At 70.8% G+C, this 56,291-nt stretch carries 51 protein-coding genes and 2 pseudogenes (1 of these 53 cut by a window edge); 22 read left to right on the forward strand and 31 right to left on the reverse strand.

Features of this window, described 5'->3' with window-relative positions:
* A protein-coding gene (locus ABZT93_RS22885; RefSeq protein WP_123989037.1) for a transcriptional repressor crosses the window boundary here: on the forward strand, positions 1-146 show its 3' end. It extends 271 nt beyond the left edge of the window; the window shows 146 of its 417 coding nt (coding positions 272-417); its start codon lies off the left edge, out of view; its stop codon occupies positions 144-146.
* Between the two features lie 150 nt (positions 147-296).
* Complete coding sequence (locus ABZT93_RS22890) at positions 297-2,696, forward strand: M4 family metallopeptidase (RefSeq protein WP_356107235.1); 2,400 nt, start codon at positions 297-299, stop codon at positions 2,694-2,696.
* Positions 2,697-2,725: 29 nt separating this feature from the next.
* On the opposite strand, the gene ABZT93_RS22895 is transcribed toward ABZT93_RS22890, so the two are convergent.
* The 3 genes from ABZT93_RS22895 to ABZT93_RS22905 all read right to left on the reverse strand — a co-directional run bounded on the left by ABZT93_RS22895 (position 2,726) and on the right by ABZT93_RS22905 (position 4,652).
* Positions 2,726-3,574 (reverse strand): isoprenyl transferase, encoded by an 849-nt coding sequence (locus tag ABZT93_RS22895; RefSeq protein WP_356107238.1) that lies wholly within the window; start codon positions 3,572-3,574, stop codon positions 2,726-2,728.
* A gap of 19 nt (positions 3,575-3,593) precedes the next feature.
* The gene (gene recO / locus ABZT93_RS22900; protein WP_356107241.1) at positions 3,594-4,346 is read right to left on the reverse strand and encodes a DNA repair protein RecO; all 753 of its coding nucleotides are present in this window, start codon (positions 4,344-4,346) and stop codon (positions 3,594-3,596) included.
* A 102-nt stretch (positions 4,347-4,448) separates the two neighbouring features.
* Positions 4,449-4,652, reverse strand: a complete 204-nt coding sequence (locus ABZT93_RS22905) for a hypothetical protein (protein ID WP_356107379.1) — start codon at positions 4,650-4,652, stop codon at positions 4,449-4,451.
* Positions 4,653-4,848: 196 nt separating this feature from the next.
* Here ABZT93_RS22905 and ABZT93_RS22910 point away from each other — a divergent pair.
* From ABZT93_RS22910 to bla, 3 genes and pseudogenes are all read left to right on the forward strand, one after another.
* Positions 4,849-4,929, forward strand: a pseudogene (locus ABZT93_RS22910) (transcriptional regulator); the annotation flags it as partial.
* A gap of 106 nt (positions 4,930-5,035) precedes the next feature.
* Positions 5,036-6,535 carry an alpha/beta hydrolase gene (locus tag ABZT93_RS22915; protein ID WP_356107244.1) on the forward strand — a complete coding sequence of 500 codons (1,500 nt, stop codon included), beginning with the start codon at positions 5,036-5,038 and terminating at the stop codon, positions 6,533-6,535.
* Positions 6,519-7,484 carry a class A beta-lactamase gene (bla, locus tag ABZT93_RS22920; protein ID WP_356107247.1) on the forward strand — a complete coding sequence of 322 codons (966 nt, stop codon included), beginning with the start codon at positions 6,519-6,521 and terminating at the stop codon, positions 7,482-7,484. Before ABZT93_RS22915 ends, bla begins: the two co-directional genes overlap by 17 nt.
* A 4-nt stretch (positions 7,485-7,488) precedes the next feature.
* Here bla and ABZT93_RS22925 read toward each other — a convergent pair whose 3' ends face one another.
* The gene (locus ABZT93_RS22925) at positions 7,489-7,914 is read right to left on the reverse strand and encodes a protein phosphatase (protein ID WP_356107250.1); all 426 of its coding nucleotides are present in this window, start codon (positions 7,912-7,914) and stop codon (positions 7,489-7,491) included.
* A gap of 81 nt (positions 7,915-7,995) precedes the next feature.
* Here ABZT93_RS22925 and ABZT93_RS22930 point away from each other — a divergent pair, with 81 nt between their 5' ends.
* The 3 genes and pseudogenes from ABZT93_RS22930 to ABZT93_RS22940 form a co-directional block, all read left to right on the forward strand.
* A complete protein-coding gene (locus ABZT93_RS22930) occupies positions 7,996-8,523 on the forward strand; it encodes a SigE family RNA polymerase sigma factor (protein WP_356107254.1) in 528 nt (175 codons plus the stop codon).
* Positions 8,520-9,440 (forward strand): hypothetical protein, encoded by a 921-nt coding sequence (locus ABZT93_RS22935; protein WP_356107257.1) that lies wholly within the window; start codon positions 8,520-8,522, stop codon positions 9,438-9,440. Before ABZT93_RS22930 ends, ABZT93_RS22935 begins: the two co-directional genes overlap by 4 nt.
* A 99-nt stretch (positions 9,441-9,539) precedes the next feature.
* Positions 9,540-9,702, forward strand: a pseudogene (locus tag ABZT93_RS22940) (dihydrodipicolinate synthase family protein); the annotation flags it as partial.
* 54 nt (positions 9,703-9,756) lie between these two features.
* On the opposite strand, the gene ABZT93_RS22945 reads toward ABZT93_RS22940, so the two are convergent.
* Positions 9,757-10,452, reverse strand: a complete 696-nt coding sequence (locus ABZT93_RS22945; RefSeq protein WP_356107259.1) for a TerB family tellurite resistance protein — start codon at positions 10,450-10,452, stop codon at positions 9,757-9,759.
* A 184-nt stretch (positions 10,453-10,636) separates the two neighbouring features.
* On the reverse strand, positions 10,637-12,358 hold the full coding sequence (leuA, locus tag ABZT93_RS22950; protein ID WP_356107262.1) for a 2-isopropylmalate synthase: 1,722 nt from the start codon (positions 12,356-12,358) through the stop codon (positions 10,637-10,639).
* A gap of 319 nt (positions 12,359-12,677) precedes the next feature.
* Between leuA and ABZT93_RS22955 the strand changes: the two genes are divergently transcribed.
* Genes ABZT93_RS22955 through ABZT93_RS22970 form a run of 4 tightly spaced genes read left to right on the forward strand, consistent with a single transcriptional unit; the run spans position 12,678 to position 16,652 of the window.
* A complete protein-coding gene (locus ABZT93_RS22955; RefSeq protein WP_356107265.1) occupies positions 12,678-13,748 on the forward strand; it encodes a M4 family metallopeptidase in 1,071 nt (356 codons plus the stop codon).
* Between the two features lie 21 nt (positions 13,749-13,769).
* Positions 13,770-14,036 (forward strand): protealysin inhibitor emfourin, encoded by a 267-nt coding sequence (locus ABZT93_RS22960; RefSeq protein WP_356107268.1) that lies wholly within the window; start codon positions 13,770-13,772, stop codon positions 14,034-14,036.
* Positions 14,037-14,094: 58 nt separating this feature from the next.
* Positions 14,095-15,417 (forward strand): GH1 family beta-glucosidase, encoded by a 1,323-nt coding sequence (locus ABZT93_RS22965; RefSeq protein WP_356107270.1) that lies wholly within the window; start codon positions 14,095-14,097, stop codon positions 15,415-15,417.
* On the forward strand, positions 15,414-16,652 hold the full coding sequence (locus ABZT93_RS22970) for an MFS transporter (protein WP_356107273.1): 1,239 nt from the start codon (positions 15,414-15,416) through the stop codon (positions 16,650-16,652). Before ABZT93_RS22965 ends, ABZT93_RS22970 begins: the two co-directional genes overlap by 4 nt.
* 33 nt (positions 16,653-16,685) lie before the next feature.
* On the opposite strand, the gene ABZT93_RS22975 is transcribed toward ABZT93_RS22970, so the two are convergent.
* Complete coding sequence (locus ABZT93_RS22975) at positions 16,686-17,540, reverse strand: NAD(P)-dependent oxidoreductase (protein ID WP_356107276.1); 855 nt, start codon at positions 17,538-17,540, stop codon at positions 16,686-16,688.
* Between the two features lie 118 nt (positions 17,541-17,658).
* On the opposite strand from ABZT93_RS22975, the gene ABZT93_RS22980 reads away from it, so the two are divergent.
* The gene (locus ABZT93_RS22980) at positions 17,659-18,513 is read left to right on the forward strand and encodes a helix-turn-helix transcriptional regulator (protein WP_356107278.1); all 855 of its coding nucleotides are present in this window, start codon (positions 17,659-17,661) and stop codon (positions 18,511-18,513) included.
* Positions 18,514-18,719: 206 nt separating this feature from the next.
* Here the strand turns inward: ABZT93_RS22980 and era are convergent, their stop codons facing one another.
* Complete coding sequence (gene era, locus ABZT93_RS22985) at positions 18,720-19,679, reverse strand: GTPase Era (RefSeq protein ID WP_356107281.1); 960 nt, start codon at positions 19,677-19,679, stop codon at positions 18,720-18,722.
* Positions 19,680-19,853: 174 nt separating this feature from the next.
* Here era and ABZT93_RS22990 point away from each other — a divergent pair, with 174 nt between their 5' ends.
* Both ABZT93_RS22990 and ABZT93_RS22995 read left to right on the forward strand, forming a co-directional pair.
* A complete protein-coding gene (locus ABZT93_RS22990) occupies positions 19,854-21,164 on the forward strand; it encodes an ammonium transporter (RefSeq protein ID WP_356107284.1) in 1,311 nt (436 codons plus the stop codon).
* The gene (locus ABZT93_RS22995) at positions 21,161-21,499 is read left to right on the forward strand and encodes a P-II family nitrogen regulator (protein ID WP_356107287.1); all 339 of its coding nucleotides are present in this window, start codon (positions 21,161-21,163) and stop codon (positions 21,497-21,499) included. The genes ABZT93_RS22990 and ABZT93_RS22995 overlap by 4 nt, the downstream gene beginning before the upstream one ends.
* A gap of 21 nt (positions 21,500-21,520) precedes the next feature.
* Here ABZT93_RS22995 and ABZT93_RS23000 read toward each other — a convergent pair whose 3' ends face one another.
* The 8 genes from ABZT93_RS23000 to ABZT93_RS23035 form a co-directional block, all read right to left on the reverse strand.
* Positions 21,521-22,498 (reverse strand): DUF916 domain-containing protein, encoded by a 978-nt coding sequence (locus tag ABZT93_RS23000; RefSeq protein WP_356107291.1) that lies wholly within the window; start codon positions 22,496-22,498, stop codon positions 21,521-21,523.
* Between the two features lie 60 nt (positions 22,499-22,558).
* Entirely contained in the window at positions 22,559-23,875 is a 1,317-nt protein-coding gene (locus ABZT93_RS23005) for a beta-xylosidase (protein ID WP_356107294.1), read from the reverse strand.
* Between the two features lie 157 nt (positions 23,876-24,032).
* Positions 24,033-24,506: a hypothetical protein gene (locus ABZT93_RS23010; protein ID WP_356107297.1), complete on the reverse strand. Its 474-nt coding sequence runs from the start codon at positions 24,504-24,506 to the stop codon at positions 24,033-24,035.
* A 205-nt stretch (positions 24,507-24,711) separates the two neighbouring features.
* Complete coding sequence (locus ABZT93_RS23015) at positions 24,712-25,065, reverse strand: cytidine deaminase (protein ID WP_356107300.1); 354 nt, start codon at positions 25,063-25,065, stop codon at positions 24,712-24,714.
* A gap of 487 nt (positions 25,066-25,552) precedes the next feature.
* Positions 25,553-25,912: an MmcQ/YjbR family DNA-binding protein gene (locus ABZT93_RS23020; protein WP_356107302.1), complete on the reverse strand. Its 360-nt coding sequence runs from the start codon at positions 25,910-25,912 to the stop codon at positions 25,553-25,555.
* Positions 25,909-27,216, reverse strand: a complete 1,308-nt coding sequence (locus tag ABZT93_RS23025; RefSeq protein WP_356107305.1) for a hemolysin family protein — start codon at positions 27,214-27,216, stop codon at positions 25,909-25,911. Before ABZT93_RS23025 ends, ABZT93_RS23020 begins: the two co-directional genes overlap by 4 nt.
* Positions 27,213-27,710 carry an rRNA maturation RNase YbeY gene (gene ybeY, locus ABZT93_RS23030; protein WP_020136251.1) on the reverse strand — a complete coding sequence of 166 codons (498 nt, stop codon included), beginning with the start codon at positions 27,708-27,710 and terminating at the stop codon, positions 27,213-27,215. The genes ABZT93_RS23025 and ybeY overlap by 4 nt, the downstream gene beginning before the upstream one ends.
* A gap of 13 nt (positions 27,711-27,723) precedes the next feature.
* Complete coding sequence (locus ABZT93_RS23035; RefSeq protein WP_356107309.1) at positions 27,724-28,782, reverse strand: PhoH family protein; 1,059 nt, start codon at positions 28,780-28,782, stop codon at positions 27,724-27,726.
* Between the two features lie 253 nt (positions 28,783-29,035).
* Here ABZT93_RS23035 and ABZT93_RS23040 point away from each other — a divergent pair, with 253 nt between their 5' ends.
* Positions 29,036-29,752: an FAD binding domain-containing protein gene (locus ABZT93_RS23040; protein WP_356107312.1), complete on the forward strand. Its 717-nt coding sequence runs from the start codon at positions 29,036-29,038 to the stop codon at positions 29,750-29,752.
* A 17-nt stretch (positions 29,753-29,769) separates the two neighbouring features.
* On the opposite strand, the gene ABZT93_RS23045 is transcribed toward ABZT93_RS23040, so the two are convergent.
* The 3 genes from ABZT93_RS23045 to ABZT93_RS23055 form a co-directional block, all read right to left on the reverse strand.
* The gene (locus tag ABZT93_RS23045) at positions 29,770-30,912 is read right to left on the reverse strand and encodes a PfkB family carbohydrate kinase (protein ID WP_356107382.1); all 1,143 of its coding nucleotides are present in this window, start codon (positions 30,910-30,912) and stop codon (positions 29,770-29,772) included.
* A 251-nt stretch (positions 30,913-31,163) separates the two neighbouring features.
* Entirely contained in the window at positions 31,164-32,453 is a 1,290-nt protein-coding gene (locus tag ABZT93_RS23050) for a glucarate dehydratase family protein (protein WP_356107314.1), read from the reverse strand.
* A complete protein-coding gene (locus tag ABZT93_RS23055) occupies positions 32,450-33,403 on the reverse strand; it encodes a 5-dehydro-4-deoxyglucarate dehydratase (RefSeq protein ID WP_356107318.1) in 954 nt (317 codons plus the stop codon). Before ABZT93_RS23055 ends, ABZT93_RS23050 begins: the two co-directional genes overlap by 4 nt.
* Before the next feature lie 105 nt (positions 33,404-33,508).
* On the opposite strand from ABZT93_RS23055, the gene ABZT93_RS23060 reads away from it, so the two are divergent.
* Positions 33,509-34,312, forward strand: coding sequence for an IclR family transcriptional regulator (locus tag ABZT93_RS23060; protein ID WP_356107322.1), 804 nt, complete (start codon positions 33,509-33,511; stop codon positions 34,310-34,312).
* A 189-nt stretch (positions 34,313-34,501) separates the two neighbouring features.
* On the forward strand, positions 34,502-35,689 hold the full coding sequence (locus tag ABZT93_RS23065; protein ID WP_356107325.1) for an MFS transporter: 1,188 nt from the start codon (positions 34,502-34,504) through the stop codon (positions 35,687-35,689).
* A gap of 88 nt (positions 35,690-35,777) precedes the next feature.
* Here ABZT93_RS23065 and ABZT93_RS23070 read toward each other — a convergent pair whose 3' ends face one another.
* From ABZT93_RS23070 to hrcA, 10 genes are all read right to left on the reverse strand, one after another.
* The gene (locus ABZT93_RS23070; RefSeq protein WP_356107328.1) at positions 35,778-36,767 is read right to left on the reverse strand and encodes an adenosine deaminase; all 990 of its coding nucleotides are present in this window, start codon (positions 36,765-36,767) and stop codon (positions 35,778-35,780) included.
* Positions 36,768-36,787: 20 nt separating this feature from the next.
* Positions 36,788-37,693: a ribonuclease Z gene (locus ABZT93_RS23075; protein ID WP_356107332.1), complete on the reverse strand. Its 906-nt coding sequence runs from the start codon at positions 37,691-37,693 to the stop codon at positions 36,788-36,790.
* 6 nt (positions 37,694-37,699) lie between these two features.
* Entirely contained in the window at positions 37,700-38,053 is a 354-nt protein-coding gene (locus tag ABZT93_RS23080) for a histidine triad nucleotide-binding protein (protein WP_356107335.1), read from the reverse strand.
* Between the two features lie 33 nt (positions 38,054-38,086).
* The gene (locus ABZT93_RS23085; RefSeq protein WP_356107338.1) at positions 38,087-41,302 is read right to left on the reverse strand and encodes a S41 family peptidase; all 3,216 of its coding nucleotides are present in this window, start codon (positions 41,300-41,302) and stop codon (positions 38,087-38,089) included.
* A 45-nt stretch (positions 41,303-41,347) separates the two neighbouring features.
* The gene (locus tag ABZT93_RS23090; RefSeq protein ID WP_356107341.1) at positions 41,348-41,881 is read right to left on the reverse strand and encodes a hypothetical protein; all 534 of its coding nucleotides are present in this window, start codon (positions 41,879-41,881) and stop codon (positions 41,348-41,350) included.
* Between the two features lie 76 nt (positions 41,882-41,957).
* Positions 41,958-42,350 carry a VOC family protein gene (locus ABZT93_RS23095; RefSeq protein WP_356107344.1) on the reverse strand — a complete coding sequence of 131 codons (393 nt, stop codon included), beginning with the start codon at positions 42,348-42,350 and terminating at the stop codon, positions 41,958-41,960.
* A gap of 16 nt (positions 42,351-42,366) precedes the next feature.
* Positions 42,367-43,116, reverse strand: coding sequence for a 16S rRNA (uracil(1498)-N(3))-methyltransferase (locus ABZT93_RS23100; protein WP_356107347.1), 750 nt, complete (start codon positions 43,114-43,116; stop codon positions 42,367-42,369).
* On the reverse strand, positions 43,113-44,189 hold the full coding sequence (locus tag ABZT93_RS23105; RefSeq protein WP_356107350.1) for a nitronate monooxygenase: 1,077 nt from the start codon (positions 44,187-44,189) through the stop codon (positions 43,113-43,115). Before ABZT93_RS23105 ends, ABZT93_RS23100 begins: the two co-directional genes overlap by 4 nt.
* Positions 44,190-44,242: 53 nt before the next feature.
* Positions 44,243-45,382, reverse strand: a complete 1,140-nt coding sequence (dnaJ, locus tag ABZT93_RS23110) for a molecular chaperone DnaJ (protein ID WP_007381949.1) — start codon at positions 45,380-45,382, stop codon at positions 44,243-44,245.
* Positions 45,383-46,399, reverse strand: a complete 1,017-nt coding sequence (gene hrcA / locus ABZT93_RS23115) for a heat-inducible transcriptional repressor HrcA (RefSeq protein WP_031048581.1) — start codon at positions 46,397-46,399, stop codon at positions 45,383-45,385. It abuts the gene before it with no gap.
* Positions 46,400-46,549: 150 nt separating this feature from the next.
* Here hrcA and ABZT93_RS23120 point away from each other — a divergent pair, with 150 nt between their 5' ends.
* Positions 46,550-47,278 carry an MBL fold metallo-hydrolase gene (locus tag ABZT93_RS23120; protein WP_356107353.1) on the forward strand — a complete coding sequence of 243 codons (729 nt, stop codon included), beginning with the start codon at positions 46,550-46,552 and terminating at the stop codon, positions 47,276-47,278.
* A 34-nt stretch (positions 47,279-47,312) separates the two neighbouring features.
* On the forward strand, positions 47,313-48,116 hold the full coding sequence (locus tag ABZT93_RS23125) for a DUF3097 domain-containing protein (protein ID WP_356107356.1): 804 nt from the start codon (positions 47,313-47,315) through the stop codon (positions 48,114-48,116).
* A gap of 79 nt (positions 48,117-48,195) precedes the next feature.
* On the opposite strand, the gene hemW is transcribed toward ABZT93_RS23125, so the two are convergent.
* Positions 48,196-49,428: a radical SAM family heme chaperone HemW gene (hemW, locus tag ABZT93_RS23130; RefSeq protein ID WP_356107359.1), complete on the reverse strand. Its 1,233-nt coding sequence runs from the start codon at positions 49,426-49,428 to the stop codon at positions 48,196-48,198.
* Between the two features lie 31 nt (positions 49,429-49,459).
* Complete coding sequence (locus ABZT93_RS23135) at positions 49,460-51,454, reverse strand: ATP-binding SpoIIE family protein phosphatase (protein WP_356107361.1); 1,995 nt, start codon at positions 51,452-51,454, stop codon at positions 49,460-49,462.
* Between the two features lie 102 nt (positions 51,455-51,556).
* Here ABZT93_RS23135 and ABZT93_RS23140 point away from each other — a divergent pair, with 102 nt between their 5' ends.
* On the forward strand, positions 51,557-55,687 hold the full coding sequence (locus ABZT93_RS23140) for a HAMP domain-containing protein (protein WP_356107364.1): 4,131 nt from the start codon (positions 51,557-51,559) through the stop codon (positions 55,685-55,687).
* Positions 55,688-55,700: 13 nt separating this feature from the next.
* Positions 55,701-56,246, forward strand: a complete 546-nt coding sequence (locus ABZT93_RS23145; RefSeq protein ID WP_356107366.1) for a response regulator — start codon at positions 55,701-55,703, stop codon at positions 56,244-56,246.
* The last annotated feature ends 45 nt before the right edge of the window (positions 56,247-56,291 follow it).

Here is a 56,291-nt window from a genome sequence, read left to right on the forward strand (position 1 = left end):
GGGTCTGCGGCAAGGCCGTGGAGGTCGAGGGCCCGGCCGTCGAGAAGTGGGCCGACGCGATCGCCGCCGAGCACGGATACGTCAACGTGGCGCACACCGTGGAGATCTTCGGCACCTGCGCGGACTGCGCGGCCGCCCAGGCCTGACCCACAAGGAACGCACAGGGGAGCCGAGGGATAACCCTCGTCTCCCCCTCCTCTGCATGACATGACCCGGACAACCGTGCCACTCTCCTGCCAGCTCTCACGCAGTTCCCGCACGGCACCTCCACCCCCGTCGTCGCAGTAGGAGTACGAGTGAGACCCTCCCCACGAAGATCAGCCGTCGCCGCGTCCCTGGTGGCCGCCGCGTCCCTCCTCGCCGTAGGCGTCCAGACGGTGCCCGCCGCCGCGGGGCCCGCCTCCCCCCACCCCAGCCCCCTGCGCACCGGAGGTCTGGAGGCCAAGCTCTCCCCCGCCCAGCGCACCGCGCTGATCAAGAGCGCGTCCGGCCGGGCCGAGGCGACCGCCGACTCCCTGGGCCTCGGCGCCAAGGAGAAACTGGTCGTCAAGGACGTCGTCAAGGACAACGACGGCACCCTGCACACCCGCTACGAGCGCACCTACGACGGCCTCCCCGTCCTCGGCGGTGACCTCGTCGTGCACACGCCCCCGGCCGCACAGGCGACGGGCACGCTCGGCGCGACCTTCAACAACAACCGCCGTGCCGTCTCGGTCAAGTCCACGACCGCGACCTTCGGCAAGGCGGCCGCCGAGACCAAGGCGCTGAAGACCGCCAAGGCGCTCAAGGCCGAGAAGCCCGCCGCGCAGACCGCCCGCAAGGTGATCTGGGCCGGCTCGGGCACCCCGAAGCTCGCCTGGGAGACGGTGGTCTCCGGCTTCCAGGACGACGGCACGCCCAGCAAGCTGCACGTCGTCACCGACGCCACGACCGGCGCCGAGCTCTCCCGCTTCGAGGGCGTCGAGACCGGCACCGGCAACAGCCAGTACAGCGGCACGGTCACCATGGGCACCACGCTGTCCGGTTCGACGTACCAGCTGTACGACACCTCGCGCGGCGGCCACAAGACCTACAGCCTCAACAACGGCACCTCGGGCACCGGCACCCTGATGACCGACGCCGACGACGTCTGGGGCACCGGCTCCGGCTCCAACACCCAGACCGCCGGGGTGGACGCCCACTACGGCGCCCAGGAGACCTGGGACTTCTACAAGAACACCTTCGGCCGCAGCGGCATCAAGAACGACGGAGTCGCCGCCTACAGCCGCGTCCACTACAGCTCGGCGTACGTCAACGCCTTCTGGGACGACGACTGCTTCTGCATGACCTACGGCGACGGCACCAGCAGCACGCACGCGCTGACCTCGCTGGACGTGGCCGGGCACGAGATGAGCCACGGTGTGACGTCCAACACGGCCGGGCTCAACTACACCGGCGAGTCGGGGGGCCTCAACGAAGCCACCTCCGACATCTTCGGCACCGGCGTGGAGTTCTACGCCAACAACTCCTCCGATGTCGGCGACTACCTCATCGGCGAGAAGATCGACATCAACGGCGACGGCACGCCGCTGCGTTACATGGACAAGCCGAGCAAGGACGGCGGCTCGGCGGACAGTTGGTACTCGGGCGTCGGCAACCTCGACGTGCACTACTCGTCCGGGCCCGCGAACCACATGTTCTACCTGCTCTCCGAGGGCAGCGGCACCAAGACCATCAACGGCGTGACCTACAACAGCACGACCTCCGACGGGGTCGCCGTCGCCGGGATCGGCCGGGCCGCCGCCCTGCAGATCTGGTACAAGGCGCTGACGACGTACATGACGTCCAGCACCAACTACGCGGGCGCCCGCACCGCCGCCCTGAACGCGGCGGCCGCCCTCTACGGCACCAGCTCCGCGCAGTACGCCGGGGTCGGCAACGCCTTCGCGGGCATCAACGTCGGCAGCCACATCACCGTGCCGTCGACCGGCGTGACGGTGACCAACCCGGGCAGCCAGACCTCGACGGTCGGCACGGCCGTGAGCCTGCAGGTCTCGGCCAGTTCGACCAACAGCGGCTCACTGACCTACGCGGCCACCGGTCTGCCCACCGGCCTGTCGATCAGCAGCTCCACCGGCACGATCTCCGGCACCCCGACCACGGCCGGCACCTACAGCACCACGGTCACGGTCACCGACAGCACCGGTGCGACCGGAACGGCGTCCTTCACCTGGACCGTGAACTCCAGCGGCGGCGGCAGCTGCACCTCCACGCAGCTGCTGGGCAACCAGGGCTTCGAGTCGGGCAACACGACCTGGACCGCGAGCAGCGGTGTGATCACCAACGACACCGACGAAGCCGCCCGCACCGGCTCCTACAAGGCCTGGCTGGACGGCTACGGCTCCACCCACACCGACACGCTCTCCCAGTCGGTGACGATCCCGAGCGGCTGCACGGGAACGAAGTTCACCTTCTATCTGCACGTCGACACCGCGGAGACCACCACCAGCACGGCGTACGACAAGCTGACGGTGACCGCCGGGTCGACGACCCTGGCCACGTACTCGAACCTGAACGCGGCCTCCGGGTACGTCCAGAAGTCCTTCAGCCTGTCGGCCTTCGCCGGGCAGACGGTCACCCTGAAGTTCTCCGGTGTCGAGGACTCCTCGCTCCAGACGAGCTTCGTGATCGACGACACGGCGGCGACGACCAGCTGATCCCATGAGGACGCGGGGCGGGTCGGAGGTCAGTCCTCCGGCTCGCCCTTCATCGCTTCCTCCATGGCGAGCAGCTCCTCGTTCGGGACGGCTCCGCCGAAGCGGCGGTCCCGGGAGGCGAACTCGACGCACGCCCGCCACAGGTCACGGCGGTCGAAGTCGGGCCACAGGACGTCCTGGAAGACCATCTCGGCGTACGCGCTCTGCCAGAGCAGGTAGTTGGAGGTGCGCTGCTCGCCGCTGGGCCGCAGGAAGAGGTCCACGTCGGGCATGTCCGGGTAGTACAGGTACTTCGCGAGGGTCTTCTCGTTGACCTTGGACGGGTCGAGGCGGCCCGCCTTCACGTCCTCGGCGAGGGCCTGCGCGGCATCGGCGATCTCGGCCCGGCCGCCGTAGTTCATGCAGAAGTACAGGGTCAGTTGGTCGTTGTCCTTGGTCTGCTCCTGGGCGACCTGCAGCTCCTTGGCGACGGACTTCCACAGCCTGGGCATCCGGCCCACCCAGCGCACCCGGACACCGAGCTCGTCGAGCTGGTCGCGGGTCTTGCGGATGAAGTCGCGGTTGAAGTTCATGAGGAAGCGGACCTCGTCCGGCGAGCGCTTCCAGTTCTCGGTGGAGAAGGCGTAGAGCGAGATGTTCTTCACTCCGGCCTCGATCGCGCCCTGGAGCACGTCGAGGACCCGCTCGGCGCCGACCTTGTGCCCTTCCGTCCGGGGCAGGCCGCGCTCCTTGGCCCACCGGCCGTTCCCGTCCATGACGATCGCCACATGCTCGGGGATCAGCTCACCGGGGAGCTTCGGTGCGCGGGCACCGGACGGGTGCGGCTCCGGCGCCCTGTACTCGCGCCGGCGGCGCCCCAGGATCCCGTTTACGACCATGGTGCTTCTCGTCTCCCTCTCAGGGTTGCTTCTCTACGTAACGCAGGGATCTGAGCCCGCGTTCCAGATGCCAGTGCAGGTAGGCGGAGACCAGCCCGCTGCCCTCCCTGACGTACCGCGGCTCACTCGCGTCCGCGGTCTCCCAGTCTCCCGTAAGCAGCGCGGCGAGGAGTTCCAGGGTCTGCGGCGACGGTACGACGCTGCCGGGCACCCGGCAGTCCACGCAGACCGAGCCTCCGGCGGCCACGGAGAAGAACCGGTTCGGGCCGGTCATGCCGCATCTCGCGCAGTCGCTGAAGCTGGGGGCGTAGCCGTTGACCGCGAGGGAGCGGAGCAGGAAGGCGTCCAGGACCAGGTGGGGCGCGTGCTCGCCCCGGGCGAGGGTGCGCAGGGCGCCGACCAGCAGCAGGTACTGCTGTACGGCGGGCTCGCCCTCGTGATCGGTGAACCGTTCGGCGGTCTCCAGCATGGCCGTCCCGGCGGTGTACCGGGCGTAGTCGGAGACGATCCCGCCACCGTACGGCGCGATGGTCTCGCTCTGCGTGCACAGCGGCAGTCCGCGCCCGATGAGTTCGCTCCCCCGCGCGAAGAACTGCACGTCGACGTGGGAGAACGGTTCGAGGCGGGCGCCGAACTTGGATTTGGTGCGGCGCACGCCACGGGCCACGGCGCGTACCCGCCCGTGACCGCGCGTGAGCAGCGTGATGATCCGGTCCGCTTCCCCCAGCTTCTGCGTCCGCAGCACGACCCCGTCGTCCCGGAAGAGACTCATCGCACACCTCCGCGCGGGGTGTGCGGCACGGTGCCGTCGTGGCGGAACAGGCTCATGGGCCCATTCTCGCCTACCCGGGAGCGTGCTCGTCGGTGACCGTGATTACGGTCGGCCTTCGTCGGCGGGCCGGAACACGGCGGTGATCTCCGGCCGCTCGGCCGGAGTGGCTTCCCGCAGGGCGTCCGGCGCCGCGTCCCACTCCCGGCCGCCGCCGTACGGTCTGAGTTGGACGTACGGCCCCTCATGCCCCATCACGACGCCGGTCCTCCCGGTACGGGTGTCCACGACGTACGAACCCACGGGCATTTTCGTCACCGATTCCCTCCTGACTCCGATTTCATCGGACTCCCCGGCTTTTTCGGGTTTCACTCATCCCTTCTCCACGGTGGCTTTCTTTCCCTACACTCGGCAGGAGTCTGTGCACTACAAGTGCACAGCTCAACAAGGGGGTTGGCCATGGCCAATGGTTCACGGCAGACGGCTGAAACAGGCTGAAAACGAGAAACCTCAACTGGAAATCTCCCAGCGGATCGACACTGCTCTACAAACCGACGGTATTTTCGAGCGGTTGTCCAGGAAGGTCTTCCCGGGGCTTCTCAAGCAGTACTTCCGGCAGGGGGGTAAACCCCCCTGGTGATCCGGCAGTTGACCGGATGGGGCCGCGCCGGTCGATCCGCGAGGCTCCTCGCATGAAGCAGATGACGAAGAGCCTCGCCCTGATCGCCGCCGCCTCCGGTGTCGTCTTCGGTGCCCTGACCCCGCTGAGCGCCTCCGCCGACTCCCGCACCCCGGCACTGAAATGGACCAAGTGCGAGGGCAGCGGCCTCGATCCGCGCCAACAATGCACGACCGTCTCCGTACCCATGGACTACGCGGACCCGCACGGTCCGAAGATCGAGATCGCCGTCTCCCGTATCCGCAGCGAGAATCCGGACGCCCGGCGCGGTGCCCTGCTGCTGATCCCCGGCGGGCCCGGCGGGGACAGCATGAACGACCCCTCGGGGAAGGGGCAGAAGCTGCCGAAGAAGGTGCGTGACGCCTACGACCTGATCGGCTTCGCACCGCGCGGGATGGCCCCCTCGACGGCCGTCGACTGCGGGCTCGAACACCGGGACCTGGCCCGTACGACCCTGCTGCCCTGGCCTTCCCCGGACGGCTCCGTCGACGCGACCATGGCGGCGGGAAAGCGCATCTCCGAGGCCTGCGCGCGCAACGGCGGCGAGCTGATCCGGCACATCAGCACCCTCGACGAGGCCCGGGACCTGGACCGCGTGCGGGCCGCGCTCGGCGAGCGCAAGGTGTCCGTGTGGGGCGTGTCGTACGGCACCTATGTCACCGACGCCTACCTCCAGTTGTTCCCGCGGCGCACCGACCGTGTCGTCCTGGACAGCAATGACAACCCGGACCCCGTGCTGGCGGAGCGCGCCTGGCTCGCCGCGTTCGAGCGGGGCGCCGAGGACAACTTCCCGGAGTTCGCCGAGTGGGCGTCCGCGCCCGGCAATCCGGACCGCGTCGCCGCCACGGCCGCCGAGGTACGGCCCCTGTTCCTGAAGCTCGCCGCCCGCCTCGACCGCGAACCGATCCCCTGGCCGGGTGCCAACCCCGAGGAGCTGAACGGCAACGCCCTGCGCCAGACGATGCTCGACTCCTTCTACGACCCGGACGACTACCCGGCCCTCGCCAAACTGATCCTCGCCGCCGAGAAGGGCACGGTGCCGCCCGCGCCGACGGCGCCGCCCGAGGCCGTGCTCCAGAACGTCACCGCGGTCGCCGCCGCGACCATCTGCAACGACGTCGACTGGCCGAACGACCCGGCGGTGTACCGCGAGGGGGTGGCGAAGAGCCGTGCCGCGTTCCCGCTGACCGGGGGCATGCCGAGGAACGCGATGGCGTGCCCCTCCTGGCCGTGGGAGCCGAAGGAGACACCGGTGCACGTCTCCGACAAGGGCCCGTCCAACATCCTGATGGTGCAGAACGAAAGGGATCCCGCCACCCCGCTCAGCGGTGCTCTCAAGCTCCGCGAGGCGCTCGGCCGGCGTGCCGTCATGGTCCTCAACGACTCCACCGGCCATGACGCCTACCTCGGCAACGGCACCGCGTGCGGCGACGCGACCGTGTCCCGCTTCCTGGCCACGGGCAAGCGGCCCGTCGAGGACCTCCACTGCCCCCGCGATGCAACCAAGGGATGAGCCACCGGCGTCGATCATTGAAGAGATCGTCAACCGTCACCGAGCGAAGGAGAGCAAGATCTTAGGCTCCGGAGAACTGTCCCGACGCACCCTCCTGGCCGCCGGCACGGCCGCCTTCCTCACCGGCACGACCGCCGCGACCGCGTCCGCCGCCGAGGACGACGTCACCGCCCGGCTGCGCGCGCTGGAGGAGCGCTACGAAGCCCGGCTCGGCGTCTTCGCCCACCGCCCCTCGACCGGGCGGTCCGTCCGGTACCGCGCCGACGAGCGCTTCCCGATGTGCTCCGTGTTCAAGGCCCTCGCCGCCGCGGCCGTCCTGCGCGACCTGGACCGGCACGGCGAGGTGCTCGGCCGCCGTATCCACTACACCGAGGACGACCTGGTGATGCCGGGCTCGGACCAGACCAAGGCACATCTCGCGCAGGGCATGACGATCGCCGAGCTCGCCGAGGTGGCCATCACCCACAGCGACAACACGGCCGGCAACCTCCTGCTGCGCGAACTCGGCGGCCCCACCGCCATCACCCGCCTCGCCCGCTCCCTCGGCGACCGGGTCACCCGCCTCGACCGCTGGGAGCCCGAGCTGAACACAGCCGAGCCGTGGCGGCGCACGGACACGACGAGCCCGTACGCCATCGGTCGCACCTACGGCCGGCTGGTCCTCGGCGACGCGCTGAACCGGCGGGACCGGGAGCTGCTCACGCACTGGCTGCTGAACAACACGACCAGCGTGAACCGCTTCCACGCGGGCCTGCCGAAGACATGGACGATCGCCGACAAGACGGGCAGCGGCTCCTACGGCACCGCCAACGACGTGGGTGTCGTGTGGACCGAGGAGGGCGACCCGGTCGTCCTGTCCGTGCTGTCGACCATGCCCGAGCCGGACGCCGTACGGGACGACGCGCTGGTCGCCGACGCGGCCGCGGTGGTCGCCGGCGCCCTGGGCTGACCGCTCAGAACCGCCGGACGTACCGCCGCTGCCAGGGGGTCTCCACCGCTCGTCGGTCGTAGTGCTCGCGCACGTACGCGACCGCCTGCCGCGGGGGCACACCGTCCAGAACCGCCAGACAGGCCAGGGCCGTTCCCGTGCGGCCCCGGCCGCCCCCGCACGCGATCTCGACCCGTTCGGCGGCCGATCGTTCCCAGGCGTCGATCAGGACGTCGCGGGTCTCCCGGTGGTCCGTCGGCAGGCGGAAGTCCGGCCAGCGGACCCACCGGGAGGCCCACGGGACCTCCGGCGGCCCGCCGCCGAGCAGATAGACGCCGTACGACGGTGCCGGCGCGGCCGGATCCAGCGGGTGCCGCAGGCCACGGCCCCGCACCAGGCGTCCGGACGGCAGCCGCAGGATGCCCGGCCCGTGTTCGTCCCACCCCTTCATGCCCTCATTCGAACCCGTCATCGACGCTCGGGCAACCGAATCCGCCCCCACCGTGGTCTGGTGGGCGAGGGAGGGTGCCCGATGCAGGCCGAACAAGAGGAACGGTTCCAGGAATTCGTCAGAGCCAGGTGGTCGCACCTCGTGCGGACCGCCTATCTGCTCACCGGCGACGCCCATCACGCCGAGGACCTGACGCAGACGGCGCTGGCGAAGGCGTACCGCTCCTGGCGGCGCGTGTCCGGCAGCGACAACCCGGAGGCCTACGTCCGGCGGATGCTGGTCACCTGCAACAGCGACCGCTTCCGCAAGCGGCGCGTGAAGGAGTCGCTGACCGACGCGCCGCCGGAGCGGGCGGGCCGCGACGAGGCCGTGGCCCGGGTCGACGAACGCGGGGTGCTGATGGCCGCCCTGGCCCAACTGCCGCCCCGGCAGCGGGCCGTGATCGTCATGCGCTACTGGGAGGACCTGTCGGAGGCGGAGGCCGCCGAGGTGCTCGGCTGCTCGCAGGGCACGGTCAAGAGCCAGGCGTCCAAGGGGCTGGCGAAGTTGCGTACGTATCCGGGGCTCGCGCAGGTCATGGACCGCGCCCCGCAGGGAGGCACGAAATGACTGAGGAAGAGGAGCGGGACTTCGAGGAGCGGGACTTCGAGGAGCAACTGCGGGAGCTGCTCGCCGAGGACGCGTACACGATCCGGCCGTCGCCGGTGCCGTATCCGCGGATCCGCCGCCAGGGCGTGGTCGAGCGGCGCCGGCGGGTGGCGGTGGCCGGGGCGGTCCTGGCGACGCTGGCCACCGTGCCGGTGGGGGCGTTCGCGGTGGGCGGTGCTGGAACGGGCACGGCGGACACGGCGACGACACCCAGCGCGTCCGCGTCACCGACCGCCACACCGACACCCACCCCCAGTGGGCCCACGGGACCGGCCACAGCTGAGCAGCTCCGCGACGGGATCACGCCGGAGCAGGCCGTCGAAGGGCTGGACAAGTGCATCGCCTGGAACCGGAAGAACGTGGCCATGGGCTCCCGCGACCTGCACCTGGGCAAGGCCGACGAGTACCGGATCCTCCTGGCTCTGAACAGCACCGGCAACACCAACTCGCCGGGTGACGGCATCTTCGTCGTCGCCGTGAAGGAGATGCCGTCGGAGGTCCGGCTGGTCTGCAACATCAAGGACGGGCAGGCCTCCGGGCTCGACTTCAGTGGCGGCAGCGACCGTCAGTCCGACTCCCCGCCCGTGCTGCCCGACGTCAACACCAACAAGCTCTACCAGCAGGACTTCCTGAACAAGGGCAACTGGAAGCTGCCGTTCAGCTGGGGCTTCATCGGCACGGTGGATCCGACGGTGGCCAAGGTGACCGTCTCCTACGGCGGTGCCGGCAGCGAGGCGGTCCTCGACCACGGCTGGTTCGTCGCCTCCGGCACCCTGACCCAGCAGGTCACCAGGAACCCGCACATCAAGGGCTACGACAAGGGCGGCAAGCTGATCTACGACTCCGACGAGGACAAGACGTACCAGCAGGTGCAGTAGCAGGGCAGCTCGGGCAGGGGGCGCCGTACAGGGGTCGGCGCCCCCTCACCCGGTGACGGAGGGTCATGGGACGGCCGAACGTCCCCTCGTTACTCAGGCTCGTCGACCAGCCCGGTCCCGGTCATCGCCTACGACCTGCCGAGCGGTGTCCACACCCAACTTCCCGCGGACGCGGTCCTGGACCTGGCCGCCCATCGACGGGGCCCTCGCGGTCGGCGCGGACGGGGCGGCGCCCGGTCTCGCCGACGGCGACCCCGAGGGGGTTACCGCCCGGGGCGGTCCGGGGCGCGGACTGCTCCCCGGGGCCCGGGGAGTATCAGGACGGCGTCCGGGCCGCCGCTAGCAGCCTGGTCACGTCGTCCGCGCAGATCGTCAGGGCCGTGCCCACCGTGCTGAGGACATCCCGTTCGGCCGGGGTGTACGGGCCGTCCGCGAGGGCGATGCGGGCCGCCTGGAGGAGGACCGACTCACGGCCCGCCGGGGCGAGGTGGGGGGCGAGCGGGTCGAGGGCCTCGTGGAGCTCTATGGCGAGACCGGCTCCGCAGGGGCGGTCGTAGACCCGGCCGGTGTCCTCGGCGAGGGCCTCCACCAGGGCCTCCAGCTGGTCCTCGGTGCAGTCGTCGAAGCCCGCCGCGCGGACCGTGGCGGCCGCGGTCTCCAGGGCGGTGCGCGAGCAGGTGCCGCCCGCCGCCAGGACCGCGAGCGCGACCGTGTGGACGGCGTCGCGCAGCATCGCCGAGAAGCGGTTCGTGGTCGGGTGGTCGAGGACGTCCGTGCCGAAGTGGCGTCGGCAGGCCGCGCATTCCACCACCGGGCCGGTGTCGCCGCGCGGCAGGACCGGGACGCCGAGCAGTGTGAAGCGGCGACGGCCGGTCAGACGCTGGAAGTTGCGGTCGCCACCGCATCCGGGGCAGAAGAACTCGCCGTCACCGACGGTCGTCCACGCGGTACGGGTGCCCAGGAGGCGCGCAGGCCTGACATCACGGTCGTTTCGTCCCGGTCCTGGGAGCACGTCGCACCTCCGTAACGCCGCGGCAACATCGCCGCGCTTGCGTGATGTTAGCCACATCAGCGAGCCGGAGTCAGCACCCCTGACGAGACCCACCCGTGACCTCCACGCGCCGATGGCCGATAAACGACGGGGCCTTGATCGCCGTATACAGCGATCAAGGCCCCGAAACCACCGGTCAGAGGGATTATCGGGCGGCTCGGTTGACGGCCGAGACGACCGCCTTCAGCGAGGCACGCGTCGTGTTCGCGTCGATGCCGATTCCCCACAGAACCTTGCCGTCGATCGCGCATTCGATGTAGGAGGCGGCCTGCGCGGAGGCGCCCTCGCTCATCGTGTGCTCCTGGTAGTCCAGCAGCCGGGCGTCGATGCCGACCTTGGCCAGCGCGTCGAAGAAGGCCGAGATCGGACCGTTGCCACTGCCGGTGAGGACGGTGTCGACGCCGTCGACCGTGGCCTCCACCTTCAGGGTGTCCACGCCGTCGGTGTCGGTGGTCGACTGGCCGTTCTTGACCTGGATACGGCCCCACGGGTTCTCGGGGTTCGGCAGGTACTCGTCCTGGAAGACCGCCCAGATGTCGGAGCCCTTGACCTCGCCGCCCTCGGCGTCCGTCTTGGCCTGGATCAGCTTCGAGAACTCGATCTGCATCCGGCGCGGCAGGTCCAGCTTGTGGTCGTTCTTCAGGACGTACGCGATCCCGCCCTTGCCGGACTGCGAGTTCACCCGGATGACGGCCTCGTAGGAGCGGCCGACGTCCTTCGGGTCGATCGGCAGGTACGGGACCGCCCACTCGATGTCGTCGACGGTGACGCCCTTGGCCTTGGCGTCGGCCTCCATGGCGTCGAAGCCCTTCTTGATGGCGTCCTGGTGGGAGCCGGAGAAGGACGTGTAGACCAGGTCGCCCACGTACGGGTGACGCGGGTGGACCTCCATCTGGTTGCAGTACTCCCACGTACGACGGATCTCGTCGATGTCGGAGAAGTCGATCTGCGGGTCGACGCCCTGCGAGAACAGGTTCATGCCCAGGGTGACCAGATCGACGTTGCCGGTGCGCTCGCCCTGGCCGAACAGGCAGCCCTCGACGCGGTCGGCGCCGGCCATCAGCGCCAGCTCGGCGGCGGCGACGGCGGTACCGCGGTCGTTGTGCGGGTGGATCGAGATGCACACGTACTCGCGGCGGGAGAGGTTGCGGTGCATCCACTCGAAGCGGTCCGCGTGCGTGGAGGGGGTCGAACGCTCCACCGTGGCGGGCAGGTTGAGGATGATCTCGCGGCCCGGACCGGGCTGGTAGACGTCCATCACCGCCTCGCAGACCTCCAGCGCGAAGTCCAGCTCGGTGTCGGTGAAGATCTCCGGCGAGTACTGGTAGCCGAACTCCGTCTCCGGGCCCAGCAGCTTCTCGGCGTACTCCATCACCAGGCGGGTGCCGTCGACGGCGATCTGCTTGATGTCGTCCTTCGAGCCCCGGAAGACGACCCGGCGGAAGACGGGCGCGGTGGCGTTGTACAGGTGGACGGTCGCGCGCTTGGCGCCCTTCAGGGACTCCACGGTCCGCTCGATCAGGTCCTCGCGGGCCTGGGTCAGTACGGAGATCGTGACGTCGTCCGGGATCGCCCCCGGCTCCTCGACGATCGACCGTACGAAATCGAAGTCCGTCTGGCCCGACGCCGGGAAGCCGACCTCGATCTCCTTGTAGCCCATCTTGACCAGCTGGTCGAACATCCGGCGCTTGCGCTCGGGCGACATCGGGTCGATCAGGGCCTGGTTGCCGTCGCGCAGGTCGGTGGAGAGCCAGCGGGGGGCGACGGTGATCCGGTTGTTCGGCCAGGTGCGGTCCGGGATGTCGACCTGCTCGTACTGGCCGTACTTGTGGATCGGCATGGTGCTGGGCTGCTGGCGGTTCGCCATGATTGCGGGGCTCCTCAGGATGTCCGGGAAGGACGGCCGACACGCAACGCGAAGCTCCGCGGGGAGGGAGTCGACCTGGACTACAGGCCCTCGCCGCGGCAGCTAAGAAGAAGCAGCCCGAAACGCATGATGCGCAGAATGCTAGCGGAGCCGCTCCCCGTGCGGGGCGCCGTATCAGTATGCGGGACCAGGGGAGCGAATGGGACAAAAAGTGCGCCATACCACTTCGTCACGGAGCGTGCACTTCCCTGTCCGCATATTTCACCAATCATGGTTGCGGGTAGTGACACGGTCATGACTCAGTGCAAGGGTGCCGGGCATGACGACCAACGGGGGCTTCGAGCCCGTCTTCTGCACCGTCGTACCGCCACACGTCCTCGACAAGCTGGCCAGGAACGACGACCCCGCACTCTCCGGTCCCGCCCGGCGCACCCTGATGCGCGACAGCGAGCTGCGCGGCCGCCGCCGCGTGACGACCGAGTTCGGCCTCGCGGCCGCGCCGACGGCGAAGGCACCGTCGGACCAGCCGCTGCGCACGATCTACGACGCCGGGCACAGGACCGACCTGCCGGGCACGAAGGTCCGCGCCGAGGGCTCCGAGCCCGGCCAGGACGCCACCGTCAACCGCGCCTACGCCGGTCTCGGCGCCACCTTCGACCTCTATCTGAAGGCCTACGCGCGCCACTCGATCGACGGCGACGGCCTCCCGCTCGACGCGAGCGTCCACTTCGACGAGAACTACAACAACGCCTTCTGGAACGGCGAGCAGATGGTGTTCGGCGACGGCGACGGCGAGATCTTCCTCGACTTCACCATCCCGATCGACGTCATCGGCCACGAGCTCACCCACGGCGTCACGCAGTACACGGCGAACCTCACGTACTACGGCCAGCCGGGCGCCCTGAACGAGTCGATGTCCGACGTCTTCGGCTCGCTCATCAAGCAGTACACGCTCGGCCAGACCGCCGCCGAGGCCGACTGGCTGATCGGCGCGGGCCTGCTCGCGCCCAGCGTCTCCGGAAAGGCGCTGCGCTCGATGAAGGAGCCGGGCAGCGCGTACGACGACGACGTGCTCGGCAAGGACCCGCAGCCGGCGACGATGGACGACTACGTCCGCACCGGCCGCGACAACGGCGGGGTGCACATCAACTCGGGCATCCCGAACCACGCGTTCTACCTGGTCGCCACCGCTCTCGGCGGCCACGCCTGGGAGCGCGCGGGCCAGATCTGGTACGACGTCCTCACCGGTGGCGAGCTCTCCGACCGCGCCCTCTTCAACGACTTCGCGGGGCTCACCGTCAAGGCCGCGCGCGAGCGCTTCGGTGACGGGGGCGACGAATTCCAGGCCGTGTCGAAGGCCTGGGAGCAGGTCGGGGTGCGGATCCTGTGAGTCCGTACTAGACAGGGACCCATGCGTATTCAGGTGCGGCGCACGGGCGGGTTCGCGGGCATCGAGCGGCACAAGGAGGTCGACACCTCCGGGCGGCCCGATGCCCACGAATGGCAGGCCCTGGCCGAGAAGGCGGTCGCCGCCGGCCGGGTCACCCCGCCGATCGGGGTTCCGGACGGCTTCAAGTACGAGATCACCGTGGACGGCCGGACGGTCTACGCGGCCGATCCCCGGCTGACGGAGGAGCAGCGGGCGCTGATCTCGAAGGTACTCAAAGAGGGCGCGTAACTGCTTGTTCACGCCTGCCCGTTGACTTCCTTACCCGTCGGTACGGATGATCCGGCGCATGGCGACTCAAGAGCATCCGATCCCCCGGTTCCCGGCAGGCTTCCTGTGGGGCGTCTCGACCTCGGCGCATCAGATCGAGGGCGCGGCGGACGAACGCGAGCGGTCCGTGTGGGACACCTTCACGGCCGAACCGGGACGGGTGAAGGACGGCTCGACGGCGGCGGTGGCCTGCGACCACTACCACCGCTACCGCGAGGACGTCTCCCTGCTGGCCGGCCTGGGCGTGGACGCGTACCGCTTCTCGGTCTCCTGGCCCCGGGTGCGCTCCGAGGGCGGCCTCGACTTCTACGACCGTCTCGTGGACGAACTGGTCGCGGCGGGCGTCCGTCCGGTCCCGACGCTCTTCCACTGGGATCTGCCGGTGGCGTTCCAGGAGAAGGGCGGCTGGCTGGAGCGGGACACGGCGTCCCGCTTCGCCGAGTACGTGTCCCTGGTGGCCGACCGTCTCGGCGACCGCGTCAAGAAGTGGATCACCGTCAACGAGCCCGCCGAACACACCCTGTTCGGCCACGCGCTCGGCGCCCACGCCCCGGGCGAGCAGCTGATGTTCGACGCGCTGCCCGCCGCCCACCACCAGCTCCTCGGCCACGGCCTGGCCGTACAGGCGCTCCGCGCGGCCGGCGCCACGGACATCGGGATCGCCAACTCGCACGGCCCGACCTGGCCGGCCTCCCAGGAGCAACCGGACGTGGAGGCGGCGGACTTCTACGACCTGCTGCTGAACCGGCTGTTCGCGGACCCGGTACTGCTGGGTGAATACCCTTCCGGCCTGGGCGAGTTGATGCCGGGCGATGTGGCGGCCGACCTCAAGGTCATCAGCGAGCCGCTCGACTTCTACGGCGTCAACTACTACTCCCCGACCCGCGTGGGCGCCCCGCAGGGCGAGGACATCGAGTTCGGCGGACTGACGATCCCCGCCGAACTCCCCTTCTCCGTCCAGGAGATCGAGAACGTCCCGGTGACGGACTTCGGCTGGCCGGTGGTCCCGGAGGGGCTCACCGAACTGCTCACCGCCTTCCACGAGCGCTACGGCGACCGGCTCCCGCCCGTCGTCATCACCGAGAACGGCTGCTCCTACGAGGGCGTCGACGACCAGGACCGGATCGCCTACCTCGACGGCCACATCCGCGCCCTGCACCGGGCGGTCGAGGCGGGTGTGGACGTGCGCGGGTACTTCGTGTGGTCGCTGATGGACAACTTCGAGTGGGCGGAGGGCTACGCGCGCAGGTTCGGGCTGGTGCACGTCGACTTCGAGACGCTGGCCAGGACCCCGAAGGCGTCGTACGCGTGGTACCAGGAGCTGCTCCGGGCCCAGAGGTGAGCACGGCCCTCTCCGAGCCGGTCGACCGGGTCGGCAAGGGCTGGACCGCCTCACTGTCCCTCGCCAACGTGGCGATCTGGGTGGGCTGGTACGGCCCCCTGCAGATCCTGCTGGCCCGGCAGGCGGAGGACTTCGCACCCGGCACCGGCATGTCGAAGGAGACGCTGCTGGCGTGGGTGACCGGGGTGGGTGCGGTGGTGTCGCTGGCGGCGAACCCGTTCTTCGGCGCGCTGTCGGACCGCACCACGGCCCGCTGGGGTCGCCGCAGCCCGTGGATCGTGGCCGGTGCCGCGGGCGGCGCGCTGTCACTCTTGGTGCTCGCCGGGGCGGGCGGGCTGTGGGTCATGACGCTCGGCTGGTGTCTGGTCCAGCTGACCCTGAACGCGGCCTTCGCGGCGGTCACGGCGGCCGTCCCCGACCGGGTGCCACGGCTCCAGCGGGGCGCGGTCGGCGGCTGGATCGGGGCGGCGCAGATCCTCGGCGCGGTCGTCGGCACGGGCCTGGCGACCGCGGCGGGCGGGATCGCGGCGGGCTATGCGGCGTGCGCGGTGTTCACGCTGGCGGGTGTGCTGCCGTACGTGCTCCGCCACAGGGATCTGACACTGGCGGCGACGGACCGCCCCGCCTGGTCCTGGCGGTCGTTCGCCCGCGGCTTCTGGATCGGCCCGCGCCGCCACCCCGACTTCGCCTGGGCCTGGCTGACGCGCTTCCTGATCAACCTCAGCAACGCGCTGGTGATCCTCTACCTCCTCTACTACCTGCGCGACCGCCTGCACCACGACGACCCCGAACAGGGCGTCCTGATCCTCACCGCGGTGGACAGCGTGGCGCTGCTGGCCACGGTCGTGGTGGGCGGCATCTGGTCGGACCGGGTGGGCCGCCGCAAGCCCTTCGTACGCTGGTCCGGCGTCCTGATGGCGCTCGCCACGGCCCTGCTCGCCGGGTGGCAGACCTGGCCGAGCGCGATCGTCGTGGCGGCGCTGCTCGGCGTGGGCCTCGGGGTGTTCATGTCGGTCGACTTCGCCCTGATGACGGACGTCCTGCCGAAGGCCTCGGACCGGGGCAAGGACCTGGGCGTCATCAACGTCGCGAACGCCCTGCCCCAGGTGGCCGCCCCCGCACTGGCAGCGCCGATCGTCACGCACCTGGGGGGATACAGGGTCCTGTACGGGGTGGCGGCGGTGGTGGGTCTGGCGGGGGCGGTACTGGTGGGGCGGATCCGCGGGGTGGAGTGAGGCGGGGTGGAGTGAGGCGGGGTGAATTGAGCTCTAGAGTGCTCCGGCTTCTCGCGCCGCGTACACCGACGGATACACCGGCCGATACCCCAGCTCCCGCCGAATCCGCTCCGTGGACATGATCACCAGCCACGGGTCGGGGTCGGTCCGCTCGTACGACTCCTCCGGGATCTCGGCCCCGTTGAGCTGATGCAGCTCCACCGCGGTCATCGGGGCGTCGTCGGCGATGTTGTAGACCCGCCCCGAGATCCCCGGCGCGTGCAGGATCCGCAGCAACCCCTGGGCCACATCCACATGGTGTCCCACGTGCAGCCGCTGGTTCGACGCCCAGTTCTTCGCCCACATCAGGGACTGGGCGAGATGCGGGTCCCCCTCGCCGTAGACGAAGGGGAGCCGCCCGACGCGCACGTCGAGCCCCTCCATGGCCAGCAGCCGCCGCTCGGCCTCCGCCTTGGACTCGGGATAGGCGCCCCACATCGCCCCGCCGGGCCGGCTCTCGTCGTCCTCGGTGAGCGGCCTGCCGCGCCCGGTGCCGTACACGAGACCGGTGCTGACCTGTACGAACCTCCGTACACCGGCTGCCTGTGCGGCACGGCCCAACTCCACCGCCGCGTCCCGGTTGACGGCCCACGCCTCCTCGTCCGGCACTCCCCGGAAGGCCGCGGCGACGTTCACGACCGCGTCGGCCCCGGCGACGGCCTTGCCGAGCACCTCACTGTCCCGCAGATCTCCCACGACGACCTCGGCGCCGAGCTCCGCGAAGGGTTCACCGCGGGCCGTGTCCCGCACCAGCACCCGTACCCGCTCCCCCGGCCGGGACTGCGCCAGCAGCCTCGGCACGAAGCGCCGGCCGACCTGTCCCGTCGTGCCTGTCACCAAAGTCAGCATGTTGTGCTCCTCTCGTCGGGACCAGCGTGGAACGACCGCGCGGGCACCGGGAGAGACCTCTTGATCAGGGGATCGGCAGTCCCTGGATAAGCCGGACGGGGTGCCGCACGCTGGAGGGGTGAACCGAGCCGAACTCGCCGACTTCCTGCGCCGCGGCCGCGCCCGCCTGAACCCGTCCGACGTGGGCCTGACACCGGGCGCCCGGCGCCGTACGCCCGGGCTGCGCCGCGAGGAGGTGGCCCAGCTGGCGGGGATGTCGGTGGACTACTACACGCGGCTGGAGCAGTCCCGGGGCCCGCGCCCCTCCCGTCAGATGCTGACCGCGCTGGCCCGGGCGCTGCGCCTGACCGACGTGGAGCAGGACCATCTGTTCCACCTGGTCGGCGAGGAGCCCCCGCGCCGCGAGACGGGGTCGGCGCATGTCCGCCCGGGGCTGCTGCTGATCCTGGACCGGCTGCACGACACTCCGGCGCAGGTGGTCAACGACTACGGCGAGGTGCTGGCGCAGAACGCGATGGCGAAGGCGCTGGTCGGCGACGCGATGTCCCGTCCGCGCCGCGAGCGCAACCTGACCCGGCGCTTCTTCCTGGACCCGACCGCGCGCACGCTCTTCCCCGAGGAGGACCTCGCGGACCACGCGCGCACCCAGGTGGCCACCCTGCGCGCGGTGACCGCGGCCCGCCCCGACGACCCGGAACCGGCCGCGCTGGTCGCCGAACTCCGTTCTGCCAGCGAGGAGTTCGCCCGCCTGTGGGACGAGCACGAGGTGTCCCAGCGCAACAAGGCGACGAAGCGCTTCGTGCACCCCGTGGTCGGGCTGCTGGAACTCGACTGCGAGGTCATGGTCAGCCACGAACACCACCACCTCCTGGTCGTCCACACGGCCCGCCCGGGGACGGAGGCATACGAACGCCTCCAACTGCTGAGAGTGGTGGGACTGCAGAACATGCACCCGCAGGGGGCGATCTCCTAGGGGGTCCCGGGACCCCCTAGAACCCCAACTTCCGCAACTGCCGAGGATCCCGCTGCCAGTCCTTCGCCACCTTCACGTGGAGGTCCAGGCTGCATCGACATGCGGCTACCGCCGCGCGGCCGGCGTGGCAGCACCTCGATCTGCCCGCACAGCCTGACGCCGACCTCCCGCAGACCGCTACCGCAGCAAACCCCCACCCACCCCGCTCAGAACCCCAACTTCCGCAACTGCCGAGGGTCCCGCTGCCAGTCCTTCGCCACCTTCACGTGCAGATCCAAGAAGACCGGTGTGCCGAGCAGGGCCTCGATCTGCTTGCGGCTCTTGATGCCGACCTCCTTCAGGCGCTTGCCCTTGGGGCCGATGATGATGCCCTTCTGGCTGGGGCGCTCGATGTAGACGAAGGCGTGGATGTCGAGGAGGGGCTTGTCGGCGGGGCGGTCCTCGCGGGGCAGCATCTCCTCGACGACCACCGCGATGGAGTGCGGCAGCTCGTCGCGGACACCCTCCAGCGCGGCCTCGCGGATCAGCTCGGCGATCATGACCTGCTCGGGCTCGTCCGTGAGGTCGCCCTCGGGGTAGAGCGCGGGCCCCTCCGGGAGGAGCGGGACGATCAGGTCGGCCAGCAGACCCACCTGCTTGTCGCCGACCGCCGAGACGGGCACGATCTCCGCCCACTCGAAGCCCAGCTCCTTGCCGAGCTGGTCGATCGCGATGAGCTGCTCGGCGAGGGTCTTGGAGTCCACGAGGTCGGTCTTCGTGACGATCGCGATCTTCGGCGTCTTCTTGATCGACGCGAGTTCCTTCGCGATGAAACGGTCACCGGGGCCGAGTTTCTCGTTCGCCGGCAGACAGAACCCGATCACGTCGACCTCGGCCCAGGTGGTGCGTACGACGTCGTTCAGCCGCTGGCCGAGCAGCGTGCGCGGCTTGTGCAGCCCAGGGGTGTCGACCAGGATCAGCTGGGCTTCGGGCCGGTGCACGATCCCCCGTACCGTGTGCCGCGTCGTCTGCGGCTGATCCGCCGTGATGGCGACCTTCTGGCCGACCAGAGCGTTCGTGAGGGTGGACTTGCCCGCGTTGGGGCGGCCCACGAAGCAGGCGAAGCCGGCGCGGTGGGGGGCCTCCGACGATGCCGACGGCTCGGATGACTGACTGCGAACGCTCATGCGCCCCATTCTCCCTGATCCACAGAGCCCCGCCGCACAGGCGCCCGAGTAGCCGCGCCCCGGTGAGCTTCCCGAAACCTCCACGCAACGAAACATCACGGAAACACCGACGTGCTCAACCGGAAACGCACGCCGGTGAACCTCTGACGAGCCCCCACCTGGTTGGAGACCTCCATGTCCCTCGCCGCGCAAGGCGTCGACACCGGCGACACCGCCTGGCTGCTCGCCGCCACCGCCCTCGTCCTGCTGATGACCCCGGGGCTCGCCCTGTTCTACGGCGGCATGGTCCGCACGAAGAGCGTCCTCAACATGCTGATGATGAGCTTCGTGTCGATCGCCCTGGTCACGGTGGTCTGGCTCACCGCCGGCTACTCCCTCGCCTTCGGTGATGACATCGGGGCAGGGCTCCTCGGCGGCCTCGAACACGCCGGCATGAGCGGCCTCGGCCCCGACAGCGTCCAGGGCACCGTCCCCACCCTCCTCTTCGCCACCTTCCAGCTCACCTTCGCGATCATCACGGCGGCGCTGGTCAGCGGCGCGATCGCGGACCGGGCGAAGTTCGGGGCGTGGCTGGTGTTCGTCCCGGTCTGGGCACTGCTCGTATACGTTCCCGTCGCCCACTGGGTGTGGGGCCCGGGCGGCTGGGTCCTGGACAGGCTCGGCGCGCTCGACTTCGCGGGCGGTCTGCCCGTCGAGATCACCTCCGGGGCCTCCGGTCTCGCCCTCGCGCTGGTCCTCGGCCCGCGGCTGGGCTTCAAGAAGGACGCCATGCGCCCGCACAACCTCCCCATGGTCGTCCTGGGCGCGGGCCTGCTCTGGTTCGGCTGGTTCGGCTTCAACGCGGGCTCGGCCCTCGGCGCCAACGGTGTCGCCGCCGCCGTCTTCCTCAACACCCTCGCCGCCGGCTGCACCGGCCTGCTCGGCTGGCTCTTCGTCGAGCAGAAGCGCGACGGCCACCCGACCACGCTCGGCGCCGCGTCCGGCGCGGTCGCGGGCCTGGTCGCGATCACCCCGTCCTGCGGCTCGGTCTCCCTCCTGGGCGCGCTGGTCGTCGGCCTCGCCGCCGGTGTCGTCTGCTCGTACGCGGTGGGCTGGAAGTTCAAGCTGAACTACGACGACTCCCTCGACGTCGTCGGTGTCCACCTGGTCGGCGGAGTCATCGGCACGCTGCTGATCGGCGTGTTCGCGGAGAAGGCGATGACCGGCGGCGCCGAGGGTCTGCTCTACGGCGGCGGGCTCGCCCAGCTCGGCAAGCAGCTGGTGGCCGTGGTCGCCGTGGGGGCGTACGCCTTTCTGGTGACGTACGGCATCGGGAAGCTGATCGACAAGGTGATGGGCTTCCGGGCCGACGAGGAGCACGAGCACACCGGCCTGGACCTTACGGTGCACGCCGAGACCGCATACGATCACGGCGTCCTGGGCCATGGCGCCCCGGTCAGCGCGTCCTCCGTCCCCTCCGCCCAGAAGGTCAAGACCCAGGCATGAAGCTCATCACCGCGATCGTCAAGCCGTACCGCCTCGACGAGGTCAAGACCGCGCTGCAGGAGATCGGCGTCCACGGTCTGACCGCGACCGAGGCCAGCGGCTACGGCCGCCAGCGCGGCCACACCGAGGTGTACCGCGGCGCCGAGTACCAGGTCGACCTGGTCCCCAAGGTCCGCATCGAGGTCGTCGTCGACGACGCCGACGCCGACACCGTCATCGACGCGATCGTCAAGGCCGCCCACACGGGCAAGATCGGCGACGGCAAGGTGTGGGCGCTGCCGGTGGAGACGGTCGTACGGGTGCGGACGGGCGAGCGCGGTCCGGACGCGCTCTAGGCGAACGGGAACGGGAGGCTTTCAGGGGCGCGGGGAACTGCGCGACAAGCCCCCACCGGCCCGCAGCCGCAAACGAACCCACATCCCCCCTCCCACACCACCAGCCACGAACAACACCACCGCGACCAACCACGGCAACGCAAAGAAACCCGCACTCGCCGACTCGTGAGTGCCCTTCGCACTCGCCGTCAACTTCACGTCCCCCCAGTCGAGTTGCGGCGCCCCGCGCCACGGCTCGCTCAGCCGTACCCGTTGCCCGGGCAGCAGCTCACCCGGAATCTTCACCAGGTCGCGCGCCAGCAACGTCCGCCCGAACAACCCCGTCGCCCGCAGCTCCACCTTCGGGTTCAGGGTGACGTTGCCGGTGTTGCGCAGGGTGTACGAGATCGTCGCACCGCTGTCCCCCAACCCCGGTACCAGCGGCTGGTGATGGCTGACGCGGACGTCCTCGACGGCGATCGCCGGCACGGTCGGCCCGCCCACCCGCAGATAGATCCTCGCGGCGACGGCCCGCTGCACACCGAGCGCCACGGCGCCCCCACCCTTGTCGATCCGTTCGTCCAGCGCCACCAACGCGCCGGGGTGGTCGCCCGGTTCGGCGCCCTCGGGCACCGACAGGGTGAAGGGCACGGTGACCTTGCCGTGCGCGGGAACGGTCACCCGGGACTTCGCGGGCCTCGCCCAGGCCCCCACCCCGCGCTGCTTCTCCGCGACCGTCCGCACGGCGAAACCGCCGTCGCGGGCGGTGTTGTAGGCGTCGGCGGCGTAGAGGCGGAAGCTCAGCGGCTCACCGGTCTTGTTGCTGACGACCACCTTGTCGTCGATGCTCTGCCCGGGGTCGGCGGACAGATAGAAGTAGGGCCGCGCGGCGACCTGGGAGGCGGCGGGATACACGGACCAGCTGCCGTTGTCGGCGCCGTACGCGGGCGCGGCGGCCATGACCGAGAACAGGCTGAACGGGCTGAACAGGCTCAGGAGGATGACGTACAGCTTTCGCATGGGTGCGGACCCCCACGGGTGCGAGAAGGACGGGACGGGCGGGTGCGGGCGCCCGTACGGTCAGCTGAGCGTGAGGGTGAGAACGCCGGAGTACGTGCCGACAGGCGTGAACGCCGGTACGTTCAGGGAGAGTCCGGCATCCACCGTGAACTCACCGCCGGTGACGGCGGAGTTGGGGGTGGAGGCGAGAGTCGCTCCCGAGACGCCGACCGTGCCGGCGGAACCGGCCCGGCAGGTGCTCGGGCTGCCCGCCTTGGTGGCGCAGGCGGGGCTCCAGCTCAGCGCACCGGCGTCGATCTTGGCGCCGGGTCCGGTGAAGTCGGTGACCTTGCCGGTGAGGGACCAGCCGGCCGGACCACCGCGGAAGTCCTTGACCGTCACCTGGTTCAGATTGCCGGTCGAGGCGCCGCCCTTGCCGTAGTCCACCGCCGAGAGGCTGACGGAGTCCCCGGCCTGGGACATGGACAGCGTGCCCGCCTTCACCGTGGTGGTGACCTTCTGGCTGCCGGCCGGGACGGGCGTGTCGTCGATGACCACGTACGCCTTCGGCCCGGCGCCCTTGGCGTCGCTCCACGCGCTGCCCTCGTACGCCACGACACCGGTCGTCGTCTTGTCGTTGACGACGAGCGAGCCGCTGAAGGCGCCCGAGGAGTTGACGGTGGCGGTGGCGGTGTCCGCGGTCTGGGCGCTGCCTGCCCGCCCGGCCAGGGTGACCGTCGCGCCCGGGGTGAACTTGCTGCCGGTGACGGTGACGCTGTCGCCGGGCTTCCCGGAGGCCGCACCCAGCGATATGTCCCGCTCGTTGACCGGGTTCGCGTCCGTCGCGGTGACCGTCTCGGACACCGGGGCGGGCGGGGTGATCACCGTGCAGGGCGTGTCCAGTTCGAGGATGTAGCTGGTGTGGATGTTGTAGTCGCCGGGCGAGAGGGTGATCGCGCCGGGTGAGGTGACCTTGAAGGTGCCGGTCATGGAGAACGACGGGAAGGCGCCGTTGCCCGGCACCGGGTCGTTCTTCTTCGGTCCGGCGACCGTCACGGCGCCGGTCTGGGCGCCGCCGAGGGCGACCTTGCCGGTCGGCGTCATGATGTCGGCCGGCAGGGCGATGGCCGTGGGGTTGCTGGCGGCCGGCTTGACCACCGTGTAGGTCACGGTGACGGTGTCGCCCACCTTGGGGCTGGTGTTGTCCACGGCGATCCTGGCCGTCGTGGTGCCGTCGATCGGCGGGATGCCCGCGACCGCGGGCGGGATGCAGTGCGTGGCGAAGTCCACGTCGGTGGCGGCACCGGCCGGACAGGCCAGTGCACCGCCCGCGGTGACCGCGAGCGCGGTCGCCCCGAGAAAGGACGCCAGACGGCGTCTTCGAGTCATCGAACCCATGGATGTGCCCCCTCCGGAAGCTCCTGAAGTCCTGCGCCGACAGGGGGCATTGATGTGTGGATCGCGTGAGAAGTCAATGGAGTTGCCGCAGAAACCTGACGGGATGTCAGTTCCTGCGGCAACCAAGGGACCTGCTCCGAAGCGCCGGCGCCGGAGGTCAGTCGAAGACGAACGGGCCCGGTGCCTGCGGACCGGTCGCCGTGCAGGTCACGGTGATCCCGAAGACGACGATCTGGAGTGAACCGCCGTACGACTCCAGGCTGTCGCCGGACGCCACGGTTCCGTTGAGGGGTCCGACGGTGACGGGGTCACCGGCCGCGATGGCGGGGTTCTCGTTACCGGTGAAGGTGGTGGTGCCGCCGTTCGCGTTCACGAAGGTGAGGGTCGAGGAGATCGAGTCCTCGGAGAGCGCGAGCGGAGCGTTGATCGCCGAGGTGACGGTCACGGTGGCCGCGGTGCCGTCCTGGGTGGCGGTGAGAGTGGCCTGACCGCTGCCGTAGATGCCGCAGTCCGCGTCGATGGTCGCGGTGTCGGGGGCGACGGCCAGGGCGGCGGGTGCGAACGCGAGTCCGGCGGCCGCGAGCGTGCCGACCGCCAGTGCCGCACCAGTGCCTATGCGCTTGCCTTTCATGGAATCCGGTTCCCTTCCCGTGGTGGGGACTGCCATGTGGGGATGGACGGGGGGTGCGTCCCGACGGACGGCCGGGCTTCACGGGGCGTGGTGCGGGACGCCGCGCGAGCTGGGATCTGACGGTCCGTCGGAATCTCCGGTTCCATTGATGCGCGTGGGACGAGGGAGGGCAAGGCGGAATTCCGGCCAAGTGTTACCCGGAGTATCAGCCGGCGGTGACGGTACCGCGCACGGTGCCGTCGGCCCCCGCCACCAGCACCGGGGTCTGCGGCCCACCCAGGTCCCGGACGGCGGCCAGGTCCTCGTCGGAGGCCGCTTCGGCATCCGTCACCACCGCCGCCGCCTCCAGGGACTTCGCCCCGGACGCCACAGCCATGGCCACCGCGGTCTGCAGCGCGCTCAGCTTGAGGGACGCCAGGTCGACGGTCCCGGCCACATACGTCCGCCCGGTCTCGTCCCGCACGGCAGCTCCCTCGGGCACCCCGTTACGGGCCCGCGCCGAACGGGCCAGGGTGACGATCTTGCGGTCCTCGGGGTCAAGCGCACTGTTGTCGGTCATGACAGGAGCATACGAACCGGGGCGACGGCACCGGCCCCACGGGGGGCACGCCGCGCCCGAAGCCACCGCGCCCCGCGGCAAGCCACACACCCGAAGCCACCACCCACCGGGGACTACCCCGACCGGTCACGGAAACCGCCACCCGACCGGGCCCGCGACCGCACCCGCACCCGCACCCGCACCCGCACCCACTGCTCACCGGAAGAGACCCCGAAACCAAAGCCGCCGCCCGACCGGAGGCACCCCGACACCACAGCCACCCCCCGCCAGGGAAGACCGACCGCGACCGAAGACACCACCCCGGGGAAAAATGCCGGCCGCCGCCCGCCGGAGGGCAATCCACCCGCCCGCTCTCTCACCCCGCACGGGGTACATCGCCCCCGCGCCGCCCCTCCGGTGAGGCCAGCCACGGGTGGGCAGGACGACGGTCAGGTCGGAACTGGCACTCGCGGCGGCGGTACTGGTCGCGACGGGACCGCGAGGGCGCTCAGGGGCGGTCCAGACGCAGCCGCTCGGCGCGCGGTAGACCGGCCACCACCAGGTCGTACGAGTCCTCGACGAGCTCCCGGACCACACGGTCCGGGAGCTCGCCGTCGACCGTGACGGTGTTCCAGTGGCGCTTGTTCATGTGGTAGCCGGGGACGATCAGCCCGGGGTGGTCGGCGCGCAGCCGGATCGCGTCCTCGGGGTCGCACTTGAGGTTGACCGTCAGGGGCCGCGCGTCCAGGTTCGTCAGCGCGAAGAGCTTGCCCAGCACCTTGAAGACCGAGGTCTCGGGGTTGAACGGGAAGTCCTCCACCACCGCGTTGAAGGAGAGACAGAGGGCGCGCAGTTCCTGGGGGGTCACTGGGACTCCTTCTCCTCTTCGGCGGCTTCGACGGCGCCCACCGGCTCCACCAGGACCGTCACGATCTTGTTCCGGCGCCCGGCCGCGGCCTCCGCGGTCAGGCGGAGCTGCCGGCCGTCCGGAAGTTCGACGACGGCTGACGCCCCGGCGATGGGCACACGGCCCAGCGCCTTCGCCAGCAGCCCACCGACGGTCTCCACGTCCTCGTCGTCATACTCGTCGAGCCCGTACAGCTCACCGAGGTCGGTGATGTCGAGGCGGGCGGTGACCCGGTGGCGGTCGTCGCCGAGGTCCTCCACCGGCGGGAGTTCACGGTCGTACTCGTCGGTGATCTCACCGACGATCTCCTCGAGGATGTCCTCGATCGTGACGATGCCGGCCGTGCCGCCGTACTCGTCGATGACGACGGCGACGTGGTTGCGGTCCTGCTGCATCTCGCGCAGCAGGTCACCGGCGTTCTTGGTGTCGGGCACGAAGGCGGCGGGCCGCATGGCCGTGGACACCAGCTCGCTCTCCGCGTCCCGGCTGATGTGCGTCTTTCGGACCAGGTCCTTCAGATACACGATCCCGACGATGTCGTCCTCGCTCTCCCCGGACACCGGGATGCGCGAGAAACCCGAACGCAGCGCGAGGGTCAGCGCCTGACGGATCGTCTTGTAGCGCTCGATGACGACGAGATCGGTCCGCGGGACCATGACCTCCCGCACCAGCGTGTCACCCAGCTCGAAGACCGAGTGCACCATACGGCGCTCCTCGTCCTCGATCAGGGACTCCTTCTCGGCGAGGTCGACCAGCGCGCGCAGCTCCGCCTCGGAGGCGAAGGGGCCGCGCCTGAAGCCCTTGCCGGGGGTCAGCGCGTTGCCGATGAGAATCAGCAACGACGGGATGGGGCCCATGATCCGGGCCAGCGGGAGCAGGACGTACGCGGCCGCGGTGGCCGTGTTGAGGGGATGCTGACGTCCGATGGTCCGCGGGGACACTCCCACCGCGACGTACGACACCAGCACCATGACGCCGATCGCGACCAGCAGGGCCCTGGTGGTGCCCGGGAACTGCTGGAGGCAGGCGTAGGTGACCAGGGCGGCCGCCGCCATCTCGCAGGCGACGCGCACCAGCAGCGCCACGTTGAGATAGCGGGTCGGGTCGGCGGCGATCTGCGCCAGCTTGGCGCTGCCCCGCCGCCCGTTCCGTACGGCCTCCTCGGCGCGGAAGCTGGAGACGCGCGCGAGGCCCGCCTCCGCGCAGGCGGCGAGCCAGGCGACGACGACCAGGGCGATCGCGCCGGAGACGAGGGGCAGACTCATGAGACGGTCGGCGCGGGAGACGGACCGGTCAGCCCCTTCTCCTGCCTCCACCCGTCCACGATGGCCGCCTGGAGGCCGAACATCTCCGCCTTCTCGTCCGGCTCCTCGTGGTCGTAGCCGAGCAGGTGCAGCACCCCGTGGACGGTGAGGAGCTGGAGCTCCTCGTCCATGGAGTGCTGCGTCTCGGCCTCCTCGCCCTGCTTCTTGGCGACCTCGGGGCAGAGCACGATGTCCCCGAGGAGGCCCTGCGGGGGCTCGTCGTCGTCCTTGCTGGGCGGCCTGAGCTCGTCCATCGGGAACGACATGACGTCGGTGGGCCCCGGCAGGTCCATCCACTGGATGTGCAGCTGCTCCATGGCGTCCTCGTCCACGACGATCACCGAGAGCTCGGAGAGCGGGTGGATGCGCATCCGCGCGAGGGCGTAGCGGGCGATGTCGAGGATCGCCTGCTCGTCGACCTCGGTTCCGGACTCGTTGTTGACGTCGATCGACATGGTGCTGGCTTGTCTACTTCCGCTTGTTCCGGCTGCCCTTGTGGGTGCCGTTCTCCGTACCGTTCTCGGTGTCGTACTTCTCGTACGCGTCGACGATACGGCCGACCAGCTTGTGCCGTACGACGTCCTGGGACGACAGGCGGGAGAAGTGCACGTCCTCCACACCCTCCAGGATGTCCTGCACCTGCCGCAGCCCGGACTTGGTCCCGTTGGGCAGGTCGACCTGCGTCACGTCACCCGTGATGACGATCTTCGAGTCGAACCCGAGCCGGGTCAGGAACATCTTCATCTGCTCGGGGCTCGTGTTCTGGGCCTCGTCCAGGATGATGAAGGCGTCATTGAGGGTGCGACCCCTCATATACGCCAGCGGCGCCACCTCGATCGTCCCCGCGGCCATCAGCTTCGGGATCGAGTCCGGGTCCAGCATGTCGTGCAGGGCGTCGTACAGCGGGCGCAGGTAGGGGTCGATCTTCTCGTAGAGGGTGCCGGGCAGGAAGCCCAGCCGCTCTCCCGCCTCCACCGCGGGGCGGGTCAGGATGATGCGGTTGACCTGCTTGGACTGCAGGGCCTGCACCGCCTTGGCCATGGCGAGGTAGGTCTTGCCGGTACCGGCGGGGCCAATGCCGAAGACGATCGTGTGCTTGTCGATCGCGTCGACGTACCGCTTCTGGTTGAGGGTCTTGGGGCGGATGGTGCGGCCGCGCGAGGACAGGATGTTCTGTGTGAGCACCTCGGCCGGGGTCTCCTGGCCGTCGCTCGTCCCGTTCTCACTCGCTCGCAGCATGGCGATCGAGCGTTCCACTGCGTCCTCCGTCATCGGCTGTCCGGTGCGGAGCACCAGCATCATCTCGTCGAACAGGCGCTGCACGAGGGCGACGTCGGCCGCCGCGCCGGTAGCGCTGATCTCATTGCCCCGGACATGGATGTCGGCCGCCGGGAAGGCCTTCTCGATCACGCGCAGGAGCGAGTCGCCGGACCCCAGGACCGAGACCATGGGGTGGTGGGCGGGGACGGTGAACTGTGCTCTCGCCTGTCCCTGCGCGGGGCTGTGACCTGTGGGTGTCTGAGTCATGGGCCGGCGCTTAAGGCCTGCGGTTCCTCCTCGTCACGGCCGCGCAACGTGAGGCGGCCTCGCGGTTCCAAGGGTACGACGGTGCACTGACAACGCCGTAGGGCTTTTCGGCGATGAGGGCGCCCTCGGTGCCGCGATGAGCCCTGCATGCTCCCCCCTCACCCCGGGGAAGAATGCGCTCGCTGCCACGTGCGTTCGAAGACCTGGGTCGCGGTGGTGGCCATGGAGCTCGTATGGAGAAAGCAGGAAGACCGTGCTGTTGCGTCTGCCCACGTCCCTGCCCGAGGCACAGGAGTGTCTGACCGACGGGGCCGTGCCCGTCGGCGGTGCCACGCTCGTGTGGGCCGCGTGGCAACGCGACGGTTTCCCCGAGCAGGCCGTGTCGCTGCGCGAGGTGCCGGAGGCGAACGTCCTGGGGGCCGGGGAGATCGGGGCGGCGGTCCTGCTGCACCGGATCGACGAACAGGTGCCGGAGGTGCTGCACCGGGCCGCGGCCGGCATCGGCACCGGGGCCGTGCGCCGGACCGCCACGGTCGGCGGGAACATCGTCGGCAGCACTTTGCGCTGTCTGCTGCCCGCGGCCCTCGTCCTGGACGCCCGCGCGCAGGTGCTGGCGACGGAGGGGCCGTTCGAGGCCGACCTGGCCGAGCTGCTCGCCAAGAAGCCGTTGCTGCTGAGCCTGCGCTGGGAAGACCCCCTGGTCAGCGGCTACCGCAAGGTGGCCGAGGCTCCTGGCGGCCCGCCGCCCCTGGTCGTCGCCACGGCCGTGGCCGCGGGCGCCCGCCGTGTGCTGCGCGTCGCGGTCCGCGACGGCTACGACTTCCTGAGCGAGACAGTGCCCTGCGACGCGGGTGCGGACAGCGCGCTCGACGCCTTGAGCGGCACGGCGATCGGGGCGCTGCCCGCCGAGGCCCGTGAGGTGGTCCGGGAACAGGTGCTGTCCACGCTTGAGCGGGCCCCGGACCTCTGAGGTCAGGTCGACCGGCGTCAGGCCGACCGGCCGAACCCGATCGTCGGCACCGCTCGCCGCAGTGGCCAGCCCGGGGCCGTCTCCTCCGGGATCATGTCCGCCAGGAACGCGTACCGGCGCAGCGCGGCCGGGTCCTGGGAGTCGACGGACTGGACCTTGCGCCACCAGGCGCCGATCTCGGACCAGCCCGGCGCGGACAGGGAGCCGCCGAACTCCTGGACGGAGAGGGCGGCGGTCAGGCCGGCGAAGGCCAGCCGGTCCGCCAACGGCCAGCCGGCGAGGGTGCCGGTGACGAAGCCGGCCACGAAGACGTCCCCGGCGCCGGTCGGGTCGAGTGCCTCGACCTCGATCGCCGGGACCTCGGCGGCCTCTCCGGTACGCCGGTCCACCGCGTACGCGCCCTCCGCGCCGAGGGTGACCACGGCGAGCGGCACATGCTCGGTGAGCGCGTGCGCGGCCTCACGGGGGCAGGAGGCGCCGGTGTAGCGCATCGCCTCCTCCGCGTTCGGCAGGAAGGCCTCGCAGTGTTCGAGGTCGGCGAGGCCGGCCAGGTCCCAGGCACCGGTCTCGTCCCAGCCGACGTCGGCGAAGATGCGGGTGCCCTTGCCCGCCGCCTGGGCGATCCAGGGGGCGCGCTTGCCCGGCTCCAGCGAGGCCACGGCCGCACGCGCGCGTGGCGGGCAGTTCGGCGCGGGCTCCTCGGGGGGCGGCTCGTGGCCGTGGGAGACCATGGTGCGCTCGCCCTCGTACGCCATGGACACGGTGACCGGGGAGTGCCAGCCGGGGACCCTGCGCGACGGGGAGAGGTCGATGCCCTCGCCCTGCTCCAGGGTGTCCCAGCAGTACTCGCCGTAGTGGTCGTCGCCGAAGGCGGCGGCCAGCGAGGTGCGCAGCCCGAGCCGGGCCAGGGCCGTCGCCATGTTCGCCACGCCACCGGGGCTCGACCCCATCCCGCGTGCCCAGGACTCGGTCCCGCGCACCGGGGCGGAGCCGAGCCCGGTGAAGATGATGTCGAGGAAGACGGTGCCGGTGAGATAGACGTCCCAGGGCGGATCGTCGGGTACTCGCAGAGCTGCGAGAGGGTCGACCCGGGCCTGGCCCTGCCCGGTCCCTCCGAAGTGCGACGATCCCTTTCCGGTGGACGCGTTGGACGCGATCACGGTGCGCTCCCTGGACGTGGTGCGGATCAGGCCAGTCTGCACCACACCACCGACATCAGGTCGGCGCTCACCCGCGACCCGCCCGGCACGTCGAATCCAGCCCTCCGGCGTTTGAGGAGCGAGGGTCCAGGGGGCGGAGCCTCCTGGAGGCGGGGTCGAAGGGGCGGCAGCCCCCGGAGGCGGGGTCGAAGGGGCGGCAGCCCCTGGAGGACGGGACGGGTAGGGGCGGCGGGGGCGAGAATGATCCCCGCCTACCAGCGAGGCACGACCGGCGTCACCCACCCCGGCTCGGCCACTCGCATGGCCGCGGCGTCATCCCGCTCCCGCAGCCCCCCGTCGTCATCCACCCACCGCCGATGCAGGAACTCCACCTTCTCCCGGTCGAGTTCGACCCCGAGTCCGGGCGCATCGGACACCATGACCCTGCCGTGCGAGAAGACCAGCCGCTCGGTCAGCACATCCTCCGACTGCCACGGATAGTGCGAGTCACAGGCATGGTGGAGATTCGGCACGGTGGACGCCACGTGTGTCATCGCGGCCAGCGAGATCCCCAGATGGGTGTTGGAGTGCATGGACACTCCCACTCCGAACGTCCGGCAGATCGCGGCGAGTTGCTGGGTGTTCCGCAGCCCGCCCCAGTAGTGGTGATCGGAGAGCACCACCTGAACGGCGTCCCGGGCGAACGCCTCCTTGATCTCCGCGAAGGTCGTCACGCACATGTTGGTGGCCAGCGGAACACCGGTCCCGGCGGACACCTCGGCCATGGCGGCGGTCCCCAGCGCGGGATCCTCCAGATACTCCAGGACGTCCCCGAGTTCCCGGGCCACCTCCAGCGAAGTCGCCACGCTCCAGGCCCCGTTGGGGTCGAGCCGCAAGGGGTGCCCGGGGAACGCCTCGGCGAGGGCCCTGATCGCCGCGATCTCCTCGTCCGGCGGGAAGACCCCGCCTTTGAGCTTGAAGGAGGTGAAGCCGTACCGCTCCGTGAACAGCCGGGCCTGCTCCACCACTCCCGCGGGATCGAGGGCCGCCCCCCAGTCGTCCTTCTCGGAGGCGATGCCCTCGGGATGAGCGGCCCACTTGTAGAACAGGTAGGCGCTGTACTCGACCGCGTCCCGCACCTTGCCCCCGAGCAGGGCGTGCACCGGCAGCCCGAGCGCCTTGCCCAGCGCGTCCAGACACGCCACCTCGAACCCGGAGACGACGGACAGCCGCAGCTTGTCGGCGGTCTGGACTCCGCGCAGTCCACCGACGTCGACCTGGCCGGAGACCCGGGAGGAGTCGACGGCCACCTGGTCCGCCACCGTGAACAGTCCGTTCAGGTCGCCGACCTGACGTCCGATCAGTTTCGACGCGAACGGCCGGGCCAGTTCCAGGTACTTCGTGTCGCCGTACGTCTCCCCGACCCCCACGACCCCGTCGGCGGTCTCGACCTCGACGATCAGCCGGGGCGTGTACGGCTGGTGCACGCCCTGGGTGTTCAGCAGTGGCGGATCGGCGACCAGGATCGGCGTCAACCGGACGTCGGTGATCGTGAGGTTCACAGTGCGGCTCCTACGAGGTCGAGACCGGTGGTCAAAAGCAGGCGCAGGTCCGCCAGATCGGCGTCCGAGGGATCGGTGAGCGGGGCGCGCACCGGCCCGACCGGGCACCCCCGCAGCCGTGCGGCCGCCTTCACCAGGGAGACGGCATACCCGGGCACCCGGTCCCGGAGTTCGACGAGCGGAACATAGAAGTCGCGCAGCAGCTTCTCGGCCGTGCCTGCGCCCGCGTCGCCGTCGCGCAGGGCGGTGAAGAAGGCGTTCGCGATCTCGGGGGCGAAGGCGTGGACGGCCGAGGAGTAGGCGGGGACGCCGACGGTGGCGTAGGCGCGGGCCTGGATCTCGGCGGTGGAGGCGCCGTTGAAGAACAGGAAGCCCTCGGGGGCGGCGAGGGTGAGGCGCTGGAGCCGGTCGAGGTCGCTGTGCCCGTCCTTGAGCCCGATGACGCCGGGGATCTCGGTGACCTGCCGGAACGCGCTCACGCCGAAGGCGACCTGGCCGCGCTGGTAGGCGATGAGGGGCAGCCGTGTCCGGGCCGCGATCTGCTCCAGTTGGGCGACCAGGCCGTCCTGCGGGGCGGCGACCAGGTAGTGCGGCAGGACGAGCAGGGCGTCCGCGCCCGCCTCCTCGGCGATCCGGGCGAAACGGACGGCCTGCGCCCAGCCGTAGCCGATCCCCGCGACGACGGGCACGCGTCCGGCGGCCTCCTCGACCGCGATGGTGACGACCTGCCGGTACTCGTCCTCGTCCAGCGAGAAGAACTCACCGGTGCCGCAGGCCGGGAAGACCGCGCCCGGTTCCCGGCCCAGCTGCGCGGCGATGTGCGCGCGGAAGCCGTCCGGGTCGAGGGTGCCGTCGTCGTGGAAGCTCGTGAGCGGGAACGACAGCACGCCGCGTGCCATGCCGTCCCGCAGTCGTCGGGCCGTGTCCGGGTTCGGGGTCACCCTCGCCATCTCCCTATGTAGACACAATCTACGTATGAAGATGGAGATTAGGTAGGCGAATCCCGCCCGTCAATGGGTCGGCCCCGTCCTTGCCGGGCCGTTTACGATCGGCGCATGTCAGAGACAGGGGCCGAGCGCCCGGAGACCGGCGGTGTCCGCGAGGTGAAGTCGGCGGCCCGCACGGTCGAGCTCCTCGAACTGCTGGCCGCGCGCGGCGACCGCCCGGCACGGCTCCAGGAGCTCGCGGACGAGCTCGGCGTGCCGCGCAGTTCGATGTACGCCCTGCTCCAGACCCTGATCTCGCGCGGCTGGGTCCGCACCGACATCACCGGCTCGCTCTACGGCATCGGCATCCACGCCCTGCTGACCGGCACCAGCTATCTGGACTCCGACCCGCGCGTCCGGGTCGTACGGCCGTATCTCGACGAGGCGTCCGAGGCACTGGGCGAGACGATCCATCTGGGCCGGCTCGACGGCCGGGACGTGGCCTACCTGGCGACGCGCGAGTCGCACGAATACCTGCGGACCATCAGCCGGGTCGGCCGCCGGCTGCCCGCGCACGTCGGCGCGCTGGGCAAGGCGCTGCTGGCCGAGTGGCCCGACGAACGGCTCCCCGAGGGGCCGTACGAGGCGCGCACTCCCAACTCCCACACCACTCGCGCCGCCTTGCTGACCGACCTCGCCGAGGTGCGCGCCCGCGGCTACTCGATCGACCGGGAGGAGGGCGTCCTCGGCATCGTCGGCTTCGGCTTCGCCCTGCGCTACGACTCCCCCGCCCAGGACGCCATCAGCTGCTCGGTGCCGGTCGCCCGTCTGACGCCGGAGCACGAGCAGCAGATCATCGCGGTGATGCGGGAGATCAGGAGCAAGATCGAGGCGACGGCACCGGGTGCTGGGGGCGCCCCGCACTGGCGTTAGCCACACCGAAAAGGCCCTCGTCTACCCGACGCCTCCCACCCCAAACGGAACGTGATCCAGATCACGCCACCCGGGCTGTCTCCGCAACCGTGTGCTTGATACAAATTCTTCGCGCGTTCCTGTCCGTCGACGGCCTGCGCCCAACCCCCCTTTTTGAGCCGCTTCTTTTCGCATGCCCTGGGAACGCCCGTGTTCGCCCGTCGCTCCACCCTGCCCTGGCCCCTCATCGCCCTTTTCACGGCCGGGTACCTCGCCCCCTACCTCCTGCCCACGACCGTCGGCAGGCTCGACTCGGGGCTGCCGCTCACCGCCACCGAGGCGGGCGCCGTCGGCAGCGCGCTGCTGCTGAGTTCGGCGGCGGCAGGCTTCCTGCTCGCCTCCCGCGTCGACCGCGTCGGCCCCCGCACCCTCGCCCGTATCGGCCTGACCCTCGCCGTCCTCGGCTACGGCGGCGCCGCCCTCGCCCACGCCGTCCCGGCCGTCATCGTGGGGGCGCTGATCGGCGGCTTCGGATCCGGTACGTCGACGGCGGTGGCCGCCACCGGCATCGCCGCCCAGCCGGACCCGCACCGCGCCACCACGGTCGGCCTGCTCGGCGTCTCCGCACTCGCCGGCGCCGTCTACCTGGCCGTCCCCCACCTGGGCCCAGGCCACGGCCAGCCCCTCGCCGCGATCGCCGTCACCGCGCTGGCGGTCTGGCCCCTGACGGGCCGTCTCCCCCTCGCCACGGCCCCCGCCCGAAGCCGTGAGACAGGCGCCCCGCTCCCCCACCTGCGAGCCGGCCTCCTCCTCGCCGCCACCCTCCCCTGCTGGTCCCTCGCCCAGAACGCCCTCTGGGGCGTCAGCGGCCGCATCGGCCTCATCCAGGCCGGTCTCTCCGAGGCGACGGTCGGCGCGGTCTTCGCGATCGCGCTGGGCGCGGGTCTGCTGGGCGTCGTCGGCGCGGGCGCCCTCGGCCCGCGCCTGGGCCGCGCGCTCCCCATCGGCGGCGGCACCGTCCTCATCGCCGTCTGCATCACCCTCAGCGCCTCGGCGACCGACCTGACGTCCTTCGCGTCCGGCGAGATCGCCTGGAACACCCTCTACCCGATCGTCCTGTCGTACGTCATCGGCCTCGCCGCCTCCCTGGACCCGCGCGGCCGCTGGGCGGTCCTGGTCGGCTCGGCATCGTCCCTGGGCACGGCAGCGGGCCCCCTGACGGGCAGTCTGCTGGCCACCGAGACCGGCTTCCCGGTGATGGGCATGGTCCTGGCAGCGGGCCTGCTGCTGATCGCGGTGCCGATGACGGCGGTGGCGATGGGGGCGGGCAGGCGTCAACTCCCGGTGGTGGAGATCCAGGTGGAGACCCAGGTGTACGACAAAGCAACGGCAGCGTAAGGCTTTTAGGGGCGCGGGGCTGCATCGATCAGCGGCTCCGCCGCGCGGGCGCGACCAGCCCCCACCGGCCCGCACCCGACAACGCACCTCAGAACTCGTAGGCATCGACTTCGGCCAGATACCGAGCCCGCAGCTCCTCATCGTGCTCCAGGAAGGACGCGAGGAAGGAGTTGCGGGCAAGCTCCCGGAGCCGCTCCTCACTCAGCCCCAGAGCCTTCTGAACGGCCTCGAAGTTGTCCCCCGCATACCCCCCGAAGTACGCAGGGTCGTCGGAGTTCACCGTGCACATCAACCCGGCGTCCAACATCGCGGGCAACGGATGATCGCCCAGCACATCGACCGTACGAAGCCGCACATTGGACAGGGGACACAGAGTCAGCGGAACCCGGTCCCGCACCAGCCGCGCCACCAGCTCCGGCGACTCCACGCACCGCAGCCCATGGTCGATCCGCTCCACTCCGAGCACGTCCAGCGCCTCGACGATGTACTCCGGCGGCCCCTCCTCCCCGGCGTGCGCCACCCGCCGCAGCCCCAGCGCCGCCGCGGCCTCGTACACCTCGCGGAACTTCACCGGCGGATGCCCCACCTCGGCGGAGTCGAGCCCGACCCCGACGATCCGGTCGAGATACGGCTTGGCGGCATCGAGGGTCTCCAGAGCCGACTCCGCGGACTCGTCCCGCAGGAAGCACATGATCAGCTGAGTGGAGACGCCGTGGTTCTCCGAACTGCTGCCCAGCGCCCGCCACAGCCCCTCGACGACCGTCCCCATCTCCACGCCCCGCGCGAGGTGCGCCTGCGGGTCGAAGAAGATCTCCGCGTGCCGCACCCCCTGGGCTGCGGCCCGGGCGAGATAGGCGTTCACCAGGTCCTCGAAGTCCCGCTCGGTGCGCAGGACGGCCATGAGCTCGTAGTACAGGTTCAGAAAGGACTGGAGATCCTCGAAGTCGTACGCCGTGCGGAGCTCGTCCGTGGAGGCGTACGGCAGCTCGACGCCGTTGCGCGCGGCCAGCTCGAACGCCAGCTCCGGCTCCAGGGTGCCTTCGATGTGCAGGTGCAGTTCAGCTTTGGGGAGGGACATCAAAGCATCGTACGGCCGCTTTATCGCCGTTTCGGAACGGGGACCCGCAGAAGGTCGTGGGCCGCGGTCAGCTCACCCTCGTACCCGGCGGCCCGCGCCTGCCGTTCGAACTCCTCCGGTTCGGAGTAGCGCTGGCTGAAGTGCGTGAGCACGAGATGCCGTACGCCGGCGTCGCGGGCGACGGTAGCGGCCTGACCGGCGGTCAGATGGCCGTGCTCCACGGCGAGTTGCTCGTCCTCGTCGAGGAAGGTCGACTCGATGACGAGCAGGTCGCAGCCGTCCGCGAGGGCGTGGACGCCGTCGCAGAGGCGGGTGTCCATGACGAACGCGAACCGCTGGCCCCGGCGGACCTCGCTGACGTCGTCGAGGGTGACGCCGTTCAGTGAGCCCTCTCTCTGGATCCGTCCGACGTCGGGCCCCTTGATGCCGTGCGCGGCGAGGCGGTCGGGGAGCATACGGCGGCCGTCGGGTTCCATGAGGCGGTAGCCGAAGGACTCGACGGGGTGGGAGAGCCGGCGGGCTTCCAGCGTGTAGCCGCCGGTCCGGGCGAGCTCACCGTCGGCCGCGACGGGCGCCTCGGTGAGCCGGACCGTCTCCCGGTACGCCGTCGCGTACCGCAGGCGGTCGAAGAAGCGCTGCCCCGACTTCGGGTAGTGGGCGGTGATCTCGTGCGGGACCCGGTCGAGGTTGATGCGCTGGATCACGCCCGCGAGGCCGAGGGAGTGGTCGCCGTGGAAGTGGGTGACACAGATCCGGTTGAGGTCGTGGGCGGCGACGCCGGCGCGCAGCATCTGGCGCTGGGTGCCCTCGCCGGGGTCGAAGAGGAGTCCCTCGCCGTCCCAGCGCAGCAGGTAGCCGTTGTGGTTGCGGTGCCTGGTCGGGACCTGGCTGGCGGTGCCGAGGACGACCAGCTCACGTACGGACACGGGAGGTCATCCGGGGGGCCAGTGGAGGCCGCGGCCGCCGATGAGGTGGGCGTGGGCGTGCCAGACGGTCTGGCCGGCGCCGCTGCCGGTGTTGAAGACGGTGCGGTAGCTCTCCAGCTTCTCCTGCTCCGCGACGGCCTGCGTCTCCCGGAGGACGTCCGCGGCGAGTTCCGGGGCGGCGGTGGCGAGGGAGCCGGCGTTCTCGTAGTGCGCCTTGGGGATCACGAGGACGTGGGTGGGGGCCTGGGGGTTGATGTCCCGGAACGCTACGGTCGTCTCGGTCTCCCGCACGATCGTCGCCGGGATCTGGCCCGCCACGATCTTGCAGAACAGGCAGTCGTCCTGGGGTTCCCCTGGCATGGTGGTCCTTTCGCCTCGGATCTCGGGGCAATCTTAGTCAGGCAGACCCGGCGGAGTCTTTGCAGGACTGGTCTCCAGGGCCTCCAGAGCGATCCGCACCGCCTCGTCCAACTGGGCGTCCCGCCCCGCCGCGTAGTCCTGGGGCCTCTGCAGCACCTCCACGTCGGGATCCACCCCGTGGTTCTCCACGCCCCACTCGTAACCCTCCAGCCAGAACGCGTACTTCGGCTGGGTGATCAGCGTGCCGTCGACCAGGCGATACCGGCTGTCGATCCCGATGACCCCGCCCCACGTGCGCGTGCCGACCACCGGGCCGATGCCCAGCGCCTTGATCGCCGCGTTGACGATGTCGCCGTCCGAGCCCGAGAACTCGTTGGCCACGGCGACGACGGGGCCGCGCGGCGCGTCCCTCGGATAGCTGTACGCGCGCATGCCGCGCGGCAGCGCCCAGCCGACGATCCTGCGGGCCAGCTTCTCGACGACCAGCTGGGAGGTGTGGCCGCCGCGATTCTCCCGGACGTCGACCACGAGTCCCTCGCGGGCCACCTCGACGCGCAGGTCACGGTGGATCTGGGCCCAGCCGGGAGCCTGCATGTCCGGGACGTGAAGATAGCCGAGGCGGCCGCCGGACTTCTCGTGGACGTAGGCGCGGCGGTCGGCGACCCAGGCGTGGTAGCGCAGCGGCTCCTCGTCGGAGACGGGTACGACGACGGCGTGGCGGAGGTCGCCGCCGCCGGACGGGGAGACGGTGAGCTCGATCGGCTTGCCCGCCGTGCCGACCAGGAGCGGGCCGGGGCCGGTGACCGGGTCCACCGGACGGCCGCCCACCGCGACGATCGCGTCCCCGGCGCGGACCGCCACACCGGGCGCGGCGAGCGGGGAGCGGGCGTCGGGGTCGGAGGTCTCGGTCGGCAGGATGCGGTCGATGCGCCACTGAGCCGATCCCTGGGGGCCGTCCTCGTGGCGGGAGATGTCGGCACCGAGGAGTCCCTGCCGGGGTCCGTGGCCGTGGCCGCCGCGGGGGGTGACGTAGGCGTGGGAGGTGCCGAGTTCGCCGTGCACCTCCCACAGGAGGTCGACGAGGTCGTCGTGGGTGGCCAGACGGTCCAGGACCGGGCGGTAGCGGTCGAGGACGCCCTGCCAGTCGACACCGCTCATGTCGGGCCGCCAGAAGTGGTCCCGCATGATGCGGCCGGTCTCCTCGTACATCTGCCGCCACTCGGCCGAGGGGTCGACGGTCTGCCGGATGCGGCCGAGGTCGACGGAGATGTTCGTGTCGCTGTCGTCGTCGCCCGAGGCACGGCGGTCGCTCGGTACGACCTTCAGGCGGCCGTCGGTCCACAGCAGGACCCGCTTGCCGTCGCCGCTGACGGCGAAGTGGTCGGCGTCGGCGGCGAGGTGTTCGAGGCGCTGCTGGGCGAGGTCGTAGCGCTGGAGGTCGGTCTTGGGGTCGGGGTCGTCCGGGGTGGCCCGGGAGGAGCCGAGGACACCCTGGACGGGGTGGCGCAGCCACAGCACGCCGTCCTTGGCCGCGCGCAGGTTGGAGTAGCGGCCGGCCTCCACCGGGAAGGGCACGATCCGGTCGGCGAGGCCTTCGAGGTCGATCCGGGTGGTCGGGGTGCCCTCGCTGTCGGGGGTCTCGTCCTTGTCGGGGGCCTCGAAGGGGCGGCCGTGGCGCTGCGGGCCGAACGGCGACGGGGTGGTCGCGGCCAGGGTGATCAGGTGCGGACGGTCGCCGACCACGAAGGCGAGGTCGAAGACGTGCTCGTCGTAGACCGGGTCGAAGGAGCGGTTGGAGAGGAAGGCCAGGTGCTTGCCGTCGAGGGTGAAGGCGGGGGCGTAGTCCTGGAAGCGCAGCGGGGTCGCCTCGGTGACCGACAGGTCGGTGGTGTTGGCGAGGCGGAGCTGGCACAGCGGCTCGGGGCCGGGGTGCGACCAGGCGAGCCAGGCCGAGTCGGGCGAGAAGGTCAGTCCCCGTACGTCGCCGTCCTCGCTGCGGTCGACCTCGCGGACCTCGCCGGTCTCCCGCTCGACGAGCAGCACGCGACCGTCGTGCGCGGCGACCGCGGCCCTGCTGCCGTCGGGGGCCATGGCGAGGCCGAGGACGCGGCCGAGCTGTCCGGCGGCGAGGCGGCGCGGTGTGGCGCCGGGGGCGAGTCCGGTGGCGGGCGCGAACTCCAGGGCGTCGTCGCCCTCCGCGTCCGTCACCCACACCACCCACTCCTCGCCCTCCGTGCGGAAGGTGCGCGGCAGCCGGGCCCGGACCCCGGGTTCGTCGGCGAGGGCGCGGGCCGGTCCCGAGCGGTGGGTGACCCAGTGGACGGCGCCGCGCACGGCGACCGCGCTGCCGCGCGCGGTGTGGTCGGGGGCGGCCGAGCCGAACCAGCGGGAGGCGTCCACCGGGAACGGCTGCCGGTCGGCACGCCGGCCGCCGAGCCGGACCTCCAGGCGGCGCGGTTCGGCGCCGTCGAGGTCGTCGAGGATCCACAGCTCTCCGGCTGAGGTGTAGACGACGCGGGTGCCGTCGCCGGAGGCGTGGCGGGCGTAGTAGCCGTCGAGAGGGGTGTGCCGGCGCAGGTCGGAGCCGTCGGCGAGGGACGAGTAGACGGCCCCGGTCCCCTCGTGGTCCGAGAGGAAGGCGATCCGGTCACCGGCCCACACGGGGTACTCGAGGTTTCCGTCCAGCTCCTCATGCAGCCGTACGAACTCGCCGTCGCCCGCGCGGTCGATCCACAGCTTGCCCGCCGTGCCGCCCCGGTACCGCTTCCACCAGGCGGCCTCCCGGCCCATGGGGGCGGAGAGGAGCACGGTCGCCGGGCCGTGGGTGACATGGCCGACGGGGCCGTACGGCAGGGTGGTGCCGGGGCCGCCGTCGAGCGGGACGGCGTGCGCCCAGCTGCGGCGCAGGCTCGCCTGGCCGTGGGTGGTGATCGCGAGGACCTCGCCGTCCGGGGTCCAGCCGCGCACCTGGGTGCGTACGCTGCCCCAGTGGGTCAGCCTTCTGCCCGGTCCGCCGTCGACCGGGGCGACATGCACCTCGGGGGCGCCGTCGCGGGCGGAGGTCCAGGCGACGGTGGTGCCGTCGGGCGAGATCCGGGGGTGGCTGACCGGGACGTTGTCCGCGCTGACCCGCCAGGCGCGCCCGCCGTCGAGCGGCGCGAGCCACACGTCGTCCTCGGCGGTGAAGGCCACCAACTCGCCCCGCAGATGCGGAAACCGGAGATATGCAGACGTCGCAGGCTGTGTCACCCGATCACCCTATGCACGCCCGGTCCCCGTGCACAGAGGTTTCGATCACTTGCCGTCGGGCCAGCACTGCGGGTCCTTCTGGCACCAGATGGTCCTGGTAACCGTCACGGTGACGGTGGGGCCCGGCTGCCCGGGGTTGTCGACCCGCGGGGTGGGTGTGGCGGTGCAGTCGCCGAGTCCCTCGACGTGGAACCACTGCTTGCCGCCGACGGTGGCGGTGAGGTCCCCGCGCACACACGCCCCGCTGACGGTCCGGGTCACCTTGCCCTTGGCGGTGATGTCCCTGCCGTCGCGCGTCCTGCCCTCGCAGTTGACGGTGGCGACGGTGTTCACACTGGCGCTCGGTGTCCGGTCGCCGTTGTCGTACGTGGCCGTGCAGGTCAGCCAACTCACGTCGGCCTTCTGCCGGTTCAGTTCCTTGGTGACCAACTGGTCGGTGGTGTAGGCGACGGTCGCGGAGCTGACCACGCCCGTCGGATCACAGGCGGCGACCCCGCCCACGGCCAGCACGGCACCCCCGACCACACCCGCCACTCGCACCCCGCGCGGCCGACGCCAGTTCCGTCTCAACGCCACCATGAAGGGCAGCCTGCCACTGTCCCGCCCCGGAGGGTAGGGCGCATACGGCCACCCGTGCGCCGGTCGCGTGCCCGTCTCAGCCCCGCAGCAGCAGCCACTCCTGAAGCTCCACCAGGTTCCCCTCCGGGTCCTTGAGGTGGGCGACGCGCATGCGGTCCGTCATGGGGGCCGGGCCGTGCAGCAGGGTGGCACCGCGGGCGGCGATCTGCTCGCAGTAGGTGTCCAGGTCGTCGACGCGCAGCACGACCAGGGAGCGGTGACCGGTGGCCGTGTCACCCAGTTCGCCGAGGACCCCCGCCATCATCGACCGGTCCTGCAGGGCGACGCCCGCCGAGCCGGTGGCGAAACTGAACTTCTCGTACGGCCCGTCCGTCGCCCCCGACTGGGGCTTGAGGCCGAGGACCTCGCCGTAGAAGCGGTAGCAGGCGGCGAAGTCGGTGACGAGCAGGCGTACTTGGGCGAGTTCCACGGACGTCCTCACGGGGTCAGGACCAGCGGCCGGTGCGGCCGAGGAGCAGGGCCGTCGCCGCGGTTCCGGCGGTCGACGTACGCAGCACGGTAGGCCCGAGTACGTAGGCCCGCGCGCCGGCCTCCTCGAAGAGCGCCAACTCGTCCTTGGCGACGCCTCCTTCGGGGCCGACGACCAGCACGATCTCGCCCTCGTCGGGGAGTTCGGCGGTGGCCAGCGGCTCGCTGCCGCGCTCGAAATCGGAGTGGAGCACGGCGGCGAAGTCGGCTTTGGCGAGAAGTGCCGCAACCTGCTTGGTGCTTGCCGCGTCCGCGACCTCCGGGAAGCGGACCCGGCGGGACTGCTTGCCGGCCTCGCGTGCGGTGGCCCGCCACTTGCCGAGCGCCTTCAGACCCCGCTCGCCCTTCCACTGGGTGATGCAACGGGCCGCCTGCCAGGGCACGACGGCATCGACGCCGACCTCGGTCATGGTCTCGACGGCGAGTTCACCGCGGTCGCCCTTGGGGAGGGCCTGGACGACGGTGATGCGGGGCTGCGCGAGGGGTTCCTCGCTCACGGAGTCGAGCTGGACGATCAGCCGGTCCTTGCCCTCGGCGGCGAGCACCACGCAGTCGGCCCAGCGTCCGGCGCCGTCCGTGAGGATGACATCCTCGCCCGCCTGGAGCCGCTTCACGGAGACGGCGTGGCGGCCTTCGGGGCCGTCGAGGACGTACCGTCCGTCGCCGCCCGCGTCGAAGTGCTCGACCACGAACACCGGTGCGGTCATCGCAGGTCCCCCTTGCCTGACAACGCTGTCCTGGCGGCGTCGAGTTCGGCCGCGAGTATCTCCACGAGCTGCCCGGCGGGCAGTTCACGGGCCATGCGGTGGCCCTGGCCCGCCCACAGCGCCATGCCCTGGGCGTCCTTGGCCTTGGCGGCGGCCTTGCGGAGCGGGGCGGTGAGGTGGTGGACCTCGGGGTAGGCGGCAGGGGCATACGGCCCGTGCTCGCGCAGGAAGCGGTTGACCAGGCCGCGGGCCGGTCTGCCGGAGAAGGCGCGGGTCAACTCGGTACGGACGTAGAGGGGGTTGGTCAGCGCCTGCTTGTGCACGTCGTGGGCGCCGGACTCGGGCGCGGCGAGGAACGCCGTGCCGAGCTGGGCCGCGCTCGCGCCGGCGGCGAGGACGGCGGCGATCTGGCTGCCGCGCATGATGCCACCGGCCGCGACGATCGGGATGGTGACCGTTTCGCGGATCTGGGCGACCAGGGACAGGAGTCCGAGCCCGGTGCCGTCCTGCTCGGGGAGGTCGCGGTGGGTGCCCTGGTGGCCGCCGGCCTCGATGCCCTGCGCGATGACCGCGTCGGCGCCCGCGTACTGCACGGCGAGGGCCTCTTCGGGAGTGGTCGCGGTGACCAGGGTGAAGATCCCCGCGCGGCGCAGCGACTCCAGGGCGTCGCTGCTCGGGATGCCGAAGTGGAAGGAGGCCACCGGCACGGGGTTGTCGAGCAGAACGGCGAGCTTGGCGTCGTAGCCGTCGTCACGTCCGCTGTCGCGGTCGCCGAGCTCGGTGTCGTACCAGGTGGCCTCGCCGGCGAGCTGGTGGGCGTAGACCTCGACGGCGGCTGGGTCGGCGTACTCCGGCTGCGGCATGAAGAGGTTGACGCCGAAAGGGCGCCCGGTCAGCCCGCGCAGCTGCTTGATCTCCTGGTACATCCCGTCGGCCGTCTTGTACCCGGCGGCGAGGAATCCGAGCCCGCCCGCCTCGGACACGGCGGCGGCGAGCCGCGGCACGGAGACGCCGCCCGCCATGGGGGCCTGCACGATCGGATGAGGGAAGAGATCGGTCAGTGCGGAGGACATGACGGCATGTTGTCACGTCCTCCGGACAAGTCCGAATCCGATCTTCACACGGCTCAGGTGCGGCCGTTGAAGGCGTCCTTCAGCCGCGAGAACAGCCCCTGCTGACCCGGCTGGAACTGCCCCGTGGGCCGTTCCTCGCCGCGTAGCTTGGCCAGCTCGCGCAGGAGGCGTTCCTGTTCCGGGTCCAGCTTGGTCGGGGTCTGGACCTCGACGTGGACGATGAGGTCGCCCCGGCCGCCGCCGCGCAGGTGGGTGACGCCCCGGCTGTGCAGCGGGATCGACTGGCCGGACTGGGTGCCCGGGCGGATGTCGACCTCCTCCATGCCGTCGAGGGTCTCCAGCGGGACTTTGGTGCCGAGGGAGGCCGCCGTCATCGGGAGCGTGACCGTGCAGTGCAGGTCGTCGCCGCGCCGCTGGAACTGCGAGTGCGGGAGTTCGTGGATCTCGACGTAGAGGTCACCGGCGGGACCGCCACCGGGACCGACCTCGCCCTCACCCGCGAGCTGGATCCGTGTGCCGTTGTCCACACCGGCCGGGATCTTCACGGTGAGCGTGCGCCGCGAGCGGACCCGGCCGTCGCCTGCGCACTCCGGGCACGGGGTCGGGACCACGGTGCCGAAGCCCTGGCACTGCGGACACGGCCGCGAGGTCATGACCTGGCCCAGGAAGGACCGCGTCACCTGCGACACCTCACCGCGGCCGCGGCACATGTCACACGTCTGGGCGGAGGTCCCCGGCGCCGCGCCCTCACCGCTGCAGGTGGTGCAGACGATCGCCGTGTCGACCTGGATGTCCTTCGTGGTGCCGAAGGCCGCCTCGTCGAGCTCGATCTCCAGACGGATCATCGCGTCCTGGCCGCGCCGGGTGCGCGAGCGCGGACCCCGCTGCGAGGCCGTACCGAAGAACGCGTCCATGATGTCCGAGAAGTTCCCGAACCCACCGGCTCCGAAGCCGCCCGCGCCACCGCCGCCGGCCTGCGAGAGCGGGTCGCCGCCGAGGTCGTAGACCTGCTTCTTCTGCGGGTCCGACAACACCTCGTAAGCGGCGTTGATCTCCTTGAACCGCTCCTGGGTCTTCGGATCCGGGTTGACGTCCGGGTGCAGCTCGCGCGCGAGCCGACGGAACGCCTTCTTGATCTCATCCTGCGACGCGTCGCGGCGCACGCCGAGAACGGCGTAGTAGTCCGTGGCCACTTACGACTCCGCCAGGATCTGTCCGACGTACCGTGCCACTGCGCGTACCGCTCCCATCGTTCCCGGGTAATCCATGCGGGTCGGTCCGACCACGCCGAGCTTGGCGACTGCCTCGCCGCCCGAACCGTAGCCGACCGACACCACCGAAGTGGAGTTGAGTCCCTCGTAGGCGTTCTCATGACCAATACGTACGGTCATGCCCGAATCCCCGGCCTCACCAAGGAGTTTGAGGAGGACGACCTGCTCCTCCAGGGCCTCCAGGACGGGCCGGATCGTGAGGGGAAAGTCATGTCCGAAGCGGGTGAGATTGGCGGTGCCGCCGATCATCAGCCGCTCCTCGTTCTCCTCGACGAGCGTCTCCAGGAGAGTGGAGAGCACTGTCGAGACCGTACCCCGGTCCTCGACGTCGAAGCCTTCGGGCAGGTCCTCGACCAGCTGCGGCACGTCGGCGAACCGGCGCCCCGCGACCCGGCTGTTGAGCCGCGCCCGCAGATCGGCGAGCGAGGCCTCCCCGAAGGGTGCCGGGCAGTCGACCATGCGCTGCTCGACCCGGCCGGTGTCCGTGATCAGCACGAGCATCACGCGCGCCGGGGCGAGCGAGAGCAGCTCCACGTGCCGCACGGTCGAGCGGGTCAGGGAGGGGTACTGCACGACGGCGACCTGTCGGGTGAGCTGCGCGAGCAGCCGCACGGTCCTGGCCACGACGTCGTCGAGGTCGACCGCGCCGTCGAGGAAGTTCTGGATGGCGCGCCGCTCGGGCGCGGTCATCGGCTTGACGCCCGCCAGTTTGTCGACGAACAGCCGGTAACCCTTGTCGGTCGGAATCCGCCCGGCACTGGTGTGCGGCTGGGCGATGAAGCCCTCGTCCTCCAGGACCGCCATGTCGTTGCGCACGGTCGCCGGGGAGACTCCGAGGTTGTGCCGCTCGGTCAGGGCCTTCGACCCGACCGGCTCCTCGGTGCCGACGTAGTCCTGGACGATCGCGCGCAACACCTGGAGCCTGCGTTCACTCAGCATCGCGCACACCTCCAGAAGTCGTCCCTTGGGCGCCTTGCCTGGCACTCTGTCCGTCCGAGTGCCAGCGCTCCCCGGCCAGTGTACGGCGGTGGGGTAGTCCCTGGGCAAGGCTGGTCCTGGCGGGACGGGTCGTACGGCTAGCGTCGCGGTATGACGGTGACTTGGGAAGAGCTCGGGTGGGAGCGGGTCGCGACCGGTGTGGGGCGGTGGCGGTTGCCCGGCTGGGACTGTACGGCGGGCCTGGTGATCGGCGAGGGCACGGCCCTGTCGGTCGACGCGGGCTCCTCTCTCGCGGAGGGCGCCCGCCTGCGCGTGCAGGCCGGGGAACTGGCCGGCCACCGTGTGACCCATCTCGCGCTCACCCACCCCCACTTCGACCATGTCCTCGGTGCGGCGGCGTTCGCGGGGGCGGAGGTGTTCGGCGCGGTCGGCGTGGAGACGGTGCTGGCCGGGCGGCTCGGCCGTGCGGAACTGCGGGCGGACGCGGTGCGCAACGGGCTGGACCCCGGGGTGGCCGACGAGGCGGTGGACGCCCTGGTGTCCCCCCGGCATCACGTCTCCGGCGAGTGGACGCTCGACCTCGGCGGCGGCCGCCAGGTCCTGCTGGCCAACGTCGGCCCCGGCCACACGGCCCACGATCTCGCCGTCCTCGTGCCCGGCACCCCGGAGGTCGTCTTCTGCGGCGACCTGGTCGAGGAGTCCGGCGAACCGCAGGCGGGCCCGGACGCCGTACCGCGGCACTGGCCCGCCGCGCTGGACCGGCTGCTGGAGCTGGGCGGCGAGGACGCACTGTACGTACCCGGTCACGGAGCGGTGGTGGACGCGGGGTTCGTGCGGGCGCAGCGGGACGCGCTGGCGGCCCGTTTCGGCGTGTCGTAGTGATCCCCGGACCGGTTCTCCTATCGTCATCCGAATGCGCCAGTACTCCGCCGACCTGACCCCTCCGTGGAAGAAGTCCAAGCCGGTACCGGAGGTGCCCGCCGAGCCCGGCCTGGTGGTCGAGGAGCCGGGCACCGGCTTCTGCGGCGCGGTGATCCGCTGCGAGGCGGGCACGGTGACCCTGGAGGACCGCTTCGGCAAGCACCGGGTCTTCCCGCTGGAGCCCCGCGGCTTCCTCCTGGAGGGCCGGGTGGTGACCTTGGTGAAGCCGTCAGGCGGTCCCGTACGACCGTCCCGTACCGCCTCCGGCTCGGTGGCCGTCCCCGGCGCACGCGCACGCGTGGCCCGCGCCGGACGTATCTACGTCGAGGGCCGCCATGACGCGGAACTGGTCGAGAAGGTCTGGGGCGACGACCTGCGCGTCGAGGGCGTGGTCGTGGAGTACCTGGAGGGCGTGGACGACCTGCCGGCCATCGTGGCCGAGTTCGCACCGGGTCCGGACGCCCGCCTCGGAGTCCTCGTGGACCACCTGGTGCCGGGCAGCAAGGAGTCCCGTATCGCCGCGTCGGTGACCAGCGAACACGCCCTGGTGGTGGGTCACCCGTACATCGACATCTGGGAGGCGGTGAAGCCGTCGTCCCTCGGCATCGAGGCGTGGCCGAGAGTCCCCCACGGCCAGGACTGGAAAACGGGAGTGTGCAAGGCGCTGGGCTGGCCGTCGGAGAACACGGGGGCGGTGTGGCAGGCGATCCTGAAGCGGGTGGGGTCGTACAAGGACCTGGAGCCGGAACTTCTGGGCCGGGTGGAGGAACTGATCGATTTCGTCACAGCTCAGTGACGCCCACCAGGGGCGCGGCGCTGTGTCGATGTGCGGCTCCGCCGCGCGGGCGCGACCAACCCCCCACCGGCCCGCAGACTCAGTCGACGAGATCCCGAACCACCGCGTCCGCCAGCAACCGCCCCCGGAGCGTCAGCACGGCCCGCCCCTCCCCGTAGGGCCCGGCCTCCAGCAACCCCTCCGCCAGCGCCCGCCGAGAAGCAGCCAGCCCCTCCTCGTGCAGCAAGGACAGCGGCGCCCCCTCCCGAAGCCGCAGCTCCAGCAGGATCCGTTCGACCCGCCGGTCCTCCTCCGCCAGCAGCTCGCGCCCGGCGCCCGGAGACCTGCCGGAGGCCAGCGCCGCCGCATACGCGCCCGGATGCTTCACGTTCCACCACCGCACCCCGCCCACGTGCGAGTGCGCCCCGGGTCCGGCTCCCCACCAGTCCGCGCCCCGCCAGTACAGCTCGTTGTGCAGACACCGGCCCGCTGCCGAGGTGGCCCAGTTCGACACCTCGTACCAGTCGAAACCGGCCTCCGCCAGCACCGAGTCCGCGATCAGATACCGGTCCGCGTGCACGTCGTCGTCGGTCATCGGGACCTCGCCGCGACGGATACGGCGGGCGAGCTGGGTGCCCTCCTCGACGATCAGCGCGTACGCCGACACATGGTCGGGACCGGCCCCGATCGCCGCCTCCAGGGAGGCCCGCCAGTCGTCGTCCGACTCGCCCGGGGTGCCGTAGATCAGATCCAGGTTGACGTGCGAGAACCCCGCGGCCCGGGCCTCCGCCACGCACGCCTCGGGACGCCCCGGCGTGTGCGTACGGTCCAGCACCTTCAGTACGTGCTGCTTCGCGCTCTGCATCCCGAAGGACACCCGGTTGAAGCCGCCCTCCCGCAGCGCGGCCAGGTACGCCGGGTCCACCGACTCCGGGTTCGCCTCGGTCGTCACCTCCGCGTCCGCGGCCAGCCCGAACTCGTCACGGATCGCCGCGAGCATCCGTACGAGATCCCCTGCGGCCAGGAGGGTGGGCGTACCGCCGCCGACGAACACCGTGCGGACCGGCCGCGGGTCGTCGCCGAGGACCTTCCGCGCCAGGCGGATCTCGTCGATCAGCGTGTCCGCGTAGTTGTCGCGGGAGGCCAGCACCCCGCCCGAACCGCGCAGCTCGGTCGCGGTGTAGGTGTTGAAGTCGCAGTAGCCGCATCGGGTCGCGCAGTACGGGACGTGCAGGTAGAAACCGAGGGGGCGGTCGGCCGACCCGGCGAGCGCGGACGCGGGCAGCGAGCCGTCGTCGGGGACCGGTTCGCCGTCGGGGAGTGCGGAAGGCATGTCCTCCATTGTCCAGCACCCCGGCGCACACCTACTCCGCCTGCAGCACCAGCAGCGCCAGATCGTCCTCCGGCGGGCGCGCCCCGAACTCGTGCACCAGCCGCTTGATCCGCTCCGCGATCAGCTCGGCGTCCAGTCCCGCGCACCCGGCGAGCGCCTCCGCGAGCCCGTCCTCGTCGTCGAACTGCCGGGGGCCGCTGCGCCGCTCGGTCACCCCGTCGGTGACGCACAGCAGGCTGTCGCCGGGCCGCAGCTCGAAGGTCTCACTGGTGTACGTCTCGTCCTCGACGACCCCGAGGAGGGTCTGCGGCCGCGCCACCGTGCGGACCTCGCCGGCCGCTCCGAGCAGCAGCGGCAGCGGATGTCCGGCGGAGGCGAGGGTGCAGCGCACTCCGCCGTCGAAGGGCGCGAGCTCGCCGTACAGGAGGGACAGGAAGCGGGTCTGCGGGCCGTCGCCGGGGTTCGTGGTGCGCCCGCCCGCGGCCACCAGGGCTCGTGCGGCCGCGTCCGCGGCCTCCGTCGCGTCGTCGAGGAGCAGCTGGTTGAGGCGGTCCAGGACATCGGCGACGCGGTAGCCCTCGCGGGCCAGCAGCCGGAGCCAGGGCCGGGCGAGACCGATGACCACGGCGGCCTCGGGGCCCTTTCCCTGGACGTCGCCGACGGCGAAGCACCAGCGGCCGTCGTCGGCCGGGAAGAGGTCGTAGAAGTCGCCGCTGGGTCCGCCCTTGTCGTACGGCTCGTACACCAGGGCGCTGCGCACGCCGGGGATCTCGGCGACCGCGCCGGGCAGCAGACCGCGCTGGAGCACCGCGCTGATGGTGGCCTGGCGCGCGTACTGGCGGGCCGCGCCGATGGCGAGCGCGACCCGGCGGCTGAGGTCCTCGACGAGCCCGGTGATCTCGTCGGGGAAGCAGACCAGCCCGGCCCGGCCGATGACCAGGGTGCCCAGTGGGCGGCCGCCGGCGGTGAGGCGGTAGGCGAGCGCGGAGCCGTGGGTACCGTGCGGGCCCAGTGCCTCGCCGGGCCAGGGGAACGGCACGGGGCCGGGGTGTTCCGGCCCGGACAGGTCCGGCGGCTCCTTCTCCAGCGCCTGACGCAGGTCCTCGATCCGGTTCTCGGAGCAGTGCCACACCCGGGCCAGCCGGGGCCCTGACAGCCCGCCCTCGCCGCGTCCCGGCCCGCCCCCGGCCTCACCCGGGCGCGGGGACCCCCAGCGTCCGGCGACCTCGTCCTCCAGCCACACTGCGCACCAGTCGGCCAGCCGCGGCACGATCAGCTGCCCGGCGAGCGCGGCCACCAGGTTCTCGTCGAGCTGCCCGGCGAGCAGGTCGGAGGCCTCGGCGAGGAAGGACAGGGCACCGCGGTTGAGCCAGTCCCGGTCCGGCTCCCCGTGGGACGCGGGCGCGGGTGGGTCCGGGGCCGGGGACGGGGGCGGTTCCGGGGCGAGTATCCCGGCGACCAGCAGGTCCCGCTCGTGCGCCTGCTCGCCGGCGTACGCCTGGATCCCGTCCAGGGCCTCCTTTCCGCCGGGCGGCAGCTGCGCCCACACGGTCTTGGCGCCGGTGCGGTAGGTGATGCCCCAGGTCTCGGCGAGGGCGGCGACCAGGCGCAGTCCGCGGCCGTACTCCGGTGTGCCGTACGAGGGTTCGGCGTCACCGTCGCGAGGGGCGCGCGAGGGGTGGTGGTCGAGGACCTCGATGAGGAGGGCGCCGGTGTGCGCCTCCAGGCGGCAGTCCAGTTCGATGTCGGTGCCCGCGTGCACGACGGCGTTGGTGACGAGTTCGCTGACGACGACCACGGCGTCGTAGGACTGCCGGTCGCTGAGGAACTCGGTGCCGGGAAGGGCGAGATCGGCCCATTCGGCGATCGCCGACCGTAACAGGGCCCGGGCCGAGCCCGGGGCGAGCTGACCGCCGGGGAGGTTGGCGTGGACGTGCGCCGGAGCGTGCGGCAGCGCGTCGCCGCCGTGCGCGGGCGGATCGGACGCACGGGCAACGGACTCCCGTTGCGCCGGAATGGCCCCCATGTCCGCCTCCCCGAGCAGTTCGGACGAATACACCTCAGTCGATGCGGACAGAGTGACAGACTGGCCACGCCCATAAGCGCCGAGTTACCGAAGTGGGCCGCCATGAGTGAGAACAGTGGTACGCCTGTGCTCGAAGAAGGACAGAACGCCGACCGGATTCGAGCATCGGATCTGCGTCCCCTGCTCGCCGCGATGACCGCTGCCCGGGACGGTGACTTCCGTCGGATGCCGGAGTCCGGGGACGGGATCGTGGCCGAACTGACAGCTGTCTTCAACCAGTTGGTGGACCGCAACGTCCACTTCACGGGCGAGGTCAACCGGGTGAAGCGGGAGCTGGTGCGGCACGGCCGGCTCGACGAACGGCTCTCCCCCAGCCCCGGGCAGGGGACATGGACCTCCCGGGTCAACGACGTGAACCAGTTGCTCGACGCCCTGGTGGCCCCGGCCGCCAACGCGACCCGGGTCCTGGACGCGGTGGCCGGCGGTGATCTGACCCAGCGGGTCGACCTGCACGACGGCAACCGGCAGCTGCGCGGTGATCTACGGCGGCTGGGCCGAGCCGTGAACAAGATGGTCGACCAGCTCTCCCTGTTCACCGGCGAGGTGACCCGGGTGGCCCGTGAGGTCGGCACCGAGGGGCGGCTCGGCGGGCGGGCCAAGGTGACCGGTCTCTCGGGCAGCTGGCGCGATGTGACCGAGGCCGTCAACACCATGGCCTCCCGGCTGACCGCCCAGGTCAGGGACATCGCCCTGGTGACCACGGCGGTGGCACGCGGCGACCTGACCCGCACGGTCACCGTCGAGGCGACGGGCGAGCTGCTCGAACTGAAGCTGACCGTCAACACGATGGTCGACCAGCTCTCCGCCTTCGCCGACGAGGTGACCCGGGTGGCCCGCGAGGTCGGCACCGAGGGGCAGCTGGGCGGCCGGGCCCAGGTGCGCGGGGTGTCCGGCGTCTGGAAGGACCTCACCGACAACGTCAACTTCATGGCGTCGAACCTGACGTCGCAGGTGCGGAACATCGCGCAGGTGACGACTGCCGTCGCCAACGGCGACCTGAGTCAGAAGATCACCGTGGACGCCAAGGGCGAGATCCTGGAGCTCAAGTCCACCATCAACACCATGGTCGACCAGCTCTCCGCCTTCGCCGACGAGGTCACCCGCGTGGCCCGCGAGGTCGGCACCGAGGGCAACCTCGGCGGCCGGGCCCAGGTGCGCGGAGTGTCCGGCGTCTGGAAGGACCTCACCGACAACGTCAACTTCATGGCGGACAACCTGACATCCCAGGTCCGCAACATCGCGCTGGTGTCGACGGCGGTGGCCCAGGGCGACCTCGGCAAGAAGATCACGGTGGAGGCGAAGGGCGAGATCCTGGAGCTCAAATCGACCATCAACACCATGGTCGACCAGCTCTCCGCCTTCGCCGACGAGGTCACCCGCGTGGCCCGCGAGGTCGGCACCGAGGGCAACCTCGGCGGTCAGGCCCAGGTGCGCGGAGTGTCCGGCGTCTGGAAGGACCTCACCGACAACGTCAACTTCATGGCCCTGAACCTGACTTCACAGGTCCGCAACATCGCCCAGGTGACGACCGCCGTCGCCAACGGCGACCTGTCGAAGAAGATCACGGTCGACGCCCGCGGCGAGATCCTCGAACTGAAGGACACCGTCAACACGATGGTGGAGCAGCTGCGCGCCTTCGCCGACGAGGTGACCCGGGTGGCCCGCGAGGTCGGCACCGACGGCCGCTTGGGCGGGCGGGCCCAGGTGCTGGGGGTCTCCGGCGTCTGGCGGGACTTGACCGACAACGTCAACTACATGGCGGACAACCTCACTTCGCAGGTCCGCAACATCGCCCAGGTGACCACGGCGGTGGCCAACGGCGACCTCTCCAAGAAGATCGACGTGGACGCGCGCGGCGAGATCCTGGAGCTGAAGACCGCCATCAACACCATGGTCGACACGCTCTCCTCCTTCTCCTCCGAGGTCACCCGCGTGGCCCGCGAGGTGGGCTCCGAAGGCCAGCTCGGCGGCCAGGCACGGGTCGAGGGCGTGTACGGCACCTGGAAGCGCCTGACGACCAACGTGAACGAGCTCGCCTCCAACCTGACCACCCAGGTCCGCGCGATCGCCGAGGTCGCCTCCGCGGTGGCCCAGGGCGACATGTCCCGCTCGATCACCGTGGAGACGCAGGGCGAGGTCGCCGAACTCAAGGACAACATCAACCTGATGGTGGCCAACCTCCGGGAGACGACCCGCGCGAAGGACTGGCTGGAGTCCAACCTCGCGCGTCTCGCCGCCCTGATGCAGGGCCACCGGGACCTGATGGAGGTCGCCGACCTGATCCTGCGCGAGCTGACCCCGCTGGTGAACGCCCAGTACGGGGCGTTCTTCCTGGCCGACCCGGACGAGGACGGCGCCTCTCTGCGCACAACCGTTCCTGCAAAGGGACTTGCGTTCATCGCGGGCTACGGCTCGGCGCAGGGCGCGACCGTGGACACCGGCGGCATGCCGGTCCACGGTCTGGTCCGTCAGGCGGCCCGCGAGAAGAAGCGGATCCTGGTGGAGGAGGCTCCGCCGGACTACATCAAGATCAACAGCGGTCTGGGCGAGGCCGCTCCGGCGAGCGTCGTGATCATCCCGATCCTCTTCGAGGACAAGCTCCTGGGCGTCATCGAACTCGCCTCCTTCTCCCGCTTCTCCGATGTCCACCTGGCCTTCTTCGACCAGTTCGTGAACACCATCGGCGTCGCCATCAACACCATCATCGCCAACTCCCGCACCGAGTCCCTGCTGGGCGAGTCCCAGCGCCTGGCGATGCAGCTCCAGGAGCGCTCGGACGAACTCCAGATGCAGCAGGCGGAGTTGCAGCGCTCGAACGCGGAACTGGAGGAGAAGGCCGCGCTGTTGGCAACCTCCTCCCAGTACAAGTCGGAGTTCCTGGCGAACATGTCGCACGAGCTGCGCACACCCCTGAACTCCCTGCTGATCCTGGCCCGTCTGCTGTCGGACAACCCGGACGGCCATCTCTCCGACCAGGAAGTGCAGTTCGCGACGACGATCCACCGGTCGGGAAGCGACCTGTTGCAGTTGATCAACGACATCCTGGACCTGTCGAAGATCGAGGCCGGCCGGATGGACGTACGCCCCAAGAAGCTGCCGCTCATCAAGCTGCTCGACTACGTCCACGCCACCTTCCGCCCGCTCACCCTGGACCGTGGGCTCGCCTTCGAGGTGGCGGTCGGCGAGGCCGTGCCGCGCGAGATGTACTCGGACGAACAGCGCCTGCAGCAGATCCTGCGCAACCTGCTCTCCAACGCGATCAAGTTCACCGCCACGGGCCGGGTCGAGCTGCGGGTGACCCGCATCAAGGATCCCGAGCACCGATACGTCCGCGACAGCGACGACGTGGTCGCCTTCGCGGTCTCGGACACCGGCATCGGCATCGCGCGCGAGAAACTTCCGGTGATCTTCGAGGCGTTCCAGCAGGCCGACGGCACGACCAACCGCAAGTACGGCGGCACGGGGCTCGGTCTGTCCATCAGCCGGGAGATCGCGGGCCTGCTGGGCGGCCGTATCGTCGCCGAGAGCGAACCCGGCAAGGGTTCCACCTTCACGCTCTACGTCCCCGTCGTCAGCCCCGGCCACACCGCGGCCGGCCAGACCACCGAGGACCACGCCCTGCCGGCCCCGGACGACCTGTCCACCGAGCCCTATCCCACCGCCCACGACGCCGAGGACTCCTGGCCCGCGCCCACCAGGCTGGAGGCGTGGAAGTCGGGCCGTGCGGGCCAGGTGCTGTCCGGCAGGCGCGTGTTGATCGTCGACGACGACATCCGCAACGTCTTCGCCCTCACCCATGTGCTGGGCCGCGTCGGCATGCCGGTCCTGTACGCGGAGAACGGCCGCGAGGGCATCGAGACCCTGGAGCGCAACCCGGACGTCGAACTCGTCCTGATGGACATCATGATGCCCGAGATGGACGGCTACGAGACCATCGCCGCCATCCGCCGCACCCCGCGCTGGACCGGCCTGCCCATCGTCGCGCTCACCGCGAAGGCGATGCCCGGAGACCGTGAGAAGTCGATCGCGCGCGGCGCCAACGACTACGTACCCAAGCCGGTGGACGTCGACCAGCTGCTGACCGTCGTGTGCGCGCTCCTGGACCCCGAGGGCGCCAAGACGCGGGAGCGGACCGGCGCCGAGGAGGCGGTGGTTCAGCCCACCGACGACTGAATGAGGCAGTCACATGAACGCTGAGGCAAGAACCGACGACAGTGCCGGCATCCTCCTGGTCGACGACATGGAGGACAACCTGATCGCACTGGAGGCGGTCCTGGGGTCCCTCAACGAACCACTGGTCCGCGCCCGTTCGGGCGAGGAGGCGATGAAGGCCCTGCTCCGCCGCCGGTTCGCGCTGGTCCTGCTGGACGTGCGCATGCCGGGCATGGACGGCTTCGAGACGGCGGCGAACATCAAACGCCTGGACCAGACGAAGGACGTCCCGATCATCTTCCTCACGGGCACGGACGACGACTCCGGCTTCGCCTTCCGCGGCTACGCGACCGGCGCCGCCGACTACTTGACCAAGCCGTTCGACCCGTGGGTGCTCCGCGCGAAGGTGAGCGTGTTCCTGGACCTGCACCGGAAGAACCAGCAGTTGGAGCGATTGCTGGCACAGCAACGGACGGACTACCAGGAGGTCGGCAGGCGACTGGCGGCCCTGGAGGACGAGTTGACGGAGTCTCAGCGTGTTCAGGTGAAAGAACTCCGGCACCTCCTGGAGAAACGGTGAGGTCTCTTAGGGGCGCGGGGCGGTGTCGATATGCGGCTCCGCCGC

It is taken from the genome of Streptomyces sp. NPDC005303 (genome assembly GCF_040607335.1).
Lineage (GTDB): Bacteria > Actinomycetota > Actinomycetes > Streptomycetales > Streptomycetaceae > Streptomyces.

What these genes read in the sequence shown, in the direction of transcription:
- ABZT93_RS23070 (WP_356107328.1), bottom strand. Translation starts at nt 36,767, where the DNA reads ATGTCCCTCCCCAAAGCTGAACTGCACCTGCACATCGAAGGCACCCTG.
- ABZT93_RS23080 (WP_356107335.1), bottom strand. Translation starts at nt 38,053, where the DNA reads ATGCCAGGGGAACCCCAGGACGACTGCCTGTTCTGCAAGATCGTGGCG.
- ABZT93_RS23125 (WP_356107356.1), top strand. Translation starts at nt 47,313, where the DNA reads ATGCGCCAGTACTCCGCCGACCTGACCCCTCCGTGGAAGAAGTCCAAG.
- ABZT93_RS23015 (WP_356107300.1), bottom strand. Translation starts at nt 25,065, where the DNA reads ATGACCGACAACAGTGCGCTTGACCCCGAGGACCGCAAGATCGTCACC.
- ABZT93_RS23005 (WP_356107294.1), bottom strand. Translation starts at nt 23,875, where the DNA reads ATGGGTTCGATGACTCGAAGACGCCGTCTGGCGTCCTTTCTCGGGGCG.
- leuA (WP_356107262.1), bottom strand. Translation starts at nt 12,358, where the DNA reads ATGGCGAACCGCCAGCAGCCCAGCACCATGCCGATCCACAAGTACGGC.
- ABZT93_RS22990 (WP_356107284.1), top strand. Translation starts at nt 19,854, where the DNA reads ATGTCCCTCGCCGCGCAAGGCGTCGACACCGGCGACACCGCCTGGCTG.
- ybeY (WP_020136251.1), bottom strand. Translation starts at nt 27,710, where the DNA reads ATGTCGATCGACGTCAACAACGAGTCCGGAACCGAGGTCGACGAGCAG.
- era (WP_356107281.1), bottom strand. Translation starts at nt 19,679, where the DNA reads ATGAGCGTTCGCAGTCAGTCATCCGAGCCGTCGGCATCGTCGGAGGCC.
- ABZT93_RS23105 (WP_356107350.1), bottom strand. Translation starts at nt 44,189, where the DNA reads ATGTCCTCCGCACTGACCGATCTCTTCCCTCATCCGATCGTGCAGGCC.
- ABZT93_RS22965 (WP_356107270.1), top strand. Translation starts at nt 14,095, where the DNA reads ATGGCGACTCAAGAGCATCCGATCCCCCGGTTCCCGGCAGGCTTCCTG.
- ABZT93_RS23120 (WP_356107353.1), top strand. Translation starts at nt 46,550, where the DNA reads ATGACGGTGACTTGGGAAGAGCTCGGGTGGGAGCGGGTCGCGACCGGT.
- ABZT93_RS22935 (WP_356107257.1), top strand. Translation starts at nt 8,520, where the DNA reads ATGACTGAGGAAGAGGAGCGGGACTTCGAGGAGCGGGACTTCGAGGAG.
- hrcA (WP_031048581.1), bottom strand. Translation starts at nt 46,399, where the DNA reads ATGCTGAGTGAACGCAGGCTCCAGGTGTTGCGCGCGATCGTCCAGGAC.
- ABZT93_RS23135 (WP_356107361.1), bottom strand. Translation starts at nt 51,454, where the DNA reads ATGGGGGCCATTCCGGCGCAACGGGAGTCCGTTGCCCGTGCGTCCGAT.
- hemW (WP_356107359.1), bottom strand. Translation starts at nt 49,428, where the DNA reads ATGCCTTCCGCACTCCCCGACGGCGAACCGGTCCCCGACGACGGCTCG.
- ABZT93_RS23010 (WP_356107297.1), bottom strand. Translation starts at nt 24,506, where the DNA reads ATGAAAGGCAAGCGCATAGGCACTGGTGCGGCACTGGCGGTCGGCACG.
- ABZT93_RS22955 (WP_356107265.1), top strand. Translation starts at nt 12,678, where the DNA reads ATGACGACCAACGGGGGCTTCGAGCCCGTCTTCTGCACCGTCGTACCG.
- ABZT93_RS23035 (WP_356107309.1), bottom strand. Translation starts at nt 28,782, where the DNA reads ATGACTCAGACACCCACAGGTCACAGCCCCGCGCAGGGACAGGCGAGA.
- ABZT93_RS22960 (WP_356107268.1), top strand. Translation starts at nt 13,770, where the DNA reads ATGCGTATTCAGGTGCGGCGCACGGGCGGGTTCGCGGGCATCGAGCGG.
- ABZT93_RS23060 (WP_356107322.1), top strand. Translation starts at nt 33,509, where the DNA reads ATGTCAGAGACAGGGGCCGAGCGCCCGGAGACCGGCGGTGTCCGCGAG.
- ABZT93_RS22915 (WP_356107244.1), top strand. Translation starts at nt 5,036, where the DNA reads ATGAAGCAGATGACGAAGAGCCTCGCCCTGATCGCCGCCGCCTCCGGT.
- ABZT93_RS23140 (WP_356107364.1), top strand. Translation starts at nt 51,557, where the DNA reads ATGAGTGAGAACAGTGGTACGCCTGTGCTCGAAGAAGGACAGAACGCC.
- ABZT93_RS22975 (WP_356107276.1), bottom strand. Translation starts at nt 17,540, where the DNA reads ATGCTGACTTTGGTGACAGGCACGACGGGACAGGTCGGCCGGCGCTTC.
- ABZT93_RS22925 (WP_356107250.1), bottom strand. Translation starts at nt 7,914, where the DNA reads ATGAAGGGGTGGGACGAACACGGGCCGGGCATCCTGCGGCTGCCGTCC.
- ABZT93_RS22995 (WP_356107287.1), top strand. Translation starts at nt 21,161, where the DNA reads ATGAAGCTCATCACCGCGATCGTCAAGCCGTACCGCCTCGACGAGGTC.
- ABZT93_RS23090 (WP_356107341.1), bottom strand. Translation starts at nt 41,881, where the DNA reads ATGGTGGCGTTGAGACGGAACTGGCGTCGGCCGCGCGGGGTGCGAGTG.
- bla (WP_356107247.1), top strand. Translation starts at nt 6,519, where the DNA reads ATGCAACCAAGGGATGAGCCACCGGCGTCGATCATTGAAGAGATCGTC.
- ABZT93_RS23000 (WP_356107291.1), bottom strand. Translation starts at nt 22,498, where the DNA reads ATGCGAAAGCTGTACGTCATCCTCCTGAGCCTGTTCAGCCCGTTCAGC.
- ABZT93_RS23055 (WP_356107318.1), bottom strand. Translation starts at nt 33,403, where the DNA reads ATGGCGAGGGTGACCCCGAACCCGGACACGGCCCGACGACTGCGGGAC.
- ABZT93_RS22895 (WP_356107238.1), bottom strand. Translation starts at nt 3,574, where the DNA reads ATGGTCGTAAACGGGATCCTGGGGCGCCGCCGGCGCGAGTACAGGGCG.
- ABZT93_RS22905 (WP_356107379.1), bottom strand. Translation starts at nt 4,652, where the DNA reads ATGCCCGTGGGTTCGTACGTCGTGGACACCCGTACCGGGAGGACCGGC.
- ABZT93_RS23145 (WP_356107366.1), top strand. Translation starts at nt 55,701, where the DNA reads ATGAACGCTGAGGCAAGAACCGACGACAGTGCCGGCATCCTCCTGGTC.
- ABZT93_RS22930 (WP_356107254.1), top strand. Translation starts at nt 7,996, where the DNA reads ATGCAGGCCGAACAAGAGGAACGGTTCCAGGAATTCGTCAGAGCCAGG.
- recO (WP_356107241.1), bottom strand. Translation starts at nt 4,346, where the DNA reads ATGAGTCTCTTCCGGGACGACGGGGTCGTGCTGCGGACGCAGAAGCTG.
- ABZT93_RS23025 (WP_356107305.1), bottom strand. Translation starts at nt 27,216, where the DNA reads ATGAGTCTGCCCCTCGTCTCCGGCGCGATCGCCCTGGTCGTCGTCGCC.
- ABZT93_RS23100 (WP_356107347.1), bottom strand. Translation starts at nt 43,116, where the DNA reads ATGACCGCACCGGTGTTCGTGGTCGAGCACTTCGACGCGGGCGGCGAC.